This is a genomic window from Streptomyces sp. NBC_01341, assembly GCF_035946055.1.
In the GTDB taxonomy this organism is placed as follows: domain Bacteria; phylum Actinomycetota; class Actinomycetes; order Streptomycetales; family Streptomycetaceae; genus Streptomyces.
In genome coordinates this window covers 6,113,387-6,171,057 of the sequence record NZ_CP108364.1, presented here as the reverse complement: position 1 = coordinate 6,171,057, position 57,671 = coordinate 6,113,387, and the positions used below count along the sequence as shown (strand labels likewise).

Sequence of the window (57,671 nt, the reverse complement as noted above, 5' to 3'; positions counted from 1 at the left end):
GTTCCGCAGTGGTGATGCTCTGCGTCCGCGGAACGGAGAGGCGACCGGTGAGGGTCAGTCGTCGATGCCGCGGAGGCCGGAAGCCTGCAGCATCAACGTTAGCAGCTCGCGCGCCACGTCCTCGACGGAGGTGTTGACGAGCGTCGTATCGAACTCGTCCTCGGCCGCCAGCTCGACCTTCGCGGCCGTGAGCCTGCGCTCGATCACGTCGGGCGCCTCGGTACCGCGGCCGGTGAGCCTGCGCACCAGCTCGTCCCAGCTCGGAGGGGCCAGGAAGACCAGCTGAGCCTCGGGCATTGACTGCCGGACCAGCCGGGCACCCTGCAGGTCGATCTCCAGCAGCACCGGCTCGCCCGCTTCCAGGCGGTCGAGCACGGCGCGGCGGGGCGTGCCGTAGCGGTTGCCCGCGAACTCGGCCCACTCGAGCAGTTCGCCGTTGGCGATCAGCTTGTCGAACTCCTCGTTGTCCACGAAGAAGTAGTGGACACCGTTGCTCTCCCCGGGGCGCGGCTTGCGTGTCGTGGCCGACACGGAGAGCCACACCTCGGGGTGAACCTTGCGCATATGAGCGACGACCGTGCTCTTGCCGACCCCGGAGGGGCCGGAGAGCACGGTCAGCCGCGGACGTACGTCCGGGGGTACGGGGGACGTCCCCCGGGATGTTGCAGCCATGGAGCGATTATCCAGCTTCTCAGGAGTGCCTGAGAACGTCAGGCGGGACTGCCGCCGAACTCACGCTCCAAAGATGCGATCTGATTGGAGCCGAGACCCCGGACCCGGCGGCTCTCGGAGATGCCGAGCCGCTCCATGATCTGCTTGGCGCGGACCTTGCCCACGCCCGGCAGGGACTCCAGTAGGGCGGAGACCTTCATCTTGCCGATGACGTCGTTCTCCTGGCCCGACTTGATGACCTCGTGGAGGGAGGCGCCGGAGTGCTTGAGTCGATTCTTGACCTCGGCCCGCTCCCGGCGAGCCGCGGCGGCCTTTTCGAGCGCGGCTGCGCGCTGTTCAGGGGTAAGGGGCGGAAGAGCCACGCCTACGTCACCTCGGATGTCGATCTGTCGGATACGGACCGGTGAGGAACCTGATGGCTCCACACCTGGTGAGCAACGAACAGCTTGTACTCGTTGGCTCTCGACGGAGACTAGCGGCCAAGGCCGCCCGAGTCAGCGAGAACAGACGAAAAGTCCTGGTCAGCTGTGGCCGACCGGGACATTTCGGCCATAACAACCCGGATTTCTGGTCAGGATTCCGTCCACAGCCTGTTACGTGGCATGGTCAGCTTTCCGGGACGGCCGATCGGACCTCGTCCGCGAACCGTCCGGCGGCTTCGCGCAGCCCTGACGCGTCCGGTCCGTGGCGGAGCACGCCCCGGCTCACGCTGGGCACCACGTTGCGCACAGCGGCGCCGAAGACGCGGGGCAGATCCGCCGGCGTCGCACCCTGGGCACCGATGCCGGGAGCGAGCAGCGGGCCGTTGATCGACAGATCGGCTCCCGTGTCCCCGAGAGTGGCCCCGACCACAGCGCCGACGGAGCCGAGGGGCGTCGCGCCCTCGTTCTCCGCCGCCATGTGGTCGAGCATGACCTGCGCCAGCGTCCGCCCGTCCGCGGCGGTGGCCCGCTGGACCTCCGCACCCTCCGGGTTGGAGGTGAGCGCGAGGACGAAGACACCCGCACCGGAGACGGCGGCGGCGTCGAGCGCCGGGCGCAGCGAGCCGAAGCCCAGGTACGGCGAGACGGTGACCGCGTCGGAGAAGAGCGGCGAGTCCTTGTCGAGGTAGGTGGCCGCGTAGGCGCCCATCGTGGAGCCGATGTCCCCGCGCTTGGCGTCCATGAGCACGAGGGCCCCGGCCGCGCGGGCCTCCTCGACCGCCTTCTCCAGGACCGCGATGCCGCGCGAGCCGAAGCGTTCGAAGAACGCGGACTGGGGCTTCAGGACGGCGACGCGGTCGGCCAGCGCCTCGACGACCGTGCGCGTGAAGCGCTCCAGGCCCGCGATGTCGTCGTTCAGGCCCCACGAGGTCAGGAGGGAGGCGTGCGGGTCGATGCCGACGCAGAGCGGCCCGCGGGTGTCCATGGCGTGGCGCAGACGCGCGCCGAAGGGTTCGGGCGTCACCGGGTGGCCTTCCGTGTCTCGGCGCCGACGGCATCGGCGAGGCTGGCGTAGGGGGATGCGGCCAGGCGGGCGGCCAGTCCCTTGTGGATCGCGCGGGCGTAGAACGGGCCCTCGTAGATGAAGGCGCTGTAGCCCTGGACGAGCGTGGCGCCGGCGAGGATGCGCTGCCAGGCGTCCTCGGCGGTCTCGACCCCTCCGACGCCCACCAGGGTGATCCGGGTCCCCACGCGGGCGTAGAGGCGGCTCAGGACCTCCAGGGAGCGCTTCTTCAGGGGCGCGCCGGAGAGCCCGCCGGTCTCGCCCGTCAGCGCCGCCGGCGACTTCAGGCCGAGGCCGTCGCGGGCGATCGTCGTGTTGGTGGCGATGATGCCGTCCAGGCCGAGTTCCACGGCGAGGTCGGCGACCGCGTCGACGTCCTCGTCCGCGAGGTCCGGGGCGATCTTGACGAGCAGCGGGACGCGCCGGTCCGTCACGGTGCGGTCGGCCGCCTCGCGTACCGCGGTGAGCAGGGGCCTGAGCGATTCCGTGGCCTGGAGGTTGCGCAGGCCCGGGGTGTTGGGGGACGAGACGTTCACCACGAGGTAGTCGGCGTGGGCGGCGAGCCGCTCGGTGGACTTCACGTAGTCGCCCACGGCCTCGGCCTCGGGAACCGCCTTGGTCTTGCCGATGTTGACCCCGACGGTCGTACGGAAGACCGGGCTGCGTGCGGCGAGGCGCTCCGCCACGGCCGCCGATCCCTCGTTGTTGAAGCCCATCCGGTTGATCAGCGCCCGGTCCGCGACGAGGCGGAACAGCCGCTTGCGGGGGTTGCCCGGCTGCGGCTCACCGGTGACCGTGCCGATCTCGATGTGGTCGAAGCCGAGCATCGACATGCCGTCGATGGCGACGGCGTTCTTGTCGAAGCCGGCGGCGAGACCGAAGGGGCCGTGCATCCGCAGGCCGAACGCCTCGGTGCGCAGCGCCTCGTGCCGGGGGGCCAGCGCGGCGGCGACGAAGGTGCGCAGCACGGGGATCCGGGCGGCGAGGCGGATCCAGCGGAACGCCGCGTGATGGGCCTGCTCCGGGTCCATCCGCTTGAAGACCAGCTGGAAGAAGAGTTTGTACATCACGGTGTCCTCATGAAGAGGGGGACACCGTTTCCGGTGTCCCCCTGCTGGGCCTGACTGCTAGTCGCGTGCCGCGGTCAGATGTTCCGCGTGTTCCTGGAGGGAACGTACTCCGACCCCTCCGTGGTTGAGCGCGTCGATGCCCTGGACGGCTGCGGCGAGGGCCTGGACCGTCGTGAGGCACGGCACGGACCGCGCCACGGCGGCGGTGCGGATCTCGTAACCGTCGAGCCTGCCGCCCGTGCCGTAGGGCGTGTTGACGATGAGGTCGACCCCGCCGTCGTGGATCAGCTGGACGATGGTCTTCTCGCCGTTCGGGCCCTCGCCCTCGGACTGCTTGCGCACGACGGTGGCGTTGATGCCGTTGCGCTTGAGCACCTCGGCGGTGCCGGAGGTCGCGAACAGCTCGAAGCCGTGGGCGACGAGTTCACGCGCCGGGAAGATCATCGAGCGCTTGTCGCGGTTGGCGACGGAGATGAAGGCACGGCCCTTGGTCGGCAGCGGACCGTAGGCGCCCGCCTGCGACTTGGCGTACGCGGTGCCGAACACCGAGTCGATGCCCATGACTTCACCGGTGGACCGCATCTCCGGGCCGAGGACCGTGTCGACGCCGCGGCCGTGGACGTCGCGGAAACGCGACCACGGCATGACGGCCTCCTTGACGGAGATCGGCGCGTCCAGCGGCAGCGTGCCGCCGTCGCCCACCTTGGGCAGCAGGCCCTCCGCGCGCAGTTCCGCGACGGTCGCGCCGAGGGAGATCCGGGCGGCGGCCTTCGCCAGCGGGACGGCGGTCGCCTTCGAGGTGAAGGGGACGGTCCGCGAGGCACGCGGGTTGGCCTCCAGGACGTACAGGATGTCACCGGAGAGCGCGAACTGGATGTTGATCAGTCCGCGGACGCCGACTCCCTTGGCGATGGCCTCGGTCGAGGTGCGCAGCCGCTTGATGTCGTAGCCGCCGAGCGTGATCGGAGGCAGCGCGCAGGCGGAGTCGCCGGAGTGGATGCCGGCCTCCTCGATGTGCTCCATGACGCCGCCGAGGTAGAGCTCGGTGCCGTCGTAGAGCGCGTCGACGTCGATCTCGATCGCGTCGTCGAGGAATCGGTCGACCAGGACCGGCCGGGTGGGGCTGATCTCGGTGGACTCCGCGATGTACGAGGAGAGCCGGGTCTCGTCGTAGACGATCTCCATACCGCGGCCGCCGAGCACGTAGCTGGGGCGGACGAGGACGGGGTAGCCGATCTCGTCGGCGATGGCCTTGGCCTCGGCGAACGTGGTCGCCGTGCCGTGCTTCGGGGCGGGCAGACCGGCCTCGGCGAGCACCCGGCCGAAGGCGCCCCGGTCCTCGGCCGCGTGGATGGCCTCGGGGGACGTACCCACCACGGGGACGCCGTTGTCCTTGAGCGCCTGCGCGAGGCCGAGCGGGGTCTGGCCGCCGAGCTGCACGATGACACCGGCGATCGGGCCGGCGAGCGACTCCGCGTGCACGATCTCGAGGACGTCCTCCAGCGTGAGCGGCTCGAAGTAGAGCCGGTCGGAGGTGTCGTAGTCCGTGGAGACGGTCTCCGGGTTGCAGTTGACCATCACCGTCTCGTAGCCCGCGTCGTGCAGGGCGAACGAGGCGTGGACGCACGAGTAGTCGAACTCGATGCCCTGGCCGATGCGGTTCGGCCCGGAGCCGAGGATGATCACCGCGGGCTTGGTGCGGGGCGCGACCTCGCTCTCCTCGTCGTAGGAGGAGTAGAAGTACGGCGTCTTCGCCGCGAACTCCGCCGCGCAGGTGTCCACCGTCTTGTAGACGGGGCGGATACCGAGCGCGTGCCGGACCTCGCGCACGACGTCCTCACGCAGGCCGCGGATCTCACCGATCTGGGCGTCGGAGAAGCCGTGCCGCTTGGCCTCGGCGATCAGCTCGGCGTCGAGGCGCTCGGCGGCGGCCAGCTCGTCGGCGATCTCCTTGATCAGGAAGAGCTGGTCGACGAACCAGGGGTCGATCCTCGTGGCGTCGAAGACCTCTTCCTGCGTGGCGCCGGCGCGGATCGCCTGCATGACGGTGTTGATGCGGCCGTCCGTCGGGCGGACCGCCTCCGCGAGCAGTTCCGCCTTGTCACCTGTCTCACCGGTGAAGGCGAACTGCGAGCCCTTCTTCTCCAGGGAGCGCAGGGCCTTCTGCAGCGCCTCGGTGAAGTTACGGCCGATGGCCATGGCCTCGCCGACCGACTTCATGGTGGTGGTGAGGGTGGAGTCGGCGGAGGGGAACTTCTCGAAGGCGAAGCGCGGGGCCTTGACGACGACGTAGTCGAGGGTCGGCTCGAAGGAGGCCGGCGTCTTCTCGGTGATGTCGTTCGGGATCTCGTCCAGCGTGTAGCCGACGGCCAGCTTGGCGGCGATCTTGGCGATCGGGAAGCCGGTGGCCTTGGAGGCGAGTGCGGAGGACCGGGAGACGCGCGGGTTCATCTCGATGACGATGACCCGGCCGTCGGTGGGGTCGATGGCGAACTGGATGTTGCAGCCGCCGGTGTCGACGCCGACCTCGCGGATGATCGCGATACCGATGTCGCGCAGCCGCTGGTACTCACGGTCGGTGAGGGTCATCGACGGGGCGACCGTGATGGAGTCACCGGTGTGGACGCCCATGGGGTCGAAGTTCTCGATGGAGCAGACGACCACGACGTTGTCGTTCCGGTCGCGCATGAGCTCCAGCTCGTACTCCTTCCAGCCGAGGATGGACTCCTCCAGGAGCACCTCGGTGGTCGGCGAGAGCGTGAGGCCCTGCCCGGCGATGCGGCGCAGCTCCTCCTCGTCGTGGGCGAAGCCGGAGCCGGCGCCGCCCATCGTGAAGGAGGGGCGGACGACGACGGGGTAACCGCCGAGGGTGTCGACGCCCGCGATGACGTCGTCCATGGTGTGGCAGATGACGGAACGGGCGGACTCGCCGTAGCCGATCTTGGCCTTGACGGCCTCGACGACTCCCTTGAAGAGGTCGCGGTCCTCGCCCTTGTTGATGGCCTCGACGTTGGCGCCGATGAGCTCGACGCCGTACTTCTCCAGCACGCCGTTGTCGTGCATGGAGATCGCGGTGTTGAGCGCGGTCTGGCCTCCCAGGGTCGGGAGCAGGGCGTCGGGGCGCTCCTTGGCGATGATCTTCTCGACGAACTCGGGGGTGATCGGCTCGACGTACGTGGCGTCGGCGATCTCCGGGTCGGTCATGATCGTCGCCGGGTTGGAGTTCACCAGGATCACGCGCAGGCCCTCGGCCTTGAGCACACGGCAGGCCTGGGTGCCGGAGTAGTCGAATTCGGCGGCCTGACCGATGACGATCGGGCCGGAGCCGATGACCAGGACGGACTGGATATCGGAGCGCTTAGGCACGCTGGCCCTCCATCAGGGTGACGAAACGGTCGAAGAGGTACGCGGCGTCGTGCGGGCCCGCGGCTGCTTCGGGGTGGTACTGGACGCTGAAGGCCGGCTGGTCGAGCAGCTGCAGCCCTTCGACGACCTGGTCGTTGAGGCATACGTGGGAGACCTCGGCCCGGCCGAACTCCGTGTCGGAGACCTTGTCGAGCGGAGCGTCGACGGCGAAGCCGTGGTTGTGCGCGGTGACCTCGACCTTGCCGGTCGTGCGGTCCTGCACCGGCTGGTTGATGCCGCGGTGGCCGTACTTCAGCTTGTACGTGCCGAAGCCGAGAGAGCGGCCCAGGATCTGGTTGCCGAAGCAGATGCCGAAGAGCGGGGTCTTCCGCTCCAGGACCCCCCGCATCACGGAGACCGGGTGGTCGGCGGTGGACGGGTCACCGGGGCCGTTGGAGAAGAACACGCCGTCGGGCGCGACCGCGTACACGTCCTCCAGGGTGGCCGTCGCCGGCAGCACGTGGACCTCGATGCCGCGCTCCGCCATGCGGTGCGGGGTCATGCCCTTGATGCCGAGGTCGATGGCCGCGACCGTGAACTTCTTCGTACCGATGGCGGGTACGACGTACGCCTCCTTGGTGGCAACCTCGGCCGCGAGGTCGGCGCCGGCCATCTCCGGGGCCTGGCGCACGCGGGCCAGGAGCGTCTCCTGGTCGGCGAGGCCCTCGCCGGAGAAGATGCCGACGCGCATCGCGCCGCGCTCGCGCAGGTGGCGGGTGAGGGCGCGGGTGTCGACACCGCTGATGCCGACGACGCCCTGGCTCGCGAGTTCCTCGTCGAGGGAGCGGCGCGAGCGCCAGTTCGAGGGCACCCGTGCGGGGTCGCGCACGACGTAGCCGGAGACCCAGATCCGCTTCGACTCGGGGTCCTCGTCGTTGACCCCGGTGTTGCCGACGTGCGGGGCGGTCATGACGACCACCTGGCGGTGGTACGAGGGGTCGGTGAGCGTTTCCTGGTAACCGGTCATGCCGGTGGAGAACACAGCCTCGCCGAAGGTCTCCCCCACGGCCCCGTAGGCGCGGCCGCGGAAGGAGCGGCCGTCCTCCAGGACGAGTACGGCGGGAGCTTTTCCTGCTCCCCGGGTGGAGATCGTCATCGTGCGGTGCCTTCCGTCGTGCTGGTGGGGTGGTGGGCGGCTGCGCCGCCGAGGTGGTTGACCGCGTCGACCCAGGCCTGGTGCTCGGCCGCGTGGTCGGAGCGGAAGCCCGAGTCGATCAGCTGGTCGCCGAGCGCCCAGGTGATGACCAGCAGGCCTCCCTCGGGCAGAACCTTGCCCGCGAGAGCCTTGTCGAGCCTGGCCTCGCGCAGCGCGGCCGCCGGGACGAAGAAGTCGGCGGCGCCGGGGCGCACGACGTCGAGGCCCTGCTCGGTGAGGGTCAGCTCGACACGGCTCCGGGTGCCCAGGCCGTGCGCCACGATCCTGTCGAGCCACTGCCCGGCGGTCGTCGACGCGTGGTAGCGACCGGTCAGGGTGAGCAGCTTCTCGCCGTCGGCGAACCCTTCGGGTGTGGTCGCGAGCGCCGGGATACCGGACTGCAGGCGGCCCCGCCACTTCCATCCCTGGCGCATCAGCCAGTAGACGAACGCGACGAAGACAGCCAGTCCGAGGACCCAGCTGATGCGGGCGGACCAGTCCGTCACCTCGGCCGATTTCTGGTCCGCGGCCAGCCGGTACAGCTGAAAACCGGAGTTGAGTGTTGTCACGCGAGCTTCCCGTCGACGACCGTGGCACGGCCCCGCAGGAAGGTGTGGGTCACTCGGCCGGGCAGCTCGCGACCCTCGTACGGAGTGTTGCGGCTGCGGGAGGCGAAGCCCGCGGGGTCCACTGCTCCACGGTATGCCGGATCGACGAGGACGAGGTTGGCGGGCTCACCCGCCGAGACGGGGCGGCCGTGTCCCTCGAGCCGGCCGATGGCCGCGGGGCGCAGCGACATGCGGTCGGCGACGCCCGCCCAGTCGAGGAGACCGGTGTCCACCATCGTCTGCTGGACCACGGACAGCGCGGTCTCCAGGCCCACCATCCCCATGGCGGCGGCCGCCCACTCGCAGTCCTTGTCCTCGTGCGGGTGCGGTGCGTGGTCGGTGGCCACGCAGTCGATGGTGCCGTCGGCGAGGGCCTCACGCAGGGCCATGACGTCGGCCTCGGTGCGCAGCGGCGGGTTCACCTTGTAGACGGGGTTGTAGGACCGCACGAGTTCGTCGGTGAGCAGCAGGTGGTGCGGGGTGACCTCGGCCGTGACGTTCCAGCCCTTGGACTTGGCCCAGCGCACGATCTCGACGGACCCGGCGGTCGACAGGTGGCAGATGTGCACCCGCGAGCCGACGTGGGCGGCGAGGAGCACGTCGCGGGCGATGATCGACTCCTCGGCGACGGCGGGCCAGCCGCCGAGACCGAGCTCGGCCGAGACGACGCCCTCGTTCATCTGGGCGCCCTCGGTGAGGCGGGGCTCCTGGGCGTGCTGGGCGACCACGCCGTCGAAGGCCTTCACGTACTCCAGGGCGCGGCGCATGATCACCGCGTCGTCGACGCACTTGCCGTCGTCGGAGAAGACCTTCACTCCGGCGGCGGAGTCGTGCATGGCGCCGAGCTCGGCGAGCTGCTTGCCCTCCAGGCCCACGGTGACGGCCCCGATGGGCTGCACGTCGCAGTAGCCGGACTCCTTGCCGAGCCGCCAGACCTGCTCGACGACGCCGGCGGTGTCGGCGACGGGGAAGGTGTTGGCCATGGCGTGGACGGCCGTGAAGCCGCCGGCCGCGGCCGCCCTGGTGCCGGTGAGGACGGTCTCGGAGTCCTCGCGTCCCGGTTCGCGCAGGTGGGTGTGCAGGTCGACGAGGCCGGGCAGCAGGATCCGGCCCTCCGCCTCGATCACGGTGGCGCCCTCGGCGTCGAGCCCGGTGCCCGTGGCGACGATGTTCTCGCCGTCGATGAGGACGTCCTGCGGCTCGCCGCCGAGGACCTTCGCACCGCGGATAAGGGTCTTGCTCATGGTTACTTGTTCTCCTCGGTACGGGCGGCGGCGGACGGCAGGGCGGTCTCGGAGCCGCCCAGCAGCAGGTAGAGGACGGCCATGCGGGTGGAGACACCGTTCGCGACCTGCTCCACGGCGGTGCACCGGTCGGAGTCGGCGACCTCGGCGGTGATCTCCATGCCGCGGACCATCGGTCCGGGGTGCATGACGATGGAGTGCTCGGGCATCCGGGCCATGCGCTCGCCGTCCAGGCCGTAGCGGCGGGAGTACTCGCGCTCGGTGGGGAAGTAGGCGGCGTTCATGCGCTCGCGCTGCACTCGCAGCATCATGACCGCGTCCGACTTCGGCAGCACGTCGTCGAGGCGGTAGCTGACGTCGCAGGGCCACTGCTCGACGCCGACGGGCACGAGGGTCGGCGGGGCCACCAGGGTGACGTGGGCGCCGAGGGTGTGCAGGAGGTGGACGTTGGAGCGGGCCACCCGGCTGTGGAGAATGTCGCCGACGATCGTGATCCGGCGGCCTTCGAGATCACGGCCGATACCGGCGTCGGGACCGACCAGCCTGCGGCGCATCGTGAACGCGTCCAGCAGCGCCTGGGTGGGGTGCTCGTGCGTCCCGTCGCCCGCGTTGACGACCGCGCTGTCGATCCAGCCGGACGTCGCGAGACGGTACGGGGCTCCCGAGGCGCCGTGCCGGATGACGACGGCGTCCGCCCCCATGGCCTCCAGCGTCAGGGCGGTGTCCTTGAGCGATTCGCCCTTGGAGACGGACGAGCCCTTCGCGGAGAAGTTGATGACGTCGGCGGAGAGCCGCTTGGCCGCGGCCTCGAACGAGATCCGGGTCCTCGTCGAGTCCTCGAAGAAGAGGTTGACGACGGTGCGGCCCCGCAGGGTGGGGAGCTTCTTGATCGGCCGGTCGGCGACCCGGGCCATCTCCTCGGCGGTGTCGAGGATCAGGACGGCGTCGTCGCGGGTGAGGTCGGCTGCCGAGATCAGGTGACGGGGGGTCCGGGGGTGTTCCCCGGGAGGGCGCAGCATCTGGGATCTCCGAGAGGGGTGGAGGATTCAGGCAAACGGGCGTGCGGAAGCTGCCGGGCGGCCGGTGGGGCGCACGGAGTCCGACCGCAGCTACTGCTCGCCCGCCGGGACGGTCTGCTTGACGCCGAGCAGCACGGCGTCGCGGCCGTCCTCCTCGGAGAGCTGGACCCTGACCGTCTCCCGCAGGGATGTGGGGAGGTTCTTGCCGACGTAGTCGGCGCGGATCGGGAGTTCGCGGTGACCCCGGTCGACGAGGACGGCGAGCTGCACGGCACGGGGCCGGCCGATGTCGCCGAGCGCGTCGAGCGCCGCGCGGATCGTGCGGCCGGAGAAGAGCACGTCGTCGACGAGCACGACGAGGCGGTCCTCGATGCCCTCACCGGGGATCTCGGTGCGTGCCAGGGCGCGCGCGGGGCGCATCCTGAGGTCGTCGCGGTACATCGTGATGTCGAGTGATCCGACCGGCGTCTTCAGGCCGGTGATCTCCTCGAGTTTTCCGGCGAGCCGACGGGCGAGGAAGACCCCCCGCGTAGGGATGCCGAGGAGCACCACGTCGTCGGCGCCCTTGGCGCGTTCGACGATCTCGTGGGCGATTCGGGTCAGAGCGCGGGCGATGTCGGGAGCCTCGAGAACGGGGCGTGCCGCATTGCCGGTGTGGTCATGCTGTGCGTCCATAAGAAACGGACCTCCTTCTCCGCCTCACTGGACGGACGTTAAAGGACGTCGAAATTGCGTCATCCACGTTACCAGGGCTTGCGTGAGCCCCCGGCCCCGCCCCCAGGAGGTGGCACTGCGGACCTTTCGGCTTGACGCAGCCAAGTAACGCTGCGTAACCTCACAGTGAGTTACCAGCCACGCGGCCCAGCCGCAGAACGTTCCAGCGTCCGGGGAGCCCTATGTCCAGCGAATACGCAAAGCAGCTCGGGGCCAAGCTCCGCGCCATCCGCACCCAGCAAGGCCTCTCCCTCCACGGCGTGGAGGAGAAGTCGCAGGGCCGCTGGAAGGCCGTCGTGGTCGGTTCCTACGAGCGCGGCGACCGCGCCGTGACCGTGCAGCGCCTTGCCGAGCTGGCCGACTTCTACGGCGTCCCGGTCCAGGAGCTCCTGCCCGGCACGACGCCCGGCGGTGCCGCCGAGCCGCCGCCGAAGCTCGTCCTCGACCTGGAGCGCCTCGCCCACGTGCCGCCGGAGAAGGCCGGTCCGCTGCAGCGTTACGCGGCGACGATCCAGAGCCAGCGCGGCGACTACAACGGCAAGGTGCTCTCGATCCGCCAGGACGACCTCCGCACCCTGGCCGTGATCTACGACCAGTCGCCTTCCGTGCTCACGGAGCAGCTGATCAGCTGGGGCGTGCTGGACGCGGACGCGCGCCGCGCGGTGGCCCACGACGAGGGCTGACCAGCCCCCGCAGAAACGTACCGCCGGGTCGGCGGGGTGCCTCAGGGCCCCCGCCGGCCCGGCTTTTTCGTGCTCCGCCCGCCGGCCTCACCCTGCGCGCGCGGGCGCAGGTACGCCGAAGGGCCCACGGCCGGTTCGGCCGTGGGCCCTTCGTTCGGCTCAACGCCGCCGGACCGCTACTGCTCCCGGCGGAGGTTCGGCTTGAGGTCCTTGAACCGGGCCAGCAGGCCGTTCACGAAGGCCGGGGAGTCGTCCGTGGAGAACTCCTTGGCGAGCTGTACGGCCTCGTCGATCACCACGGCGTCGGGGGTGGAGTCCATCCAGATCAGCTCGTAGGCGCCGAGCCGCAGGAGGCTCCGGTCGACGACCGGCATGCGGTCGATCTCCCAGTCCACCGCGTAGGTGACGATGAGGTCGTCGATGCGGTCCGCGTACTGCGCGTACCCCTCGACGAGCTCCATCGTGAATTCGCCGACCGGCGGCTGACGGTCATCGGTCCGCGAGAGCCGCACCCAGTCCGCGAGGACCGTCTGCACGGACTCACCGCGCTGGTCGGCCTCGAAAAGGATCTGGAAGGCGCGCTTGCGTGCCTTGTTCCGGGCAGCCACGGTTAGCTGTTCACCCGGCCGAGGTAGTCGCCCGTGCGGGTGTCGACCTTGATCTTCTCGCCGGTGGTGATGAAGAGCGGGACGCCGATCTCGTAACCGGTCTCCAGGGTGGCGGGCTTGGTGCCACCGGTGGAACGGTCACCCTGGACGCCCGGGTCGGTGTGCTGGATGGTCAGCTCGACCGCGGCGGGCAGCTCGACGTAGAGCACCTCGCCCTCGTGCTGCGCGACGGAGGCGGTGAAGCCCTCGATCAGGAAGTTGGCGGCGTCACCGACGGACTTGCGGTCGACCATGAGCTGGTCGTACGTGTCCATGTCCATGAAGACGAAGTACTCGCCGTCCATGTACGAGAACTGCATGTCCCGGCGGTCGATGGTGGCCGTTTCGACCTTCACGCCGGCGTTGAACGTCTTGTCGACGACCTTGCCGGAGAGCACGTTCTTGAGCTTGGTGCGCACGAAGGCGGGGCCCTTGCCGGGCTTGACGTGCTGGAACTCGACGACGGACCAGAGCTGGCCTCCGTCGAGCTTGAGCACCAGGCCGTTCTTGAGGTCGTTCGTGGAAGCCACGGTTGCGGAATCTCCTGGACTGAAGCTGGTGGACGACCGGGGATGCGCGCCGGAGCCTCCGCGAGGAGATCCCCTAGAGCGCGAGCAGCTCCTTGGTCGTAATGGTGAGTAGCTCGGGTCCGCCGTCCGCCTCGGGGCGCACGACGAGCGTGTCATCGATCCGGACACCGCCCCGGCCCGGGAGGTGGACCCCCGGTTCGACGGTGACCGGCACACAAGCGTCCAGTTTACCCATGGCTGTCGGTGCCAACTGCGGGTCCTCGTCGATTTCGAGCCCGACCCCGTGCCCGGTACTGGGCTGGAGGCCTTCCGAGTGGCCCGCGGAGTCCAGGAGCTGGCGGGCCGCCCGGTCGACGTCTCGGTATGCGGCCCCCGGCAGGAGAGCCTCCCTCGCGGCCCGCTGAGCGGCGAAAACGAGGTCGTAGAGGTCGATCTGCCAGTCCGCGGGGCTGGTCCCGATGACGAAGGTCCGTCCGATCTCGCAGCGGTATCCGCGATAGTTCGCGCCGAGGCAGACCGATAGGAAATCGCCCTCCTCGACCCTTCGGTCCGAGGGCCGGTGCCGCCCCCTGCCCGAATTGGGACCGGTCCCGACCGACGTGGGGAACGCCGGCCCGTCAGCGCCGTGGTCCACCAGCCGGCGCTCCAGCTCCAGGGCCAGGTGACGTTCGGTACGGCCGACGAGGATCGACTCCAGGAGCTCTCCGAGCGCGTGGTCGGTGATCTCGGCGGCGATCCGCAGGCAGGCGAGCTCCTCCTCGTCCTTGACGATCCTCAGCTGCTGCACGGCGAAGCCGAGGTCGGCCAGGCGCAGCCCTGGGGCCGCGGCGAGCATGGCGCGGTGCCGGGCCACCGTGAGGTCGTTCTCCTCGACGGACAGCGAGCCCGCGTCCGAGGAGAGGGCCAGCCCGGCCGCGGCGACGACGGGGTCGCCCGCGGGGTCGGGCAGGACGCTCAGCCGCAGCTGTTCGTCGGGACGGCCGTGCACGGAGTCGTCGCCCGGCGCGCGGGGGCAGAGCAGGACGTCCTCGCGGGGGCCGAGCAGCAGCACGGCGCCGGGTGGGGCGGCGCCCGCGAGGTAGCGGACGTTGGCGGGGCGCGAGACCAGGGCGGCCGCGGATCCGGCGGCGGCGTAACGGTCGCGCAGCAGACCGCGTCGGACGGCGTACACCTCTGACATGTTTTCGAGCCTACGAGCGCGGGCGTCGGCCCGCCCGGTCAGCGCATCCGACCGGGGTCCCGCGAGGCCGCTACCAGGACGGCGGGCTGGCTATGGAACGGGCCAGGACGTCGTCGAGGACCCGGGCGGTCGTCTCGACGTCGTAGGTGGAGTTGTCGATGATCGGGAGTCCGGAGCCGTACCAGCCGGCCATGCGGCCGTGGATCCGCGCCACCTCCTCGTCGGAGAGCCGGCGGTTCCCGCTGCGGGCCGCGTTGCGCTCCAGGACGACCTCGAGGCCGGGCAGGAGGACGACGGGGAGCAGGCCGGGACCGACGTGGCGCTTCCAGCCGCCGAGGCCGACGACGGGCCGGTCCGGGAAGACCGCGTCGTCGAGGATGCAGGAGATGCCGTTGGCGAGAAAGTTGCGGGCCGCGAAGCCGCAGGTGCGCCGGGCCAGGCGGTACTGGGCCTCCGAGTGGTCGTTCCATCCGGCCTGCGGATCGGCGAAACCGGAGCAGACCCATTCGCGGACGTCGTCGAGCGAGACGTGCGCGGTGGGGACGCGGCGGCGGCCCGCCCAGAGCTTGGCGACCGTGGTCTTGCCCGCTCCGGCGGGGCCGATGAGCAGCACCGCCAGGGTCGCCGCCCCGGTGCCCGGCTCGGCGGGCGGCGCGGGCAGCGGTACGGGGCCGCCGGGTGGCAGCTGGATGTGCCCGGTGGATTCCCTGGAGGGCGGCACCGGGGCGTGCCGGGGCGTGGGGGGCGCCTGGGGCGCCGGTGCCGCGGGCGGCGGCGTCCCGGGGGCGCCGGGATGGCCGGGGTGCTGGGCCTGGTGCGCCCAGGGTCCGTTCCCGGGACCCTGGGGCGGCGGCAGCGGGGCCCCCACTGCGTGCTGCATCCGGTGCCACTCCGTCTCGTGCAGGCAACTGGCGCTGGTCGACGGCAACGGTACCCTCCCCGGCCGCCACGCTGTGAACGGGTGGGGAGGGCACGAAGTGCCCCTTGTCAGTCGGTCAGTTCGCCGGCGATGGCCCGCAGGGCGAGCCGGTAGGAGCCGATCCCGAACCCCGCGACGGTCCCGGTCGCCACCGGGGCGATCACCGAGGTGTGGCGGAACTCCTCCCGGGCGTACGGATTCGAGATGTGCACCTCGATCAGCGGGGCGGTGCGCTGGGCCGCCGCGTCCCGCATCCCGTAGGAATAGTGCGTGAAGGCACCCGGGTTGATGACGACCGGCAGAGAGCCGTCGGCCGCCTCGTGGAGCCAGCAGATCAGCTCGCCCTCGTCGTTGGTCTCGCGGACCTCGACGTCGAAGCCGAGTTCCCTGCCGAGCGCCCGGCACGTCTCGACGAGACCGGCGTAGGACGTCGCCCCGTACACGTCGGGCTCGCGCGAGCCGAGGCGTCCGAGGTTGGGGCCGTTGAGCACGAGGACCCTGCGGCTCACGCGGAGACCTCCCCGTAGGCGGCGAGCAGCACCGCCGGGTCGGGGCCTTCCAGCACGGTGGGCTTCCCGATGCCGTCCAGGACGATGAAGCGCAGCAGGTCGCCGCGGGACTTCTTGTCGACCTTCATGTTCTCCAGGAGCTTGGGCCACTGGTCGCCGCGGTAGGTGAGCGGCAGCCCGACGGACTCCAGGACGGCGCGGTGCCGGTCTGCGGTGGCGTCGTCCAGGCGCCCGGCGAGGCGGCCCAGTTCGGCGGCGAAGACCATGCCGACGGAGACGGCGGCTCCGTGGCGCCACTTGTAGCGCTCGTTCTTCTCGATGGCGTGAGCCAGTGTGTGCCCGTAGTTGAGGATCTCCCGGAGCCCGGACTCCTTGAGGTCGCTGGAGACGACCTCCGCCTTGACCCGGATGGAACGCTCGATCAGTTCCGCGGTGTGCGGACCAGCGGGCGTACGGGCGCCCTGGGGATCGGCCTCGACCAGGTCGAGGATCACCGGGTCGGCGATGAAGCCCGCCTTGATGATCTCGGCCATGCCGGAGACGTAGTCGTTGACCGGCAGCGAGTCCAGCGCCGCGAGGTCGCAGAGCACCCCGGCGGGCGGGTGGAAGGCGCCGACGAGGTTCTTGCCCTCGGCCGTGTTGATGCCGGTCTTGCCGCCGACGGCCGCGTCGACCATGCCGAGCACGGTCGTCGGTACGGCGATCCACCGCACCCCGCGCAGCCACGAGGCGGCGACGAAGCCCGCGACGTCGGTGGTGGCGCCGCCGCCGATGCCTACGATGACGTCGGTACGGGTGAAGCCGGTCTGGCCGAGCGCCTTCCAGCAGTAGGCGGCGACCTCGACGGTCTTGGCCTCCTCGGCGTTCGGCAGCTGGATCGCGATGGCTTCGTAGCCCTGGGCCGCGAGGTCCTCGCGGATCGTCTCACCGGTCTCGGCGAGCGCCTCGGGGTGCAGGACGGCGACCCGCTTGACGCGGTCGCCGATGAGGCCCGGCAGCTCGCCGAGGAGCTGGCGGCCGACCAGCACGTCGTAGGGGTCGGTGCCCGCCGTGCCGGCGATCCGGATGCGTGTGGTGCCCTGCTCGGTCATGGCTGTGTTCTCCCGGCCGGACGCCACGGGCTCACCCGTGCGCTCCGGCAGTTCCAGTACGTCGAGGATCGCCCGGGCGACCTCTTCGGGGGTGCGGTCGTCGGTGGCGACGGTGGCCAGGGCCACTTCCTCGTAGAAGTGGCGCCGGGCGTCCATGAGTTCGCGCCACTGCCGCCGCGGGTTCACCGCGAGGAGGGGGCGCGCGGTGTTCAGCCCGACCCTCCGGACAGCCTCGTCCACGTCCATCGAGAGGTAGACGACCGGACGCCCGGCCAGCAGTGCCCGGGTCGCGTCGTCCAGTACGGCGCCGCCGCCGAGGGCGAGGACTCCCGTGTGCTGGTCCACCGCGGCCTTCACGGCCTCCCGTTCCAGCGCGCGGAAGTGCTCCTCGCCCTCGTCGAAGAAGATCTCGGAGATCGCCTTGCCGGCTGTGGCGACGATGTCCGCGTCGGTGTCGCGGTACCCGGCGCCCAGACGCTCCGCGAGCAGCTCGCCCACCGTGGACTTGCCGACGCCCATCGGGCCGACCAGGACGATCAGGGGCCCGCTCACCGGATCTGGAGGTGGGAGAGGTACGACTGCACGTTGCGGTGGGTCTCGGCGACGCTGTCGCCGCCGAACTTCTCCGCGACCGCGTCGGCCAGCACCAGGGCGACCATGGCCTCGGCGACGATGCCCGCGGCCGGGACCGCGCAGACGTCGGAGCGCTGGTGGTGGGCCTTCGCCGCCTCGCCCGTCACCACGTCGACGGTGGCGAGCGCCTTCGGGACGGTGGCGATGGGCTTCATCGCGGCGCGGACCCGCAGCAGCTCACCGGTGGTGAGCCCGCCCTCGGTGCCGCCGGAGCGGCCGGAGGCGCGCTTGATGCCGTTCTCGGTGGCGAGGATCTCGTCGTGCGCCTTGGATCCCGGCACCCGGGCGAGGTCGAAACCGTCGCCGACCTCGACGCCCTTGATGGCCTGGATGCCCATCAGGGCGGCGGCGAGGCGGGCGTCGAGCCTGCGGTCCCAGTGCACGTGCGAGCCGAGGCCGACGGGCACGCCGTAGGCGAGCACCTCGACGACGCCGCCGAGGGTGTCGCCGTCCTTGTGGGCCTGGTCGATCTCCGCGACCATCGCCTTCGACGCGTCGGCGTCCAGGCAGCGCACCGGGTCGGCGTCGAGCCGCTCGACGTCGGAGGGCTTGGGGTAGACGCCGTAAGGCGCCTTGGCCGCGGCCAGCTCGACGACGTGGCTGACGATCTCGATGCCCGCGGTCTCCTTGAGGTAGGAGCGGGCCACGGCGCCGAGGGCGACACGGGCGGCGGTCTCGCGGGCGCTGGCGCGCTCCAGGATGGGCCGGGCCTCGTCGAAGCCGTACTTCTGCATCCCCGCCAGGTCGGCGTGACCGGGCCTGGGGCGGGTCAGGGGGGCGTTGCGGGCCTGCGCCGCCAGCACCTCGGGGTCGACCGGGTCGGCCGACATGACCTGCTCCCACTTGGGCCACTCGGTGTTACCGACCATGACGGCGACAGGCGAGCCCATGGTCAGACCGTGCCGGACGCCGCCGAGGAAGGTGACCTCGTCCCTCTCGAACTTCATCCGCGCGCCACGCCCGTAACCGAGCCGTCGCCGGGCGAGCGCGTCCGCCACCATCTCCGTGGTGACGGGGATGCCGGCGGGAAGACCCTCCAGCGTCGCCACCAGTGCGGGGCCGTGCGACTCCCCCGCGGTCAGCCAGCGCAACCTGCTCAACGGTGCTCCTCATGCTCGCGCCTGAAACTGCGGCGGCGCGACCGGGTGCGCGGCCCTGGCCCGCCGCCCCCGATCCTCCCACGTCCGGGGGTGCGGTCCGGTCGCCGGTCCAGCAGACGGACGTTTCGGAGCCGGTGCCCGCCGGGGCTAAGGACGTTCCCGCGCCGCCAGCGCCCGCTCCCCCGCGGCCCGCATGGCGGCGAGCGGTCCGGGGCTCCGCCCGGTCATCTGCTCCACCTGGAGGACCGCCTGATGGACGAGGAGGTCCAAGCCGCCGACGACGCTCCCGCCCGCCGCCGACCACCGGGCGGCGAGCGCCGTGGGCCACGGTTCGTACAGGACGTCGAACAGCGTGCCGGGCGCGTCGGGCACCGCACCGGACAGCGTGTCCGTCGTGCCGGCCGGCGTCGTCGCGACGACCAGGGGGGCACGCAGAGCCGTGGCGGCCTCCGCCCAGTCCTCGGTCCGGACGTCGACCCCGAGGCGCTCGCCCCAGCCGCGCATCTCGTCGGCCCGTTCCCGGCTGCGCACGTAGGCGGTGACCGGACCGGTGCAGATCTCGGAGAGTGCGCCGAGCGCCGAGGAGGCCGTGGCACCGGCGCCGAGGATCGCGGCGGACTCGACCTTGTCCACGCCCCGTTCGCGCAGGGCGGCGACCATCCCGGGGATGTCCGTGTTGTCGCCCACCCGCCTGCCGTCCGCGGTGAGCACGACGGTGTTGACCGCCTCGACCGCCGCGGCGGTCGCCGTGATCTCGTGGAGCAGCGGGATGACCGCCCGCTTGAGCGGCATCGTCAGGGAGAGGCCGGCCCATGAGGGGTCCAGTGCTTCGACGAACGCGGGCAGTGCGGCCTCGTCCACCTCGAACCGGTCGTACGACCAGTCGTGCAGACCGAGCGCGGCGTAGGCGGCCCGGTGCAGGGCCGGGGACAGCGAGTGGGCGATCGGCGAGCCGAGGACGGCGGCGCGGCGGGTGGTGCTCACTGGTCCGCCTTGCTCTCTTCGTACTCCCTGCGGTTGCGCTCGTGCTCCTCGTTCGTCTTCGCGAACAGGGTCTTGTCCTCGGTCACGGAGACGAAGTAGTACCAGGGTCCTGATGCCGGGTCGATCGCGGAGTTCAGCGCGTCCAGGCCCGGGTTCGTGATCGGCCCGAGCGGCAGGCCCGTGAACTTGTAGGTGTTGTACGGGTCGTCGATCTTCCGGAGCTCGTCCACCGGGCCGAGATCGAGCGTGCTCTCGGCCCTGATGTAGTTGATCGTCGAGTCGAATTCGAGCCGTCCGGCGGTCTCCAGGTTCGGCGCGAGCCGGTTGTAGACCACTCTGGCGACCTTGTCGAAATCGTGCTTGTACTTGCCCTCTTTCTGGACGAGGCTCGCCACGGTGAGGAGCTCGAGCGGCGATTTCAGTTTCATCTTCGCCGCGTTCTTCTCGAGTTCGAGCGGCTTGTACTCCTTGTTGGCCCGGGCGACCATCTTCCTGAGCGCGTCCTCGGGCTTCGAGCCCTTGGGCACCGCGTAGGCCGCCGGGAAGAGGAATCCTTCCAGCGGGTCCTTGATCTTGGGATCGTCGTCCGCCCATTCGGGCAGGCCCATGCTCTTGGCCTTGGCCTTCGCGATGCCTGCGGTGGTGCCCTTCTTGAGTTCCAGCCTGGCGTCGATCGCGTTGTACACCTCGATGGTGCTCTTGCCCTCGGGAATGATCAGCGCATTCTGACTCTTCGGGCTGAGCATCAACGCGACGGCGCTGTCGGCGGACATCTCCTTCTTCAGGAGATAAACGCCGGCCTGAAGGAACTTGGCCTTGGGGTTCCCGTTCTGGGCCGAGATGAAGGCGTCGGACGATTTCACGACCCCGGCCTTCTTCAGGATGTTCGCGATCTCGTTCCCGAGCGCGCCCTCCGGAATCTCGACCTCGACCGAACTCGTGCCGCTGCCCGTGAAGTCGGGCGCCGCGCCGAACTGGCTCTGGTAGTACGAGTAGCCGAAGTAACCCGCCCCGCCGAGTCCCCCGACGAGGATCAGCGAGAGGCCCAGGCAGGCGCAGCCGTTGCGGTTCTTCTTCTTGCCCTTGCCACGGCGCTCGCCGCCGACCCGCTGGGCGTCACGCGGGTCGTCGTCCTCGTCGTCGTCCGCGGGACCGTCGGAGTCGCGCGAGCGCCGGTCCGTGGCCGGCGCGTCCGCGCCCGTGAAGAAAGGATGCGTCTCCTCCTCCTGGACGTCCGGGTCCCAGTCCGGGTTCTTCTGTGCGGGCGCCTCCTCGCGGCGGCCCGGGGGCTGCGGCGGGGGGTAGGCCTCAGGCGTGCCGTAGTGGTCGGCCTGCTCGCCGTAGCCGCCGGGTCCGTTGGCGTAGGGCTGCTGGTCTCCGTACGGCATGGCGGGCTGCTGACCCGTGTCCCAGCCGGCGTCGTAGTGCGGCTGCTGCGGCTGCTGCGGTTGCTGGGCGTAGGGGTCCTGGGGAGCGCCGTGCTGCTGGTAGTACGGGGCCTGCTGCTGTTGCTGCTGCGCGTAGGGATCCTGCTGTTGTTGCTGGGCGTAGGGGCCCTGCTGTTGCTGTTGCCCGTAGGGATCCTGCTGCGGCTGCTGGGCGTAGGGGTCCTGCTGGGCCCCGTACTGCTGCTGCGCGTACGGGTCCTGCTGGTGCTGCGGCTGCTGCTGATGCGCGTAAGGGTCCTGCTGGTAGCCCTGCTGTGCGGTGTAGGGGTCCTGCGCGTAGGGCTGCTGCCGGCCGTCGTACTGGCCCTGGCCGTGGGCGGCCTCGCGGCCTTCCCATCCCTGATCCCCGTACAAGGGGTCCTCGGGATGCCATGGTTCGGAGCCGGAGCCCCGGCCATACTCAGTCATCGATCCCCTTGACGCCGCGAGACGACGCTCCGCCTCTTCGCTTGGCTGTGCGGTGTCTGTTCGAACACCGGCGCATCGCGCGGAACGTTACCGTATCGCGATCAGACAACCACTTCGACGCCCTCGCCCGGAGCAGTGCCTGACGCCCGTTCGGACTCCAGAGCGTTCTGGAGGATGACCACAGCGGCAGCCTGGTCGATGACAGACCGGCCCTTCTTGGACTTCACGCCCGAAGCCCGCAGCCCCTGCGTGGCCGTCACTGTGGTCATCCTCTCGTCCACGAGACGCACGGGGATCGGTGCGATCGCGCGGGCGAACACCTGGGCGAAGGCGCGGACCTTCGCGGCCGCCGGCCCCTCGCCCCCGCCGAGGGAGCGGGGCAGCCCGAGGATGACCTCGATCGGCTCGTACTCCTCGACGATCTGGCCGAGCCGCCGGTGGGCGGCCGGGACGTCACGTCCCGGCACGGTCTCCACCGGCGTGGCGAGAATCCCGTCGGGGTCGCACGAGGCGACCCCGATACGGGCGTCCCCGACGTCGACCGCGAGTCGGCGTCCGCGGCGCATCTGCGGCATGTCCGATGTCATGCCGTCTCGGTGACGAGTCGTTCGACCGCGGCGACGGCGTCGCCGATGGCGTCCGGGTTCTGACCGCCGCCCTGGGCGACGTCGGGCTTGCCGCCACCGCCGCCGCCGAGGGTCTTCGCGGCGGTACGGACCAGGTCACCGGCCTTGAGACCACGCTCGCGGGCGGCCTCGTTGGTGGCGATGACGGTCAGCGGGCGGCCGTTCGCCGTGGTGAACAGGGCCACCACGGCGGGCCTGCCGCCCTGGATGCGCCCGCGCACGTCGAGGACCAGCTTGCGCAGGTCGTCGGCCGAGGTTCCGTCCGGCACCTGCCCCGTGACCAGGGCGACACCCCGCACGTCCTTCGCCGACTCCACGAGCCCGGCGGCGGCCTGCAGGACCTTCTCCGCGCGGAACTTCTCGATCTCCTTCTCGGCGTCCTTGAGCTTGCCGAGCATGCCGGAGATCTTCTCGGGAAGCTCCTCGGGACGGCCCTTCAGCAGCTCCTGGAGCTGCGCGACGACCGTGTGCTCCTTGGCGAGGAAGTTGTACGCGTCGACGCCGACGAGGGCCTCGATGCGTCGCACTCCGGAGCCGATGGACGACTCGCCGAGCAGCTTCACCAGGCCGAGCTGGGCCGTGTTGTGCACGTGCGTGCCGCCGCACAGCTCCTTGGAGAAGTCGCCGATGGTGACGACCCGGACCCGCTCGCCGTACTTCTCGCCGAACTCGGCGATGGCGCCCTGCTTCTTGGCGTCGTCGATGGACATGACCTCGGCCTGGACGTCGAGCTCCCGGGCGAGGACTTCGTTGATCTTCTGCTCGACATCGGTGAGCACCGCGCCCGGGACGGCGGCGGGCGAGCCGAAGTCGAAGCGGAAGCGGCCGGGCGAGTTCTCCGAGCCGGCCTGGGCGGCCGTGGGACCGAGCGCGTCGCGCAGGGCCTGGTGCGTGAGGTGGGTGGCGCTGTGGGCGCGGGCGATGGCGCGGCGGCGCGTGTTGTCGATGGAGGCGTGGGCCGAGGCCCCGAGCGTCACCTCGCCGACCTGTACCGAACCCTTGTGGACCGAGACCCCGGGCACGGGCTGCTGCACGTCGCGGACGTGGATGACCGCGCCGGTGTCGAGCCTGATGCGGCCCTGGTCGGCCAGCTGGCCACCACCCTCGGCGTAGAACGGGGTGCGGTCGAGGACGACCTCGACCTCGTCGCCCTCGCTCGCGGCGGGCGAGGGCACGCCGTCGACGAGGAGGCCGACGACCGTCGACTCGCCCTCGGTGGAGGTGTAGCCGGTGAACTCCGTGACACCGGACCTGTCCGCCACCTCGCGGTAGGCGGAGAGGTCGGCGTGACCGGTCTTCTTGGCCTTGGCGTCGGCCTTCGCCTTGTCCCGCTGCTCCTGCATCAGGCGGCGGAAGCCCTCTTCGTCGACGGAGAGGCCCTGCTCGCCGGCCATCTCCAGCGTGAGGTCGATCGGGAAGCCCCACGTGTCGTGGAGCAGGAACGCCTTGTCGCCGGCCAGGACCCGGCCGCCGGCGGCCTTGGTCTCGGTGACGGCGGTCTCGAGGATGTTCGTGCCGCCCTTGAGGGCCTTGAGGAAGGCGGCCTCCTCGGCGAGCGCGACGGTCTCGATGCGCTTGCGGTCGGTGATCAGCTCCGGGTACTGCAGACCCATGGTCTCCACGACCACGTCGATCAGCTCGCGGACGACCGGGCCGGTGGCGCCCATGAGGCGCATGTTGCGGATGGCACGGCGCATGATGCGGCGCAGGACGTAGCCGCGGCCCTCGTTGCCGGGGGTGACGCCGTCGCCGATGAGCATCGCCGAGGTGCGGATGTGGTCGGCGACCACGCGCAGGGAGACGTCCGAGCCGTGGTCGGCGCCGTAGCGGACGCCGGTGAGCTCGGTGGCCTTGTCCATGACGACGCGCAGGGTGTCGGTCTCGTACATGTTCTGTACGCCCTGGAGGATCATGGCGAGGCGCTCGAGGCCGAGTCCCGTGTCGATGTTCTTCGACGGCAGGTCGCCCAGGATCGGGAAGTCCTCCTTGCCGTCGCCCGCGCCGCGCTCGTACTGCATGAAGACGAGGTTCCAGATCTCCACGTAGCGCTCGTCGTTGACGGCGGGGCCACCCTCGACGCCGAACTCGGGACCGCGGTCGTAGTTGATCTCGGAGCAGGGGCCGCAGGGGCCGGGGACGCCCATGGACCAGAAGTTGTCCTTCTTGCCCAGGCGCTGGATGCGCTCGGCGGGGACACCGATCTTGTCGCGCCAGATCTGCTCGGCCTCGTCGTCGTCGAGGTAGACGGTGATCCACAGGCGCTCGGGGTCGAGCCCGAAGCCGCCGTCCTCCAGGGAGTTCGTGAGCGCCGCCCACGCGAACTCGATGGCGCCTTCCTTGAAGTAGTCGCCGAAGGAGAAGTTTCCGCACATCTGGAAGAACGTGCCGTGCCGCGTGGTCTTGCCGACCTCTTCGATGTCCGGCGTGCGCACGCACTTCTGCACGCTGGTGACGCGCGGGGCGGGCGGCTTGACCTCACCGAGGAAGTACGGCTTGAAGGGGACCATGCCCGCGGGGACCAGCAGCAGAGTCGGGTCGTCCGCGATGAGCGACGCCGAAGGCACGACGGTGTGACCGCGCTCCTCGAAGAAGCTCAGCCAGCGGCGGCGAATTTCAGCCGACTCCATTAGTGGTCCTCATTCCGGTTGTTCGAGTTGTAGGGAAGTGATCGGTAGCCGGCGGGGCCGGGTTCGCCGGCGGCCTCGATGCCGAGCGCCCCGCCCAGTTCGGCCTCACGCCTGACCATGCCCTCACGTACGTCGAGGGCGAAGTCCTTCAGCCTGTGACCTGCCTCGAGCGCCTTGTCGGCGGCCTGCGCCGCGAGACTCTCGGGAGTCAGCTGCCGGATCCTGCGGTTGACCTTGGTGGTGGCCCAGACACCGGCGGCTGCGCCGGCGGTGAACCAGAACGTACGGCGGAACATGGCTGCTCAGTCCTTCTGTCCGCGGGAGCTTCGGCCGTTCCGCTTCCTGTCGCGGGCGGGCGGCACGGTACGGCCGACGATCACGGTGCGGCGAGGGGTCCGGCGGGCCTGCTCCGGCTCCGCGGCGGTGCGGCGGCCGATGGCCTGTCGTACCCCGTAGCCGAACGCGGCGACCTTCACGAGCGGGCCGCCGAACGTCGAGGCGACGGTCGTGGAGAGCGCGGAGGCGTTGGAGGTGACCTCCTGGACGTCACTCGCGATGGCGTCGACCTTGTCCAGCTGTGTCTGCGCGGAACGCAGCGTCGCGGAGGCGTCGGCGAGCAGCGGGACCGCCTGCTCGGTCACGTCCGCCACCAGCGCGGTGGCCGCCTTGAGCGTCTGGGCCAGCCTCACCAGTACAACAGCGAGGAAGGAGACCAGGATCGCCCAGAAGACAGCCACCAGAATGCCGGCCACCTCTCCACCGGACACAGTGCACCGCTCTCTGCTCGTCGCCCGGACGGGCCGGTCTTCCCCGGCCCGCCCGGCCTGTCTCGGTTCGGCAGGCGCGTGCCGCCGTCGCCGCCGATCGTCGTCCCCCGAGCCTATCGCGCCGGGCGTCGCGCCCCGTACCGCATTACGGGCGCGCGATGCGGGCCCCGGGGGCAGGGAGATTGTACGGAGAGCTTATGTGCCAGTACTCTGCGTGTTTCATGCGACGCCCTCAGCGCCCCTTCCCCGCATCCGACGACGCGGAGTCCCGTCCCGTACGGGGAAATCTCCCGGCAGAGCTCAACACCTTCGTGGGACGCGACGAAGAACTGGCGGAAGTCGGGGCGCTCCTGGGCGAGTACCGGCTCGTCACCGTGGCGGGGGTCGCCGGGGCCGGCAAGACCCGTTTCGTCAGCCGGATCGCCGCACTGATGGAGAAACGGTACTGCGACGGGGTCTGGATCGCCGAGCTGTCGGCCGTCCACGATCCCGGGCTGCTGGAGCACACGCTGGCCGGCGCGATGGGGCTGACGGACCACACCAGCAGACCGCCCCGCACCATGCTGCTGGAGCACTGCGCGGCCCGCCGGCTCCTGCTCGTGATCGACGGCTTCGAACACCTCGCAGACGGCTGTGCGGCGCTGGTACGGGACCTGCTGCGCGGGGCGCCGGACCTCCAGGTGCTCGCGGCGGGGCGCCGCCCCCTGCGCGTGGACGGTGAACTCACCTATCCGCTGGCGCCGATGACCGACGGCGACGCGATGGAGCTGTTCGCCGGACGGGCGGCGTCGGTGCGCCCGGGGTTCGCCCTGACCGACGGAAACCGGGACACCGTGCGGGAGCTGTGCCGTCGGCTCGACGGGATTCCACTGGCGCTGGAACTCGCCGCCGGGAGACTGCGGGCCCTGACCGTTGAGCAGGTGCTGCAGCGTCTCGACGACCGCTTCCGGCTGCTGACCGGGGGCAGCCCGAGCGCGCTCCCCCGGCATCAGACCCTTCGTACGGCCATCGGCTGGAGCCATGAGCTGTGCGCCCCCGAGCAGCGTCTGCTGTGGGCTCGGCTCTCGGTGTTCGCCGGGCAGTTCGACCTGGAGGCCGTCGAGTACATCTGCAGCGGCCCCGGGCTGCCGGCCGACTCCGTGCTGGACGTACTGGACGAACTGCTGGCGCAGTCCGTGGTGCTGCGCGAGGACTCGGCGCTCGGCAGCCGTTACCGGCTGCTGGACACCGTGCGGGAGTACGGCGCGGAGTGGCTGCGGGCGACCGGGGACGCCGAGCGGCTGCGGCGCAGGCACCGGGACTGGTACCTGGGGCTGGCGACCTGGTGCGAACTCGACTGGTTCAGCCCCAGGCAGGCCGAGGCCGCGGCACGGATCGACAGCGAGCTGCCCAACCTCCGCAGGGCGATGGAGTGCTCGATGGAGAGCACCGACGAGATCCATCTCGCGCAGTACCTGGCGGGCACGCTGTGGTTCTACTGGGCGGGCTGTGGACGTCTGTCGGAGGGCCGCCACTGGCTGGACCACGTCCTGGAGGAGGAGTCGCCCTACGACCACGCCCGGCTCAAGGCGCTGTGGGTGCTCGGCTACGTTGCCGTGCTGCAGGGGGACGCGGTGGGCGCGGTGTCGGCGCTGCAGGAGTGCCGCGAGGAGGGCGAGCGGGCGGGGGACGCGTGCGCCGTGGCCTACGCCGTGCACCGCACGGGATGTCTCTCCATCGTCACGGACGACCCGGTGCGCGCCGAGGAGCTCCTGCGGGAGGCGCTCGGGCGCTACCGGGAGATCGGGGAGCTGAACAGCAACGTGCTGATGGCGCAGGTCGAACTGGGCATGGCCGTGGCGTTCCGCGGCGATCTGGCCGGGGCCGCCGAGATCTGCGCCGAGGTCCGCGACATCTGCGAGGACCACGGAGAGCGGTGGGCCATGGCCTACGCGTTGTACGTCCTCGCGTACGCGGCGCTGCAGGAGGGGTCGAGCGCGCGGGCGCGGCAGATGCTCGGTGAGGCCCTGTCCATCGCCCACGCCTTCCACGACCTGCTCGGCACGGTCCTCTCACTGGAACTGCTGGCCCTTGTGACGGTGATCGAGGGGGATGCGGCGGAGGCCGCGCTGCTGCAGGGGGCCGCGGACCGGATCTGGCCATCGGTGGGGCTGCCGCTGTTCGGCTCGGTCCACTACGGCAGGCCGCGGGTCCAGTGCGAGGAGCGGGCCAGGGCCGAGCTGGGTGACGCACGTTACGAAGCGGAGCGGCTCACCGGCTGCCGGCTGGACACGAGGGCCGCCGTGACGCGGGCGCTCGGCGCCCGGACGCACGGAACGCCCGCGGGCGGCAGGCCGGCGGACGGGAGGGCCGCGCGGGAGGCGGTCGCGGGCGGCGGGGTCGCCGGGGAGACGCGAAGGCCCGCCGCCTCCCGTACGACAGGGAGGGGCGGGCCCGAGCTCGGCTGAGCGTTACGCCTGGATCAGCGGGCGTAGTACTCGACGACGAGCTGCTCGTCGCAGATGACCGGAATTTCCTTGCGGTTCGGGTCACGGTCCAGGCGGAAGGCCAGGGCCTTCAGGTTCACCTGGAGGTAGCGCGGGGTCTCACCGTCGGTGTCGTAGCCACCCTCGCGGGCCACCTGGAAGGGGACCTTGGTGCGGCTGCGCTCGCGGACCTGCACGACGTCGTCGGGGCGCACGCGGAAGGACGGCTTGTCGACCTTGCCACCGTTGACCTCGATGTGGCCGTGGACGACCATCTGGCGGGCCTGGTAGATGGTGCGGGCGATGCCCGAACGCAGGACCAGGGCGTCGAGGCGACGCTCGAGCTCGACGACCAGCGCCTCGCCCGTCTTGCCCTCGGCCTTGCGGGCGCGGTCGTAGGCACGCGCCATCTGGCGCTCGCTGATGTCGTACTGCGCACGCAGGCGCTGCTTCTCGAGCAGACGGACCTTGTAGTCCGAGTTCTGCTTGCGGCCACGGCCGTGCTCGCCCGGCGGGTAGGGGCGGGCCTCGAAGTACTTGACAGCCTTCGGCGTCAGGGCGATGCCGAGGGCACGCGACTTCTTGACCTTGGGACGCGACTGGTTAGGCACGTTCTCCAGACCTCCGTTGTAGGTTAGGTTAGCTTTACCTTACTCAAGGAGATCGCATGTCTCGCCCTGGGAACACCACACACGTCACGGACAGCACAGACAGCGACGGCACACACAACGGTGCCGTAACGACGGAAGGCCGATCTGATCGTGGTCAGCCGCGTCCCAGCGGGCTTGAAAACACTCGGATGCCGTCAGCAGCCGAGCGCACACGAACTCTCGTACAGAGTACCTGCTCCGCGGTGCTGCTCGTACCGGGGCTGTCCGTCATCCATCCGGACCAGCTGATGCCCGACAGCAGGAGCATCGGTCCGGACGGGGATCTGTTCCTCGGCTTCCCCGCGGATTCTCCGGTGGCACGGGCGGCGGCGCGCGCCCAGGGCGACGAACTGGCGGCCGTGCTGGAGATCACCGACGTCGCACCCGTCTCCGTCCCGCACCGCATCCGCGGACGTGCCAGGATCGCCGGCCGGCTCACCGCCGTGCCCGGCCCGGCCCGGCCGGGCGGGGCGACGCTCCGCCTGGAGACCGGGGAGGCGTCGGTCGACGATCTCTGGGGGGCCGAGGAGGTGGAGCCGGAGGCGTTCCGGGACGCCGTCGCCGATCCGCTGGTGTCCCACGAGACCGAACTGCTCCAGCATCTCCACGCCGCCCACGCGGAGCAGATGGGGGCGCTGTCCGCACTGCTCGGCGGGCGTGCGCAGGCCGGCGGCGAGCGCCTGCCCGCCGCCGTCCCTGTCGCCCTCGACCGCTTCGGTCTGCGGGTGCGCTTCGTCGAGAACGCCGGCGCCTGCTTCGACGCCCGGTTCGACTTCCCCGACCCCGTGCGCGACGTCAGCGAACTGCGCCGCGCGATGTACACGCTGTTCGAGGCCGCCTCCTACTGAGCCGCGGCCGTCACGGGGACGCGGCGCCGTCTCCGGGCCCGCTACGGCCGAGCCGCTCGCGGACCCGCTCCGCCACGTCGGCGTAGCGCGCCTCCGCGCCGTATCGCGTGGGTTCGTAGTAGCGCCTGTCACGGACGGCGTCCGGGGCGTACTCCTGGGCGGCGATTCCGCCGGGGACGTCGTGCGGATAGATGTAGCCCTGCGCATGGCCGAGCTTGGCCGCGCCCTTGTAGTGACCGTCGCGCAGATGGGCCGGGACCGGGCCGGCGAGGCCCCTGCGCACGTCCTCCTGCGCGGCGGAGATCGCCAGGGTCGCGGCATTGGACTTGGGGGCGAGCGCCAGCGCGATCGTGGCGTGGCTGAGAGTGAGGGCCGCTTCGGGAAACCCGATCATGGCCACGGCCTGGGCCGCCGCCACGGCCGTGGGGAGCGCTGTGGGATCGGCCAGCCCGATGTCCTCACTGGCCGAGATCATCAGTCGCCGCGCGATGAAGCGCGGGTCCTCCCCCGCCTCGATCATCCGGGCCAGGTAGTGCAGGGCGGCGTCCACGTCGGACCCGCGGATCGACTTGATCAGGGCACTGGCGACGTCGTAGTGCTGGTCGCCGTCCCGGTCGTACTTCACGGCCGCGCGGTCGACGGTCTCCTCGAGCGTCTCCAGCGTGATCTCCCGCTCGTGCTTGGAGAGCGCCGCGCCCGCTGCGGCCTCCAGCGCGGTCAGCGCGCGGCGGGCGTCGCCCCCGGCGATCCGCAGCAGGTGCGCCTCGGCGTCCTGGGGCAGCGTGACGGCTTCCCCCAGCCCGCGCCCGTCGGTCACGGCACGGCGGAGCAGGGCGCGCAGGCCGTCGTCGGTGAGGGGCTCCAGGGTGAGGAGCAGGGAGCGCGAGAGCAGCGGCGAGATGATCGAGAAGTACGGATTCTCCGTGGTGGCCGCGATCAGCGTCACCCAGCGGTTCTCCACGGCGGGGAGCAGGGAGTCCTGCTGGGCCTTGGAGAAGCGGTGGATCTCGTCGAGGAAGAGGACGGTCTCCTTGCCGAAACCGCCGGTGGCGCGGCGCGCGCCCTCGATGACGGCGCGGACCTCCTTGACGCCCGCGGTGATCGCCGAGAGCTCGACGAAACGCTTGTTGGTCGCCTTGCTGACGACGTACGCGAGAGTCGTCTTCCCCGTGCCGGGCGGGCCCCAGAGGATGACCGACGAGGGGCCGGCGGGTCCTCCGCTGCCCTCGCCGACGAGACGGCGCAGCGGGGATCCCGGCTTGAGCAGGTGCTGCTGTCCGACCACCTCGTCCAGCGTGCGGGGACGCATCCGGACAGCGAGGGGGCTGCTGGAAGGGTCCTTCTCCTGGCGGTCTTCGGCTGCTGCGGTAAAGAGGTCGGGCTCCACGTCCTGAAGCCTATGTCACCCCACTGACAGGACCGCGGGGCGAGTCAGCTGGTCCAGAAGTCCCACCAGCGGGTGAGGATCAGCATGCCGATGATCCCGATCCAGAGCACCGGGGGCACCCAGTGGAACTCGGTGAGGGCGTTCCGCAGCCCGGCGGGGGCGGGGATGATGCCGTGCTTGATGTTGTGCGTCGTGACGTAGCAGAACATGAAGATCGTGGCGACCCAGGCCAGGCAGCACCACAGGCAGAGCGAGTTGATGTTGTAGAGCGACTGGTACTGCAGCCAGGTGCAGAAGCCGACGCCGAACAGGGTGCCCGCGTTGAGGCCCAGCCAGTACCACGCACGGAAGCGGGCGCCCGCAAGGAGCGCCATGCCGATCCCGATGACCACCGAGTAGGTGGCGATCCCGAGCATCGGGTTGGGGAAGCCGAAGGCCGAGGCCTGCTCGCTCTTCATGATGTTGCCGCACGCGACCACCGGGTTCAGGCTGCAGCCCGGGGTGAAGCTCGGGTCCTCGAGCAGCTTGAACTTGTCGATGGTGATCACCCAGGCGGCGAGCAGCCCGGCCGCTCCCGTGATCACCAGCAGCAGTGCGAGCGCGCGGCTGCCGCCGAAGGTCTTCGCACCGTCGTCCTCGTCCTGCGCGGAGGAGGGGTGGTCTACCGCTGCCATCGTCATAATCGCCGTTCCATCACTGAGTAGCCGGCCGGGCCTCGTCATTGTGCCGCACCGGCGGCGCAGCCATCCGTTCGATATGCATAAAGGTGTTCTACGCCGCACGCGGTGCCTCAGGGCTCCGGTCCGGCCTTCCCCGGCGCGGCGAGGACAGCGGCCACGGTGCGAGAAACGCGTGGACCATGAGGCTGCCCGACCACGGTGGACGGCCCCGACCTGCGGATCCGTCCCGGAGAGATGTCCGGGCGGAACGAAACGGGAGAGGGACGGCCCCGGCGGTCCCTCGGGATCGCCACAGCCACGACGTCGGCGGGTTCGGGCTGCTCGCGGCCGGTCGGTGCCGGCTCCGGCCCACCAGGATCAGCCCGTACAGCAGGTGAATCGGCTTCCGCCGGGTTGACGGTCGGGACCCGACGGGGGCTCGGGACCGGTCGCGTGCCGCCGGCCCCTCCGGTCGCGTGCCGGGCACCGAGGACGCCCTGTGCCCGCCCGGACGAACCGGACGGGCACGGGGGGGTGGACGGCTGCCTCGGGTCAGGCCAGTTCGGCCCGGAGCACGCTCACCAGGTCGCCGGTCGCGACGGCCTTCTGCTCACCCGACTCCATGTCCTTGAGCTGGACGTTGCCCTCGGCGAGGTCCCGCTCACCGGCCACGACCGTGTAGCGGGCGCCGGAGCGGTTCGCGCTCTTCATCGCGCCCTTGAGGCCGCGGCCGCCGAACGCGAAGTCCGTGGCGACGCCCGCCTTGCGCAGTTCGGTGACCAGGCCGAAGAGCACACGCCGTGCCTCCTCGCCGAGCGGCACCGCGTAGACGCTCGTGGCGGCGGGGATGTCGAGTTCGACGCCCTCGGCCTCCAGGGCGAGCACCGTGCGGTCCACACCGAGGGCCCAGCCGACGGAGGGCAGCGCGGGGCCGCCGATCATCTCGGACAGGCCGTCGTAACGCCCGCCGCCGCCCACCGCCGACTGGGACCCCAGGCCGTCGTGGACGAACTCGAAGGTGGTGCGCGTGTAGTAGTCGAGGCCGCGGACCAGCTTCTCGTCGTCCTCGAAAGCAACGCCCGCCGCCGTCAGCAGGTCGCGGACCTCCTCGTGGTACGCCTTGCAGGCGTCGCAGAGGAAGTCACGCAGCATCGGGGCGCCGGTGAGCTGCTTCTGGACGTCGGGACGCTTGTCGTCGAGGACCCGCAGCGGGTTGATCTCGATGCGCCGACGGGTCTCCTCGTCGAGGTCGAGGTCGCGCAGGAACGTCTGCAGTGCCTCCCGGTAGACCGGGCGGCACTCCTTGTCCCCCAGCGAGTTCAGCAGGATGCGGAACCGCGTGAGGCCGAGCGAACGGTAGGCCTGGTCGGCGAGGATGATCAACTCGGCGTCGAGCGCCGGATCCTCGGTGCCGATGGCCTCTGCTCCGACCTGCGAGAAGTGGCGGTAGCGGCCAGCCTGGGGGCGCTCGTAGCGGTAGTACGAGCCCGAGTACCAGAGCTTGACGGGCAGGTTGCCGGCCTTGTGGAGGTTGGCCTCCAGCGCGGCGCGCAGCACGGACGCGGTGCCCTCGGGACGCAGTGCGAGCTTGTCGCCGCCCTTGGTCTCGAAGGCGTACATCTCCTTGGACACGATATCGGTGGACTCGCCCACGCCTCGGGCGAACAGGGCGACGTCCTCGAAACCGGGCGTCTCGATGTATCCGTAGCCGGAGTTCCTCAGGGGCGAGGAGATGGCCTCACGCACCGCGAGGAACTTCGCGGAGCGGGGCGGGGTCAGGTCGTACGTGCCCTTGGGGGCCTGGAAGGTGCTCACAGGTTTTTTTCTCTCGTCACATTCCTCGGCGGGGCGCGTCCAGCCCGTGCATGTACGGATTGGAGGCGCGTTCGCGGCCGATGGTCGTCTGGGGGCCGTGGCCGGACAGCACCACGGTCGAGTCGTCGAGCGGGAGGCACACACGGGCCAGCGACTCGAGCAGCTCGGCGTGGTCGCCTCCGGGCAGATCGGTGCGTCCGACGGAGCCGGCGAAGAGCAGGTCGCCCGAGAAGAGGACCTGCGGTACGTCCGCGGCCTCGGGCATCCGGAACGTCACCGACCCCTTCGTATGGCCGGGTGCGTGCGCGACGCCGAACTCCATGCCGGCCAGCCGGAGCGCGGCACCGTCCGTCAGCTCCCTCACGTCGTCCGGTTCGCCGACCGTCAGCTCGCCCATGAGCGGCATCCCGATCGAACGGCCCAGCGCCTTCTCGGGGTCGCTCATCATGTAGCGGTCATCGGGGTGGATCCAGGCCGGGACGTCGTGGGCGCCGCACACCGGGACGACCGAGGCGACGTGGTCGATGTGGCCGTGGGTGAGCACGACGGCGACGGGCTTGAGCCGATGCTTCGCGAGCGCTTCCTCGACGCCCTGGGAGGCCTGGTGGCCCGGGTCGATGATCACGCACTCCTCACCGGCGGCGGGGGCGACCAGGTAGCAATTGGTCCCCCAGGCCCCGGCGGGGAACCCGGCAATGAGCACGATCGTCCTTAAAGTTCGTCCGGCGAGGAGGGCCGTGAAGAGGAATGCGGCAGATCAGAGCCTACCGGCGCTCCTCATTCCACAGCTAACCCATATACCGTACGGGGCAATCGAGGCCCGAACACACGACGTACAAGGAGACCATCCGGTGGTCAGCAGCGATCAGCGGCGGCGGCAGCTCGCCCGGGAGAAGTTCGAGCGGCAGCAGCAGCGCCGGGAGGAGGCCCGCCGCAGGACCAGGCGCCTCACGGCGATCATCGGTTCCTCGGTGGCCGTGGTGGCGGTCATCGCTGCGGGCTCGTACTTCTTCCTCGACGGAGACGACTCGAAGGACTCCGCCGACGCGGCGGCGAGCGCGAGCCCGTCCGCGCCCCCTTCCCCCTCGGCGAGCGAGAGCAAGACGCCCGAGCCGGCGATGGCCATCGACAAGAAGGCCGCGTACGCGATGTCCCTGAAGACGAGCCAGGGCGACATCAGGATCGCGATGGAGGCGGCGAAGACCCCGCACACCGTGAACTCGTTCAAGGCCCTCGCGGACAAGGGGTACTTCGACGGCACGAAGTGTCACCGCCTGACGACGGAGGGCATCTTCGTGCTGCAGTGCGGCGACCCGAAGGGGGACGGAACCGGCGGTCCGGGCTACACGATCCCCGACGAGAACCTGACCGCGCTGGGCAAGCCGGGTGACGACGGCTCGGTGACGTATCCGGCGGGCAGCGTCGCGATGGCGAACACCGGTCAGCCGGGGACCGGCGGCAGCCAGTTCTTCCTGGTCTACAAGGACACCAAGCTGCCGCCCAGTTACACGCCGTTCGGCACCATGGACGATGCCGGTCTGAAGGCCGTCAAGAAGGTCGCCGAGGCGGGTGTGAACGGCGGAGCCGGTGACGGTGCTCCCAAGAAGGCCGTGACGGTCGAGAAGGCGACGGTCGGCAAGGACTGACCCTCCCGCGGGCGGCCGGCGCCCGGCCTCACGGCCGGACCGGAGAATTTCAGCCGCGCTGAGTGCGGACAGCCGGGTGGCCGGTCGCCTAGATTGGCGTTGTGCAGGGCGGGCGCAGCCCGCCCCAGGAAACTGTGGACGATGCGAGGGGGGCGAACCCCCTTGGACGCATCAGGTGGAGGAGGCGCTGTGACCAGCGACCCGTGGGGCCGTGTCGACGAGACGGGCACCGTGTACGTGCGTACGGCCGAGGGTGAGCAGGTGGTCGGATCGTGGCAGGCCGGCAGCCCCGAGGAGGCTCTGGCCTATTTCGAGCGCAAGTACGAGGGCTTGGTGGTCGAAATCGGCCTCCTCGAACGGCGGGTGAAGACCACCGACCTGTCGGCGAAGGACGCCACCACCGCGATCGAGCACCTGCGTGTGCAGGTCGACGAGCACCACGCCGTCGGTGACCTCGCCGCTCTCGGCAAGCGGCTGGACACGCTCGTCGCGACGGTCGACTCGCGCCGCGAGGAGCGGAAGGTCCAGAAGGCGAAGCAGACCGACGAGGCCCGCCAGGCCAAGGAGGCGCTCGTCGTCGAGGCGGAGGAGCTGGCGCAGAGCGAGCAGTGGCGGTCGGCGGGTGAGCGCCTGAGGGCGCTCGTCGACACCTGGAAGGGGCTGCCCCGTCTGGACCGCAAGTCCGACGACGAACTGTGGCACCGCTTCTCGCATGCCCGTTCCGCCTTCTCCAAGCGGCGCAAGGCTCACTTCGCCGCGCTGGACGCCCAGCGCGAGGACGCCCGCAAGGTCAAGGAGCGGCTGGTCGCCGAGGCCGAGTCGCTCTCCGGCTCGACGGACTGGGGCACGACCGCTGCCCGCTACCGCGACCTGATGACCGAGTGGAAGGCGGCGGGACGCGCCCAGCGGGAGTCCGAGGACGACCTGTGGAACCGCTTCCGCGGCGCCCAGGACGTGTTCTTCGCCGCCCGCAGCGGCGTCTTCGCCGAGCGGGACGCCGAGCAGGGCGAGAACCTCAAGCTCAAGGAGGAGCTCGCCGCCGAGGCGGAGAAGCTGGTGCCGGTGACGGATCTGAAGGCGGCCCGGGCCGCGTTCCGCTCCATCAACGAGCGCTGGGAGGCCATCGGCCACGTGCCGCGCGACGCCCGGCCCAAGGTCGAGGCCCGGGTGCAGGCGGTGGAGCGCACGCTTCAGGAGGCCGAGGAGTCCGAGTGGCGCCGGACGAACCCGGAGGCGCGTGCGCGTGCCGCGGGTCTGACCGGTCAGCTCCAGGCGGCGGTCGACAAACTGCGTACGCAGATCGACACGGCGCGCGCCTCGGGCAACAACGCCAGGGCCGACAAGCTCTCCCGCGAGCTCGAGGGCCGGCAGGCCCTGCTGGACCAGGCGCTGAAGGGCCTGGAGGAGTTCGGCGGCTGACGTCCGCCAGTACCGACGAGAGGGGCTCCCGTACGCATCGCGTACGGGAGCCCCTCTCGTGTGCCGGGAGCGCGGTGGCCGCTCGCAGGGGCCCTGCGGCTGCCCGCTACGGGCGTCGCGCCGAGGTGACCCGGTAGACGTCGTAGACGCCCTCCACGCCCCTCACGGCCTTCAGGACGTGGCCCAGGTGCTTCGGGTCGCCCATCTCGAAGGTGAAGCGGGAGGTCGCCACACGGTCACGGGACGTCTGGACGGCCGCCGACAGGATGTTCACGTGCTGGTCGGACAGGACGCGCGTGACGTCGGAGAGCAGTCGTGAACGGTCCAGTGCCTCGACCTGGATGGCGACGAGGAAGACCGACGACTGGGTGGGCGCCCACTCGACGTCGAGGATCCGCTCCGGCTGCTGCGAGAGCGAGTCGACGTTGACGCAGTCCGCCCGGTGGACGGAGACGCCGCTGCCCCGCGTGACGAACCCGATGATCGGGTCGCCGGGAACGGGCGTACAGCAGCGGGCCAGCTTGACCCAGACGTCCTCGACGCCCTTGACGACCACGCCCGGATCCGCCTTGGCGCGGCGCTTGTTGCGGCCGTGCGAGGGCGGGGAGCTCTCGGCCAGGTCCTCGTTGGCGGCGTCCTCGCCGCCCAGGGCCTGGACGAGCTTCTGGACGACGCCCGCCGCCGCGACGTGGCCCTCGCCGATGGCCGCGTACAGCGACGAGATGTCGGGGTAGCGCATCTCGTGCGCCAGCGTGACCAGGGAGTCGCCTGTCAGGATCCGCTGGATCGGCAGGTTCTGCTTGCGCATCGCCCGCGCGATGGCGTCCTTGCCCTGCTCGATCGCCTCGTCGCGGCGTTCCTTGGAGAACCAGGCACGGATCTTGTTGCGCGCCCGGGGCGACTTGACGAACTGGAGCCAGTCGCGGGAGGGCCCGGCACCGGCGGCCTTCGAGGTGAAGACCTCCACGAGGTCCCCGTTGTCGAGCGTCGACTCCAGCGGCACGAGCCGTCCGTTGACCCGTGCCCCTATGGTCCGGTGCCCGACCTCGGTGTGGACCGCGTACGCGAAGTCGACGGGCGTCGCGCCGGCGGGCAGCGCTATCACGTCGCCCTTCGGCGTGAAGACGAAGACCTCGTTGCGCGACAGGTCGAACCGCAGGGACTCCAGGAACTCGCTGGGGTCCTCGGTCTCCTTCTGCCAGTCCAGGAGCTGGCGCAGCCACGCCATGTCGTTGACGGTGTCCTGGCCCCGGCCGCCCGTGTTCTTGGGGACGTCCGTGCGCACCTTGGAGGCGCCCGCGACGGCCTCCTGCTTGTACTTCCAGTGCGCGGCGATGCCGTACTCGGCGCGGCGGTGCATGTCGAACGTGCGGATCTGGAGCTCGACCGGCTTGCCGCTGGGACCGATCACCGTGGTGTGCAGCGACTGGTACATGTTGAACTTCGGCATCGCGATGTAGTCCTTGAACCGCCCGGGCACCGGATTCCACCGGGCGTGGACGGTGCCGAGCGCCGCGTAGCAGTCGCGGACGGTGTCGACGAGCACGCGGATGCCCACCAGGTCGTAGATCTCGGCGAAGTCGCGGCCCCGCACGATCATCTTCTGGTAGACGCTGTAGTAGTGCTTCGGCCGGCCGGTGACGGTGGCCTTGATGCGGGCGGCCCGCAGGTCGGCCTGGACCTCGTCGGTCACTATGGCCAGGTACTCGTCCCGCTTGGGCGCGCGCTCGGCGACGAGGCGGACGATCTCGTCGTACATCTTGGGGTAGAGGATCGCGAAGGCGAGGTCCTCCAGCTCCCACTTGATGGTGTTCATGCCGAGCCGGTGAGCCAGCGGCGCGTAGATCTCGAGGGTCTCGCGGGCCTTCTTCTCCTGCTTCTCCCGCTTGAGGTAGCGCATGGTGCGCATGTTGTGCAGCCGGTCGGCGAGCTTGATGACCAGGACACGGGGGTCCTTGGCCATGGCGACGACCATCTTGCGCACGGTCTCGGCCTGCGCGGCCTCACCGAACTTGACCTTGTCGAGCTTGGTGACGCCGTCGACGAGGAGGGCGACCTGGTCGCCGAAGTCCTTGCGCAGGGTGTCGAGGCCGTATTCGGTGTCCTCGACGGTGTCGTGCAGCAGACCGGCCATCAGGGTCGCCGGATCCATGCCGAGCTCGGCGAGGATCGTCGTGACGGCGAGCGGGTGGGTGATGTAGGGGTCGCCGCTCTTGCGCTTCTGGCCGCGATGCCAGCGCTCCGCCACCTGGTAGGCGCGCTCGATCTGGCGCAGGGTCGCGGACTCGATCTTGGGGTCGTTGCCCCGGACCGTACGCAGCAGGGGTTCGAGGACCGGGTTGTACGGGCTGGAGCGCTGTACGCCCAGTCGGGCGAGCCGTGCCCTGACCCGGTTGGACGAACCGCCCGCCCGGCCGGTGGCCGAAGGCGGGGCGGTGGCGGGTTTGGCCGGAGGCTTCGCGGCAGGAGCGGACACCGGAGGCTTCGCCGCCGGAGCGGGCGCCGAGGACGTGGGCTCCGCGGAGCCGGTCTGCGGGGCGGGCGCGGCCTTGGCGCCGGAGGGCGCCGCCGTGGCGCCCGGAGGAGGCGTCGGCTTGGCCGGAGCGGCGGCGGGACCCTGCGCGTGCTCGCCCGCGGGCCCGGCCCCGCCCTCCCGGTCGGGCTTCGCCTTCCCGGGCGTGGCTGAGGCCCCCGCGGGCTTTTCGGGCTGCGGTGCGGCGGCTGGCTGGGCCTCGTCTGGCAAGAGCGCTCCTCGTGCGGATCCGGGCTACCGGAAAGCCCATGGTAACGACCCCTGGGCGGGTCCTCGCCCCGGGAGTGTGAACCCCTCACAACACAGGACGGGCACCCGGATGTTCCCGGGTGCCCGTCCTGTACGTCTCCACACACACGCTGTTGCCGCACGGTGCAGGTCAGAGGGTGATCAGAGCCTCCAGCGGGGCTCCGCGCAGTCCGGCCTCGAGCCGGGCACGGCCCGCGAGGAAGCCGAGCTCCATCAGCACCGAGACCCCGGCGACCTGGGCACCGGCCCGCCGGATGAGCTCCAGCGACGCCTCCGCCGTGCCACCGGTGGCGAGGACGTCGTCGATGACCATGACCCGGTCGTCGGCGGTCAGGTCCTCGGCGTGGATCTCGATCTCCGCCGTGCCGTACTCCAGCTCGTACGCCTGCCCGAGGGTGGCGCCGGGCAGCTTGCCCGCCTTGCGGACGGGCACGAACCCGATTCCGGACCGTACCGAGACCGGCGCGGCCAGGATGAACCCCCGCGCCTCGAGACCGACGATCTTGGTGGCTCCGTGCAGGGTGCACAGCTCCGCGAAGAAGTCGGTGAGGGCGGCGAAGGCGACCGGATCCGCGAGCAACGGCGTGATGTCCTTGAACAGCACTCCGGGCTTCGGATAGTCCGGTACGTCCCGGATCCGGGCGAGCAGCAGCTCCCGGGTCGCGTCGGTCACGCTCGTCATCGGCGGTTCCTGGGACTGCGGCCGTGGCCTCCGGCCTGCCCGCGCTGGCCGACGACCGCGCCCGCGGGCTCGGTGTCCCCGTCGGAGTCCCGCACCAGGTCGTCGCGCTCGCTCTCGGCGGACTCGCCCTTGGCCGCGGCCGCGGCACGCTTGGCGAGGATGCGCTTCTTCAGTGCCTTTATCTGCGGCTCGCGCTCCTTGAGGTCGGCGACCAGCGGAGTGGCGATGAAGATCGAGGAGTACGCGCCGGCGGCCAGGCCGACGAACAGCGACAGCGAGATGTCGTTCAGCGTGCCCGCGCCCAGGACGCCGCCACCGATGAACAGGAGACCGGCGACCGGGAGCAGTGCGACGACGGTGGTGTTGATGGAACGCACCAGCGTGCCGTTGATGGACCGGTTGGCGATCTCGCTGTAGGTCCAGCGGGTCTGCTTGGTGATCCCCTTCGTGCCCTCCTTGAGGCTGTCGAAGACGACGACCGTGTCGTAGAGGGAGTAACCGAGGATGGTGAGCAGACCGATCACGGTGCCCGGGGTGACCTCGAAGCCGACGAGGGCGTAGATGCCGACCGTGATCGTGATGTCGTGGATCAGCGCGACGAGGGCCGCCACAGCCATACGCCACTCGAAGGCGATCGCGAGATAGACCACCACGAGGACCATGAAGATGCCGAGGCCGGTCCATGCCTTGTTCGCGATCTGCTCGCCCCAGCTGGGGCCGACCAGGTCGGCGTTGATCTTCGCCTCGGGGATGCCGAGGTCCTTCGAGAGCTCGGTCTTGATCTGGTCGGCCTTGGCGGTGTCGACCTCGGTGATCTGGATCCGGAGCCCGCCGTTGCCGAGTTCCTGGACGATCGCCTCGTGACCGGAGGCGGCGACCGCCTCCTCGCGGACCTGCGAGACCGAGATCTTGGCCTTGGTGTCCGTCGTGAAGACGGCACCGCCCTTGAACTCGATGCCCAGGTTGAGACCACTGACCGCCAGGCCGACGATGGCCGTGATGGTGATCAGGATCGATACGCCATACCAGATCTTGCGCTTGCCGATGAAGTCGTAACCGACCTCGCCACGGTAGAGCCGGGCGCCGAGATCGCCGAGTCGCGACATCTCACGCCTCCTTCGGGTGGTCGGTACGGGCGTTGACGCGGCGCGAGCGGCGCAGCGGCGGCTGGGCGCCGAGCCGCTCCGGGTCCAGGCCGGACCACGGGTGACCGCCGCCGAAGAACTTCGTGCGGGCCATCAGCGTCATGACGGGCTTGGTGAAGAGGAACACCACGACCACGTCGAGCACGGTCGTGAGGCCGAGCGTGAACGCGAAGCCCTGGACCTTGCCGACGGTGACGAGGAAGAGCACCGCCGCGGCGAGGAACGACACGAAGTCGGACACCAGGATGGTGCGGCGGGCCCGGGGCCACGCGCGCTCGACGGCCGGACGGAGCGTACGGCCCTCCCGGATCTCGTCACGGATGCGTTCGAAGTAGACGATGAACGAGTCCGCTGTGATACCGATCGCCACGATCGCACCGCAGACGGCCGGGAGGTTCAGCGCGAAGCCGATGGCCGGGCCGAGCAGCGCCATGATCGTGTACGTCAGGATGCCTGAGGCCAGGAGGCTGAGGAGCGCGATGAGCGCCAGGCCGCGGTAGTAGGCCACCAGGTAGATGACGACCAGGCCGAGACCGATGGCACCGGCGATGAGACCGGCGTGCAGCTGCTCGCCGCCGAGTGCGGCGGTGACGGTGGTGACCGTGTCCTCGCTGAAGGACAGCGGCAGCGCACCGTAGGAGAGGACGTTGGCCAGGTCCTCCGCGGACTGCTGGGTGAAGCTGCCGGAGATCTCGGCGCTGCCGCTGAGCGTCTCGTTGACCTGGGGCGCGGAGACGACCTCACCGTCGAGGGCGATCGCGAACTGGTTCTGCGGGGACTGCTGCGCGGACAGCTTCTTCGTGATCGTCTGGAACTTCTTGGAGCCCTTGTCGGTGAACTCCATCGAGACGAGCCAGATGCCGCGCTGCTGGTCGAACTGTGCCTTCGCGTCGTCGACGTCCGTACCGGAGACCTCGGCCGGGCCGAGGAGGTACTTGGCGTCGCCCTCGGTGCTGCACGCGACCGTGGGGTCCTCGGGCTTGACGCCGACACCGGCGGCCACGCGGGCCTCCTTGTCGGCGCAGTCGAGCTCCGTGAACTTCTTCTGGAGCGCTGCGGTGGCGGGGTCGGGTGCCTCGGTCGCCGCAGGGCTCTTCGAGGACTCCGCAGCACCGGAGGTGCTGGCCTTGGGCGTCGGCGTCGCGTCCCTCTTCAGGGCGTCGGTGACGGCACGGCCCTGGGTGGTGGCGCCGTCCGAAGGCGTCGCCTTCGAACCGGACGCGGTCTCCGGCTCCGTCGCCTTCGCGCTCGGCTTCGCCGAACCGGTCGCGGACGGGCTCGCGGAGCCCTCCGGGGTCGGTGCACCGTCCGCCACTGTCAGCACGGGCCGGAAGTAGAGCTGGGCGGTCGTGCCGACCTGCTCCCGGGCCTGCTTCGAGTTCGTCCCCTTGGGGATGTTGACGATGATGTTCGACGCGCCCTGGGTCTGAACCTCGGCCTCGGAGACGCCCAGACCATTGACACGGCGTTCGATGATGCCGACCGCGGTGTTCATGTTGGTCTCGTTGATCGCGTCAGGCTTGCCGGGCTGGCTCTTCGCCTTGAGCGTGATCGATGTACCGCCGGCGAGGTCGATACCGAGCCGGGGCGTGGTGTGACCGGACAGGAAAATCCCGCCGGTCAGGGCCACCATGGCAATCAGGATCAGAGCCAGGGCACGGCCCGGCCTGCCCTGTCCACCGGTTGAGCCCCGGCCTTTCTTCGGTGCTGCCACCTTTTTGTTTCTCCCTGTCCAACCGCCCCGCGCCGGGTACGCGCCCGAGCGGCCACGAAGTGTTGTGAGGACCCGCCCCCGCAGAAGACCGCACGGCCCGTGAGAAGCCGGACACCCGAAGGTGTCCGGCGTCAGTGGGTCGTGGGACTACTTGGCGTCGCTCTCGCCGTCGGCCTTGGCGTCCTTGGTCTCCGCGCTCTTGGCTTCTTTCGCCACGGTCTCGTCCTCGGCCTTCTTGCCCAGGTCGATCTTCGCGACGTCGTCGGCCGCGTCCGCTTCCACCGGCTCACCGTCGGTGAGCGAGGAGGCGTCGTCGGGCACGAGCGTGCTGTCGGAGTCGTCGCCGTGGACGATGCGGTTGTACTCCGCGTCGTCCAGGACGGCACCGATGGAGTTCTTGGCGTAGACGGCGTGGACGCCGGGCGCGACCTCCAGGAGGACCGTGTCCTCCTGGATCTCCTTGACGGTGGCGTACATGCCCCCGATCGTCCGGACGCCGGTGCCGGGCTGCATTTCGGTGCGCATCTGCGCAGCCGCCTGCTGCTTCTTCTTGGCGGACCGGGTCATCAGGAACATGGCCCCGATGAGCACGATGAAGGGGAGGAGGGTCACGAGACTCACGGGACGGACTTCCTTCGCACGACCACGCTGGAATTACGCGGCCTGGTCTACGGGGGTGTGGGCACACCGACCTGATACGGGCGGCATCGGCGGAGTCTAAGCGAGTCCGCATCGTTGGAACAACGTCCAGCATGGCACCGGGGTTCCCCTGCTGGCGAACCCGCGACGCGTCACGCCCCGAACAGGCCCTGTTGTCCCTTTACGCCGTGCTGCGGGGGCACGAGGCCGAGGTGCGCCCAGGCGGCGGGGGTGGCGACCCTGCCGCGCGGTGTCCTGGCGAGCAGTCCCTCCCGCACGAGGAAGGGCTCGGCGACCTCCTCGACCGTCTCGCGTTCCTCCCCCACGGCCACCGCGAGAGTGGAGAGCCCGACGGGGCCTCCGCCGAAGAGCTTGAGCAGGGCGCCGAGCACCGCGCGGTCCAGGCGGTCGAGCCCGCGGGCGTCGACCTCGTACACCCGCAGTGCGGCGGCCGCGATGTCCCGGTCGATGTGTCCCTCGGCCTTGACCTGGGCGTAGTCCCGGACACGACGCAGCAGACGGTTGGCGATACGGGGTGTGCCCCGGGAGCGTCCGGCGATCTCGGCAGCGCCGGCCGTGTCTATGGCGACGTCCAGGAGGCCGGCGGACCGGTGGATGACCCGCTCCAGTTCGGTGGGGGCGTAGAACTCCATGTGGCCGGTGAAACCGAAGCGGTCGCGGAGCGGGGGCGGCAGCAGTCCGGCCCTGGTGGTGGCACCGACCAGGGTGAACGGGGGCAGTTCCAGCGGGATGGCGGTGGCGCCGGGGCCCTTGCCGACGATGACGTCGACCCGGAAGTCCTCCATCGCCATGTAGAGCATCTCCTCCGCGGGCCGCGACATGCGGTGGATCTCGTCGAGGAAGAGGACTTCACCCTCCTGGAGGGAGGAGAGGATCGCGGCGAGGTCCCCCGCGTGCTGGATCGCGGGGCCGGAGGTGATGCGGATCGGGGCGCCCATCTCCGCCGCGATGATCATGGAAAGGGTGGTCTTTCCGAGACCGGGGGCGCCGGAGAGCAGGACGTGGTCGGCCGTGGCCCCCCGCGCGCGGGCGGCCTTCAGGACCAGGTCGAGCTGCTCGCGCACCTTCTCCTGGCCGACGAATTCATGGAGGTCCTTCGGGCGCAGGGCCGCTTCGACCGCGGTGTCCTCGCCGTCCGCCCCGGCGGCGACCAGGCGGTCGTCCAGTCGCTCGTCGGTGAGTTCGCCGGTGTCGGGCCCGGTCTCGTCCCAGTTCATCTCGTCAGTCCCGCCTCGGGTGTTTCGGTGCCGGTCCGTGCGGTGTTCCGGCCGGCGTGCGGGGCGTGTCGGCGCCCCCGGGGTCAGCGTGCGCGGTTGAGCGTCTGCAGGGCGGCGCGGAGAAGCTGGGGCACCGGGGCCTGTCCCCCGCCCGCGATCGCGGCCTCGGCCTGCGGGGCCACGGCGGTCACCGCCTCGTCCGCCTCACGGGTCGCGTAGCCGAGGCCGATCAGGGCGGCCTGGAGCTGGTCGCGCCAGGAGGAGCTGACGGCGGCGCCGACGCCCTGCTGACCGATGTGCGCGCCGACCGGCTCGCCCAGCCGGTCCTTGAGTTCCAGGAGGAGCTTCTGCGCGCCCTTCTTGCCGATGCCGGACACCGCGGTGAGCGCCTTCTCGTCCCCGGTGGCGACAGCGATGCGCAGGGCGTCCGGACTGTGCGTGGCGAGCATGGCCTGGGCGAGCCGGGGGCCGACACCGCTGGCGGTCTGGAGGAGTTCGAAGACCTGCCGCTCGTCGTCGTCGGCGAAGCCGTAGAGCGTGAGCGAGTCCTCCCGTACGACGAGGGACGTGGCCAGCTTGGCATCCTGGCCGATCCGCAGGCCCGCGAGGGTGCCGGGGGCGCACTGGACGGCCATGCCGATGCCGCCGACCTCGATCACGGCCGTGGTCGGAGCGAGGGCGGCCACCGGGCCGGAGACGAAGGCGATCATGCGGTGCGGCCTTTCAGCGTGCGATGGGCGGCGACGGCCTGCTGCAGACGGTTCTGCGCGGGTGCGCGCCAGATGTGGCAGATGGCGAGGGCGAGCGCGTCGGCGGCGTCCGCGGGCTTCGGCGGCGCGTCGAGCCGCAGCAGCCGGGTCACCATGGCTCCGACCTGGGCCTTGTCGGCGCGCCCCGATCCCGTGACGGCCGCCTTGACCTCGCTGGGCGTGTGCAGGGCGACGGGGATGCCCCGGCGGGAGGCGCAGAGCATGGCGACGGCGCTGGCCTGGGCGGTGCCCATGACCGTCCGGACGTTGTGCTGGGCGAACACCCGCTCCACGGCGACGAACTCGGGGCGGTGCTCGTCGAGCCACTCCTCGATGCCCCGCTCGACGGCGACCAGCCGATGGCCGAGCTCCGCGTCGGCCGAGGTCCGCACGACGCCGACGCCGAGCATGGTCAGCGGCCGGCCGGCGACACCCTCGACGACTCCGACACCGCACCGGGTCAGCCCCGGGTCCACGCCCAACACCCGCATATGAGGGCCCCCTCCGCCGCTCGGTCACCTGTTCCCGCAGGCTATCGGGTCCCACCGACAATGCGGCGGGCCGACGGGGTGTGTCCCGTCGGCCCGCCGGCGTACCGCGTGTCACCGCCCTCAGGCGTCGACCTTCTCCATGACCTCGTCGGAGACGTCGAAGTTGGCGAAGACGTTCTGCACGTCGTCGCTGTCCTCCAGCGCGTCGATCAGCTTGAAGATCTTGCGCGCGCCCTCTTCCTCGAGCTCGACCTGCATGGTAGGGACGAAGTTGGCCTCGGCCGAGTCGTAGTCGATGCCGGCGTCCTGGAGCGCGGTGCGGACCGCGACCATGTCCGTGGCCTCGCTGAGCACCTCGAAGGTGTCGCCGAGGTCGTTGACCTCCTCGGCCCCCGCGTCGAGCACCGCTCCGAGGACGTCGTCCTCGGACAGTTCACCCTTGGGGACGATCACGACGCCCTTGCGGTGGAACAGGTACGAGACCGAGCCCGGGTCCGCCATCGAGCCGCCGTTGCGGGTCATCGCGACACGGACGTCGGACGCGGCGCGGTTGCGGTTGTCGGTGAGGCACTCGATGAGCACCGCGACGCCGTTCGGACCGTAGCCCTCGTACATGATCGTCTCGTAGTCGGCGCCACCGGCTTCGAGACCGGCACCGCGCTTGACCGCCGAGTCGATGTTCTTGTTCGGGACCGAGCTCTTCTTCGCCTTCTGAATGGCGTCGAAAAGGGTCGGGTTACCGGACACGTCGGCGCCGCCCGTGCGGGCCGCGACCTCGATGTTCTTGATCATCTTCGCGAAGAGCTTGCCGCGCTTGGCGTCGATCACGGCCTTCTTGTGCTTCGTCGTAGCCCATTTAGAGTGGCCGGACATCTGCCTTCTCCTTCGCGTCACCAAAATCGATCCGAACCCGAGAGATCCTACCGGGATCGGATCAGCCCACGGCGCGCACCATGTCGGTGAAGAAAGCGTGCAGGCGATGGTCCCCGGTCAGTTCCGGGTGGAACGAGGTCGCCAGGGCGTTTCCCTGGCGTACGGCCACGATATGGCCGCCGTGCGTCGCGAGGACCTCGGCTCCTGCACCCACGGACTCCACCCAGGGGGCCCGGATGAAGACGCCGTCGACCGGGCCGCCGGGCACTCCGTCGACCTCGACGGCCGCCTCGAAGGACTCGTTCTGCCGCCCGAAAGCGTTACGGCGCACGATCATCTCGATGCCGCCGACGGTCTCCTGGCCCGCGCGCGGGTCGAGGATCTTGTCGGCGAGCAGGATCATCCCGGCGCAGGTGCCGTAGACCGGCATCCCGGCGGCGACCCGCTCGCGCAGCGGTTCCATCATGCCGAAGAGCACGGCGAGCTTGGACATGGTGGTGGACTCACCACCGGGTATGACCAGCCCGTCGACCTCGGCGAGCTCCTCGGGGCGCCGGACCGGCCTGGCCAGCGCGTCCGCCATGGCCAGGGCCGTCAGGTGCTCCCGTACGTCGCCCTGCAGAGCCAGGACTCCGATGACAGGGGTGTCGTTCATCGGTGCTTACCAGCCGCGGTTGGCGTAGCGCTCGGCCTCGGGCAGCGTGTCGCAGTTGATGCCGACCATGGCCTCGCCGAGGTTGCGTGAGGCGTCCGCGATGATCTTCGGGTCGTCGTAGAAGGTGGTGGCCTTCACGATGGCCGCGGCGCGCTTGGCCGGGTCGCCGGACTTGAAGATGCCGGAGCCGACGAAGACGCCCTCGGCTCCGAGCTGACGCATCAGGGCCGCGTCCGCGGGGGTGGCGACACCGCCGGCGGAGAACAGGACGACGGGCAGCTTGCCGAGCTCGGCGACCTCCTTGACCAGCTCGTACGGGGCGCGGAGGTCCTTGGCGGCGGCGTACAGCTCGTTGTTGTCGAAGCCGCGGAGCCGGGCGATCTCGTTCTTGATCTGGCGCAGGTGGCGGACCGCCTCGACGACGTTGCCGGTGCCGGCCTCACCCTTGGAGCGGATCATGGCCGCGCCCTCGGCGATGCGGCGCAGGGCCTCGCCCAGGTTGGTGGCGCCGCACACGAACGGGGTGGTGAAGGCGAACTTGTCGCTGTGGTTGACCTCGTCGGCCGGGGTGAGGACCTCGGACTCGTCGATGTAGTCGACGCCGAGGGACTGGAGCACCTGGGCCTCGACGAAGTGGCCGATGCGGGACTTGGCCATGACGGGGATGGAGACGGCCTCGATGATCTCTTCGATCATGTTGGGGTCGGACATCCGGGCCACGCCGCCGTCCTTGCGGATGTCGGCGGGCACCCGCTCCAGTGCCATGACGGCCACGGCGCCCGCGTCCTCGGCGATCTTCGCCTGCGCGGCGTCGACGACGTCCATGATCACGCCGCCCTTGAGCTGCTCGGCCATGCCGCGCTTGACGCGGGCGGTGCCGGTGGCCGGGGTCTCGGCGGACTGCGGGGTGCTGGGAAGCGTGGACACGGATCGACCTCACTGGGGTGAAAGACTCGGAATGCTGCAGATCCGAGCAAACGCTCCGGGACCGGTCCACAGCAAGGGCCAATGGGCAGCGCGTGGATCGTTCCGCGTCCCTCTCAGCTTCCGGGACGGTCGGCCAGAGCCACCGGCGGCTCGTCGTCCATCTCGAACGCGAGCGGGAAGGCCGCGTGGCCGGCGAGCCTGAACAGCCGCACCGTCCGGTGCCTGCGCAGCGCGCGGGCGGCGCGCACTGCGTCGTTGTGGAAGCGGCGCGCCATCGGTACCCGGCGCACGGCGGCGCCCAGTTCCTTCGCCGCGTCCTCGCCGCCGGGGAACTCCTTCACCGCCTCGACCTGCGCGGACTCGCCGAACACGGCGCGCAGGGCGGTGCTCAGCTCGCTCTCGGCGACCTCGCGCTGCTCCTCCTCCGCCTGCCGGGCCGCGTGCGCGGCCTCGTACAGCACGATCGACGCCGCGGGGTCCAGGACACCGGCCGTGGCCAGCTCCTGGGTGACCGAGGCGCGGCGCAGCAACTGGGCGTCCAGCGCCGCGCGTGCCGCGTCGATACGGGCGTGGAGCCGGTCGAGCCGCCCGGCGGTCCAGCTCAGGTACAGGCCGATCGCGACGAGCGCGACGACGGTCCAGATGAGGATTTCGATCACGGGCGGCAAGGCTACCGTCGGCGGCGTCCGCCGGATCCGGCCGGTACCGCCTCACGCCCCCGGCTCAGTCCCGGGCGAGACCGAAGCGCGCACGCAGTCCGGAGCGTTCGTCGGTGGCGACGGCCGCGGCGCCGTCCGTGACCGTCTCGTACACGGCCAGGATGTCCGCGCCCACCGTGGCCCAGTCGAAGCGGCGCACGTGCGCGCTGCCCCGCTCCCGGAGCCCGGCGCGCCGTTCCGGGTCACCGAGGAGCCGGATCGCCGCCGTCGCCAGCGCGCCCGCGTCCTCGTTGGCGAACAGGTCGCCCGCGGCGCCCTGGTCGAGGACCTGGGCGAAGGCGTCGAGGTCACTGGCGAGTACGGGCGCCCCCGCCGAGAGCGCCTCGACGAGGATGATGCCGAAGCTCTCACCGCCGGTGTTCGGGGCGACGTAGACGTCGACGCTGCGCAGCAGCCGTGCCTTGTCCTCGTCGCTCACCATGCCGAGGAATTCGACGCGGCCGCGCATCTCCTTCGGCAGCGAGGCGACGGCCTCCTCCTCGTCGCCCCGTCCTGCGACCAGCAGCAGGGTCTCCGGGCGGGCCGCGAGGATCGCCGGGAGTGCCTTCATGAGGACGGGCAGCCCCTTGCGGGGCTCGTCGATCCGCCCTATGAAGCCGAGCGTGCCGCCCTGCCACTCGGCCTTCGGCTCGGCTCCGGCGAAGAAGTCGACGTCGACGCCGTTGGGGATGACCACCGCGTCACCGCCGAGGTGCTCGACCAGGGTGCGCCGCGCGTACTCGCTCACCGCGATGCGGGCGCTGATCTTCTCCAGGGCCGGCTGCAGGATCGGATACGCCGCGATCATGGCGCGGGAGCGTGGATTGGACGTGTGGAAGGTGGCCACGATCGGCCCCCGCGCCGCCCAGCAGGTGAGCAGGCCCAGCGAGGGCGAGGTGGGCTCGTGGATGTGGATGACGTCGAAGGTACCGTCGTTCAGCCAGCGCCGGACTCGCGCCGCGGACAGGAAACCGAAGTTGAGCCGGGCGACGGAGCCGTTGTACGGGACGGGCACCGCCCGGCCCGCGGAGACGACGTAGTGCGGCAGCGGGGTGTCGTCGTCGGCGGGGGCCAGAACCGAGACGTCGTGTCCGAGGCGGATGAGGTGCTCGGCGAGGTCGCGGATGTGGAACTGCACACCGCCCGGGACGTCCCAGGAGTACGGGCAGACGATGCCGATCTTCACGGCGTTCCCCCCTGGGGTTCCAGATCGGAGAGCCAGAGCCGCTGCAGCATGTGCCAGTCCTCCGGGTGCTCGGCGATCCCGCCGGCGAAGACGTCGGCCAGCGCCTGTGTCATCGAGGCCGTCTTCTCCGCGCGGGTACCCGACTCCGGTACGGCGACCGGCGGGTGCACACGGGCCCGCATCACCGGGGTGCCGTCGTACCAGAGGGTGACGGGAAGCAGCAGCGCTCCCGTCTGCTGCGCCAGCAGGGCGGGACCGGCGGGCATGCGCGCGGTGTCGCCGAAGAAGTCGACCTCGACGCCGGAGGCCGACAGGTCCCGGTCGGCGACCAGGCAGACCAGGCCGCCGGAGCGGAGCCGGCGCGCCAGCGTCCCGAAGGCGGCACCCCCCTCGTGCGGGAGGACCTCCATGCCCAGCCCCTGGCGGTAGGCCACGAAGCGGTCGTAGAGGGTCTCAGGCTTGAGCCGCTCCGCGACCGTCGTGAACGGCACCTTGAGGTCGGTGGTGACCCACGCTCCCGCCAGGTCCCAGTTCCCCAGGTGCGGCAGCGCCAGCACGACGCCCCGGCCCGCGTCCAGGCCCTCCGTCAGCCGGTGGGCGTCGTGGACGTCGATGGATTCCTTGATCCGCTGCGGACTCCAGGTCGGGAGCCGGAAGGACTCCATCCAGTAGCGCATGTACGAGCGCATGCCGGCCTTCGAGAGCTCTGCGAGCCTGGCGGCGTCCGCGTCGGGAACCACCCTCACGAGGTTCGACTCCAGACGCAGGACGGACTTGCCGCGCCGCTTCCACACCTGGTCGGCCAGGGTCCGGAAGAGTGCGGTGGCCGCCGGCTCGGGAAGCTTCTTGACGGCGCCCCAGCCGAGCCCGTAGAGCCCGTCGGTCAGCCGTCCCCTCAGGTCGGACGCGGTGCCGGTCACTGTGCTGTCCCGCTCCCGCGTTCGGCGGGCCCGTCCTGGACGGCCGCTGCGGCGTCCGCCTCGGCCGACTCCCGGCGCACGGTCACCACCCGCTGGACCAGCGTCACCAGGCTGCCCGCGGCGACGGCCCACAGCGCGATCGGCAGCAGGATCTGGATTCCCGGGACCCCGAAGGCGTGCAGACCGGCGAGCCCGGCGGCGACCAGCGAGATCACCAGCCGCTCGGCGCGCTCCACCAGGCCGTTCACCGCGACCGGAAGCCCGATCGACTCGCCCCGGGCCTTGGTGTACGAGACCACCTGGCCGCTGGCCAGGCAGAAGATCGCGACCGCGCACAGCACGTTGTCGTCGCCGCTGCCCGCGTACCAGAGCGCGAACCCGGCGAAGATCGCCCCGTCCGCCACCCGGTCGAGCGTCGAGTCGAGGAACGCGCCCCACCGGCTGGAGATCCCGGCCTGGCGGGCCATGTTGCCGTCGACCAGGTCGGAGAAGACGAAGACCGTGATCACGATCGTGCCCCAGAAGAACTCCCCCATCGGGAAGAAGACCAGCGCACCTGCCATCACTCCGGCCGTGCCGACGAGTGTGACCGCGTCGGGGCTGACCCCGAGGCGGAGCAGCAGAGCGGCGAACGGTGTGAGGACACGCGTAAAAAATGCACGCGCGTACTTGTTCAGCATGGCCTTCCCGAGGTTCGGTGGGCGCCGCGTGGCCACTTCGGCCACCGGCCGCACCATCGTAGTCACGAGCCGTGCCGGGCAACGGCGGGGCACCCCGTCCCGCCGGTTCTCCCGGATGTCCCGCCGCGCGGTACGCGACGTATGGACGGGGTACGCCACCGGTGCGAAGCTCGAATGACCGCGGGCGTCGCCGAAGCCGCCGCGGCGGCTCCCGGTCGTCCGCTCCCAGTTCTCGCGGTATCGCGCCGCCGATCGGGAGGCACGCGTCATGGGCGACAGGACACACACGCACCCCGGGGCCGCCGGCAGGGCGACGTCGGCCGGCCCGCCCGGTTCCGTACGGAACGTCGTGCTGGTCGGCCACAGCGGCTCGGGCAAGACCACGCTGGTCGAGGCCCTCGCGCTCACGGCCGGAGCCGTCAACCGGGCCGGCCGGGTCGAGGACGGGGCCACCGTGTCCGACCACGACGAGGTGGAGCGGCGCACCGGGCGCTCCGTACAGCTCTCGCTGGTCCCGGTGGACTGGGCGGGCTGCCGGATCAATCTCCTGGACACGCCCGGCTACGCGGACTTCGTCGGGGAACTGAGGGCCGGTCTGCGCGCGGCGGACGCGGCCCTCTTCGTGATCTCGGCCGCGCAGGAGGCGGACGCCGTGGCGGGTACGGCCCGGGCGCTCTGGGAGGAGTGCGCGGCGGTCGGGATGCCGAGGGCGGTCGTCGTCACGCACCTGGACACCGCGCGCACCCCCTTCGACGAGCTGACACGGCTCTGCGGGCGGGTCCTCGGGAGGGGCGACCCCGACGCCGTGCTCCCGCTGTATCTGCCGGTGGAGGGCCCCGAGGGCCCGGACGGGCGCGCCCCGCTCACCGGGCTCACCGGACTCCTCACCGGGCGTGTCTTCGACTACTCCTCGGGGGAGCGGCGCGAGATGCCGCCCGACGGGGAGCAGCGGGGGCCGCTCCTGAGGGCCCGTGCCCGGCTCATCGAGGGGATCATCGCCGAGAGCGAGGACGAGACGCTGATGGACCGCTACCTCGGCGGCGTTGAGATCGACACCGCGACGCTCGTCCGCGACCTGCGCCGGGCTGTCGCGAGCGGGTCCTTCCACCCCGTCCTCACCGCGGCCCCGGCTGCCGCGGGCGCCCGTCAGGGGATCGGCACGGTGGAACTGCTGGACCTGATCACCGCCGGGTTCCCCGCGCCGCCGGAGCGCGTGGTACCCGCCGTCACCGGTCCGGACGGCACCGTTCGCGCCGCTCCGGTCTGCGATCCGCAGGCGCCCCTGGTCGCCGAGGTCGTGAAGACCGCTTCCGACCCCTACGTGGGGCGGATCTCCCTCGTCCGCGTCTTCTCCGGCACCCTGCGCCCCGACGAGACCGTGCACGTGTGCGGCCACGGCCTCACCGATCCCGCGGGCGGCCCGCGCCCCCGCCACGAGGCCGACGTACGCGTCGGGGCGCTCACGGCGCCCTTCGGGAAGCAGCAGCGCCCCCTGGACAGCTGCGCGGCGGGAGACCTGGCCTGCGTGTCCAAGCTGACCGGGGCGGAGACCGGTGACACGCTCTCCGCCACCGGCGATCCGCTGCTGATGGAGCCGTGGACCATGCCGGATCCGCTGATGCCCCTTGCCGTGCGGGCCCACGGCAAGGCGGACGAGGACAAGCTCTCGCAGGGCCTGTCCCGCCTCGTCGCCGAGGATCCGACCCTGCGCCTGGAGCGGAACCCGGACACCCACCAGGTGGTTCTGTGGTGCATGGGCGAGGCCCACACGGACGTCGCGCTGGAACGTCTGCGCAGCAGGTACGGCGTACAGGTCGACACGGAGCCCCACCGGGTCCCGCTCCGCGAGACGTTCGCCGCACGCTCCGCCGGACGCGGACGCCACGTCAAGCAGTCGGGTGGCCACGGCCAGTACGCCGTCTGCGAGATCGAGGTGGAGCCGCTGGCGCCCGGTACGGGGATCGTGTTCGTCGACAAGGTGGTCGGCGGCTCGGTTCCCCGGCAGTTCGTCGCGTCCGTGGAGAAGGGGGTACGCGCCCAGGCGGCACGCGGGGTCGCCGCCGGGCACCCTCTGGTGGACGTGCGCGTCACCCTCCTCGACGGGAAGGCGCATTCGGTCGACTCCTCCGACGCCGCTTTCCAGGCCGCGGGCGCGCTGGCGCTGCGCGAGGCCGCCGCGGAGGCCCGTGTCGAACTCCTGGAACCCGTCGCGGAGGTGTCGGTCCTGGTCCCCGACGACTACGTGGGAGCCGTCATGGGCGACCTCTCGGGCCGGCGCGGCCGCGTCGTCGGGACCGAGCAGGCGACCGGGGGGAGAACTCTCGTGCGGGCCGAGGTGCCGGAGATCGAGATCGGCGGGTACACGGTCGATCTCCGCTCGCTGACGCACGGCACCGGCCGGTTCGACCGGGCGTACGCCCGTCACGAGCCCATGCCTCACCAGCTCGCCGATCACCTCCGCACATCGGGTGAAAACACCTCGAACCTGGCCTAGCTGACCGCACATGACGCCTTCCGGCCGCCCTCGGCAGAACGTGAGGGCAGCCGACCGGCCATGGCGATACGCTGTGATCCCAGCTCAGAAGGTGTGCGACGTCCGGTAGTTGGGAACAGCCGCAGAGGCAGGCCGTGCGGGCGAGTGGGGGCGACAGTGGCCAACGACGGATTCGATTTCTCTCCCGGAGCGCAGATCCCGCTCCAGGGTGCGGGCGCGCAGGCGGTGGCGACGAACGCCCTCGCCTCGGCCGCGTACCGCGACAGCGATGTGAAGGAGATCCTGAAGGCCAACAGCGAGTGGCACAAGTCCGAGGTGAAGCCGGGCGAGTCGAAGCTGTTCAAGTCCGACTACTTCAAGCCCAATTTGGGCGAGGCGTTCTCCAGGGCCGTTCAGGAACGCATGCTCGGCGGCGACCGTGCGGCACTCATCCAGTCGTTCGGCACGGACCCTCAGACCGTCGTCGAGCACTGCCTCTCCGCGACCCGGCTGCGGAAGGCGCGTGACACCAGACTGACCGTGATCACCGCCGTGTGCGGCATCGTCTTCCTGCCCGGGCTGCTCTTCTGGGTCCTCGCCTTCCGGCTGCGCGACTCCCTCAACAAGTCCAAGGACTCGTTCTTCAAAGCCCTCGGCGGCCTTCTGCTCGTCGTGTTCGGCGGCCTCGCCGCGGTCTTCCTGATCGCCATGCCCCTCACCGGGCTGCCGGCGCTCTACCTGCGTGCCGCCGCCGTCGCGCCCCTGATCGGCTGGCTGCTGGCCAAGCGGATCGCGGAATCCTCCGTGCGGGATCTGCGCGCCCGCTGGGCAGGGCTCCTCTCCGGCGCCGGCGTCAGCGCGAAGATCCCCGAGGCGGCGCCCAAGAACCCCAACGAGACCGCTCGCGAGGCCCTGCGGCAGGGTCTGGAGAAGCTCTCCGCCGAGCAGCAGTCGAACGCGGTCTTCTACGCGGGCCCCAAGGGCATCCTCGGCATGGGCACACGCTGGGGCAGCTGGCAGCTCGCCGAGGAACTCGCCCCCGAGGACCCGGCCAAGGAGATCCACCAGTTCCGCAGCTGGGACGTCGTCCGCGCCATCCACGACCAGCTGAAGATGCTGGAGCGCGGCCCGCTGAACACCGGCGGCTTCCCGACCCCGTCCGTCAAGCACTGGGTCGTCTCACCCGTCGGCGAGAACGCGGACTCGGTGTCCCGGCCCGCGGGCGAGGACGTCGCCACCTTCCAGGTCAAGCCCCACGAGATACAGCGGATCTGCAATCACCAGCAGTTCGGCAGCGGCGACCGCCATTACCTGGGCGTCCAGTTCACCCTGTGGGACGGCCAGCTCGTGATCACGATGCTGATCACGGTCACGGTGCTGCACGAGACCCTGCGGATCGAGGTCACGGGGCACGCCCTGGGCCCCGTCCACTCCCTCTTCCTCAGCAAGCCGGAGGCACCGACCAAGACGGTCAAGAAGGCCGTCCGGTTCTGGGAGACCCGCAAGATCGCGCTCCCGCTCGTCAAGGCGGACGAGGTGGTCAGGCTCGCGCTGCGTGCCCCGCTCACCTGGTATCCGCCGCTGCTCGACTACCTGGGCGGCAAGATCGTCCTGCCCGAGCCCTTCGGTCTGCGTCATGCCTGGGCGGCCAAGCCGTGGGGCCACCGGTTCATGGCCGACGACGCCATGCGGGCGGCCACCCCCGTCCTGCGCGTCGTGCACTCCGCCGCGAAGAAGGTCCTGAAGGAACACGGCGTCGCGACCGAGCGCTTCGACAACCGCTCCATGATCCTCAGCGGGCTGGTCCAGGACGCCGCCCCGAGGAAGGCCGACGTCTACGACGCGTGAGCTCCTCGGGGCGCCGGGTGCGGACGGTGCTCAGACGGACGGGAGCTCGGCCGGCCATACGCCGGCCAGCATCGTCCGGGTGTCCCCGAGCAGCTGAGGCAGCACCTTGGTGTGCCCGACGACCGGCATGAAGTTGGTGTCCCCGCCCCATCGGGGCACCACGTGCTGGTGCAGGTGGGCGGCGATGCCCGCTCCTGCCTCGGCTCCCTGGTTCATCCCGATGTTGAAGCCGTGAGCACCCGAGGCCGCCCGCAGCGCGACCATGGCCCGTTTGGTGAAGTCGGCCAGTTCGGCCGTCTCGGCACCGTCCAGCTCCGTGTAGTCGGCGACGTGCCGGTACGGCACCACCATGAGGTGCCCGCCGTTGTAGGGGTACAGGTTGAGCACGGCGTAGACCTTCTCGCCGCGGGCGACGATGAGCCCGTCCTCGTCCGACTTCGACGGGATCACGCAGAACGGACAGCCGTCCCCGGACCCCGGCCCGCTCGGCTTGTTCTCACCCTGGATGTAGGCCATCCGATGGGGCGTCCACAGGCGCTGGAACGCGTCGGGCGTCCCCACTCCGATCTGGTGCTCCGGCTCACTCGTCATGCCCGTCAGCATATTGCGTCACTCCCGCCGCGCGTGTCGCCGGGGCCGACCCGGCGGGCGCACCGGGATGCTGGCTCAATGACCGACCGCCCCCCGGCCACCGTCCCGCCACGGCTCCTGGAATGGGAGCAGCGCACGGAGGTACCGCTCTTCGTCGCGGCCGTGCTCTTCCTCATCGGTTACGCGGTCCGCGTCCTGGCCCCGCACGACGCGGGCCCTTTGCGCGACCTCGCCCTCGCCCTGGTCTGCGCGACCTGGCTGCTCTTCGCCGCGGACTACGCGACGAGGCTCCGGCTCAGCGGCCTGGGCAGGCATTTCGTACGCGTCCACTGGCTCGACACGATCGTCCTGCTGCTGCCACTGCTCCGGCCCCTGCGCATGGTCCAGGTCTACACAGCGGTCCAGAAGCGACGCGAACAGCCCAGGCTGAGCCTGTACGCCCGGGTGATGGCGTACGCGAGTCTCACGGCCGTCCTGCTCGGTTTCTCGGCGGCGCTCGCGGTCTACTACCAGGAGCACGACGCGCCGGGGGCGTCGATCCGTACGTTCGGGGACTCGGTGTGGTGGGCGTGCGCGACGCTGACCACGGTGGGCTACGGCGACGCGGTTCCGGTCACCTTCGGCGGCCGGGTCATCGCGGTCGGCCTCATGGCGTGCGGGCTGGCGCTGCTGGGCGCGGTGACGGGGTCGTTCTCGTCGTGGCTGCTGCAGGTCTTCAAGCGGGAGGACGAGAAGGGGCCCCCGGAGGGCGCGTAGCTCTCCGGGGGCCCTTCTCGGCACGGATCAGACCTGGACGCGGTCCTCGACGGCCTTCGCGATCTTGGCGATGGCCTCGTCGACCGGAATGCCGTTCTCCTGCGAACCGTCGCGGTAGCGGAAGGAGACGGCACCGTTGGCCATGTCCTCGTCACCAGCGATGATCATGAAGGGCACCTTGGCCTTCTGCTGGTTGCGGATCTTCTTCTGCATCCGGTCGGACGAGGAGTC

53 protein-coding genes (1 of these 53 cut by a window edge) are annotated in these 57,671 nt (G+C 70.7%); 8 read left to right on the top strand and 45 right to left on the bottom strand.

The annotated features are described in order from the left end of the window. Positions 1-54 precede the first annotated feature (54 nt). The 10 genes from gmk to pyrR form a co-directional block, all read right to left on the bottom strand. Complete coding sequence (gene gmk / locus OG206_RS27265; protein WP_327120625.1) at positions 55-672, bottom strand: guanylate kinase; 618 nt, start codon at positions 670-672, stop codon at positions 55-57. Positions 673-710: 38 nt separating this feature from the next. Next, the gene (locus tag OG206_RS27260; RefSeq protein WP_024490957.1) at positions 711-1,034 is read right to left on the bottom strand and encodes an integration host factor; all 324 of its coding nucleotides are present in this window, start codon (positions 1,032-1,034) and stop codon (positions 711-713) included. 244 nt (positions 1,035-1,278) lie between these two features. Then, positions 1,279-2,118: an orotidine-5'-phosphate decarboxylase gene (gene pyrF, locus OG206_RS27255; RefSeq protein ID WP_327120621.1), complete on the bottom strand. Its 840-nt coding sequence runs from the start codon at positions 2,116-2,118 to the stop codon at positions 1,279-1,281. After that, positions 2,115-3,224, bottom strand: a complete 1,110-nt coding sequence (locus tag OG206_RS27250; RefSeq protein WP_327120619.1) for a quinone-dependent dihydroorotate dehydrogenase — start codon at positions 3,222-3,224, stop codon at positions 2,115-2,117. The genes pyrF and OG206_RS27250 overlap by 4 nt, the downstream gene beginning before the upstream one ends. Before the next feature lie 60 nt (positions 3,225-3,284). Next, positions 3,285-6,593 (bottom strand): carbamoyl-phosphate synthase large subunit, encoded by a 3,309-nt coding sequence (gene carB / locus OG206_RS27245; protein WP_327120617.1) that lies wholly within the window; start codon positions 6,591-6,593, stop codon positions 3,285-3,287. After that, positions 6,586-7,728, bottom strand: coding sequence for a glutamine-hydrolyzing carbamoyl-phosphate synthase small subunit (gene carA, locus OG206_RS27240; protein ID WP_327120615.1), 1,143 nt, complete (start codon positions 7,726-7,728; stop codon positions 6,586-6,588). The genes carB and carA overlap by 8 nt, the downstream gene beginning before the upstream one ends. Continuing rightward, entirely contained in the window at positions 7,725-8,336 is a 612-nt protein-coding gene (locus OG206_RS27235; RefSeq protein ID WP_327120613.1) for a PH-like domain-containing protein, read from the bottom strand. The genes carA and OG206_RS27235 overlap by 4 nt, the downstream gene beginning before the upstream one ends. Beyond that, positions 8,333-9,619 carry a dihydroorotase gene (locus tag OG206_RS27230; protein WP_327120611.1) on the bottom strand — a complete coding sequence of 429 codons (1,287 nt, stop codon included), beginning with the start codon at positions 9,617-9,619 and terminating at the stop codon, positions 8,333-8,335. Before OG206_RS27230 ends, OG206_RS27235 begins: the two co-directional genes overlap by 4 nt. 2 nt (positions 9,620-9,621) lie before the next feature. Next, complete coding sequence (locus tag OG206_RS27225; protein ID WP_327120609.1) at positions 9,622-10,638, bottom strand: aspartate carbamoyltransferase catalytic subunit; 1,017 nt, start codon at positions 10,636-10,638, stop codon at positions 9,622-9,624. Positions 10,639-10,728: 90 nt separating this feature from the next. Continuing rightward, positions 10,729-11,313, bottom strand: coding sequence for a bifunctional pyr operon transcriptional regulator/uracil phosphoribosyltransferase PyrR (gene pyrR, locus OG206_RS27220; RefSeq protein WP_327120607.1), 585 nt, complete (start codon positions 11,311-11,313; stop codon positions 10,729-10,731). A gap of 221 nt (positions 11,314-11,534) precedes the next feature. Here pyrR and bldD point away from each other — a divergent pair, with 221 nt between their 5' ends. Continuing rightward, positions 11,535-12,035: a transcriptional regulator BldD gene (bldD, locus tag OG206_RS27215; RefSeq protein WP_014157378.1), complete on the top strand. Its 501-nt coding sequence runs from the start codon at positions 11,535-11,537 to the stop codon at positions 12,033-12,035. A gap of 176 nt (positions 12,036-12,211) precedes the next feature. Here bldD and nusB read toward each other — a convergent pair whose 3' ends face one another. The 13 genes from nusB to OG206_RS27150 all read right to left on the bottom strand — a co-directional run bounded on the left by nusB (position 12,212) and on the right by OG206_RS27150 (position 25,489). Further along, positions 12,212-12,643 carry a transcription antitermination factor NusB gene (gene nusB / locus OG206_RS27210; RefSeq protein ID WP_327120602.1) on the bottom strand — a complete coding sequence of 144 codons (432 nt, stop codon included), beginning with the start codon at positions 12,641-12,643 and terminating at the stop codon, positions 12,212-12,214. 2 nt (positions 12,644-12,645) lie between these two features. Continuing rightward, positions 12,646-13,212: an elongation factor P gene (efp, locus tag OG206_RS27205; protein ID WP_299540949.1), complete on the bottom strand. Its 567-nt coding sequence runs from the start codon at positions 13,210-13,212 to the stop codon at positions 12,646-12,648. 73 nt (positions 13,213-13,285) lie between these two features. Then, positions 13,286-14,392 (bottom strand): aminopeptidase P family protein, encoded by a 1,107-nt coding sequence (locus OG206_RS27200; protein WP_327120598.1) that lies wholly within the window; start codon positions 14,390-14,392, stop codon positions 13,286-13,288. Between the two features lie 70 nt (positions 14,393-14,462). Beyond that, a complete protein-coding gene (locus OG206_RS27195) occupies positions 14,463-15,272 on the bottom strand; it encodes a Pro-rich N-terminal domain-containing protein (protein ID WP_327120596.1) in 810 nt (269 codons plus the stop codon). A 107-nt stretch (positions 15,273-15,379) separates the two neighbouring features. Further along, positions 15,380-15,820: a type II 3-dehydroquinate dehydratase gene (aroQ, locus tag OG206_RS27190; RefSeq protein ID WP_327120594.1), complete on the bottom strand. Its 441-nt coding sequence runs from the start codon at positions 15,818-15,820 to the stop codon at positions 15,380-15,382. After that, a complete protein-coding gene (gene aroB / locus OG206_RS27185; RefSeq protein WP_327120592.1) occupies positions 15,817-17,463 on the bottom strand; it encodes a 3-dehydroquinate synthase in 1,647 nt (548 codons plus the stop codon). The genes aroQ and aroB overlap by 4 nt, the downstream gene beginning before the upstream one ends. Further along, on the bottom strand, positions 17,460-18,644 hold the full coding sequence (gene aroC / locus OG206_RS27180) for a chorismate synthase (RefSeq protein WP_327120590.1): 1,185 nt from the start codon (positions 18,642-18,644) through the stop codon (positions 17,460-17,462). The genes aroB and aroC overlap by 4 nt, the downstream gene beginning before the upstream one ends. Before the next feature lie 147 nt (positions 18,645-18,791). Beyond that, positions 18,792-19,628, bottom strand: a complete 837-nt coding sequence (locus OG206_RS27175) for a shikimate dehydrogenase (protein WP_327120588.1) — start codon at positions 19,626-19,628, stop codon at positions 18,792-18,794. Continuing rightward, positions 19,625-21,484 (bottom strand): endolytic transglycosylase MltG, encoded by a 1,860-nt coding sequence (gene mltG / locus OG206_RS27170; protein ID WP_327120586.1) that lies wholly within the window; start codon positions 21,482-21,484, stop codon positions 19,625-19,627. Before mltG ends, OG206_RS27175 begins: the two co-directional genes overlap by 4 nt. 101 nt (positions 21,485-21,585) lie before the next feature. Next, positions 21,586-22,071: a Holliday junction resolvase RuvX gene (ruvX, locus tag OG206_RS27165; RefSeq protein ID WP_327120584.1), complete on the bottom strand. Its 486-nt coding sequence runs from the start codon at positions 22,069-22,071 to the stop codon at positions 21,586-21,588. Continuing rightward, positions 22,068-24,737, bottom strand: coding sequence for an alanine--tRNA ligase (alaS, locus tag OG206_RS27160; RefSeq protein WP_327120582.1), 2,670 nt, complete (start codon positions 24,735-24,737; stop codon positions 22,068-22,070). The genes ruvX and alaS overlap by 4 nt, the downstream gene beginning before the upstream one ends. Next, positions 24,737-25,033, bottom strand: a complete 297-nt coding sequence (locus tag OG206_RS27155; protein WP_327120580.1) for a DUF6167 family protein — start codon at positions 25,031-25,033, stop codon at positions 24,737-24,739. The genes alaS and OG206_RS27155 overlap by 1 nt, the downstream gene beginning before the upstream one ends. A 6-nt stretch (positions 25,034-25,039) precedes the next feature. Next, positions 25,040-25,489: a DUF948 domain-containing protein gene (locus tag OG206_RS27150; protein ID WP_327120578.1), complete on the bottom strand. Its 450-nt coding sequence runs from the start codon at positions 25,487-25,489 to the stop codon at positions 25,040-25,042. Between the two features lie 236 nt (positions 25,490-25,725). Here OG206_RS27150 and OG206_RS27145 point away from each other — a divergent pair, with 236 nt between their 5' ends. Beyond that, complete coding sequence (locus OG206_RS27145) at positions 25,726-27,951, top strand: ATP-binding protein (RefSeq protein WP_327120576.1); 2,226 nt, start codon at positions 25,726-25,728, stop codon at positions 27,949-27,951. A 14-nt stretch (positions 27,952-27,965) separates the two neighbouring features. Here OG206_RS27145 and rpsD read toward each other — a convergent pair whose 3' ends face one another. Beyond that, positions 27,966-28,580, bottom strand: coding sequence for a 30S ribosomal protein S4 (rpsD, locus tag OG206_RS27140; protein ID WP_031097728.1), 615 nt, complete (start codon positions 28,578-28,580; stop codon positions 27,966-27,968). Positions 28,581-28,768: 188 nt separating this feature from the next. On the opposite strand from rpsD, the gene OG206_RS27135 reads away from it, so the two are divergent. Continuing rightward, a complete protein-coding gene (locus OG206_RS27135) occupies positions 28,769-29,467 on the top strand; it encodes a DUF2470 domain-containing protein (RefSeq protein ID WP_327120572.1) in 699 nt (232 codons plus the stop codon). A 10-nt stretch (positions 29,468-29,477) separates the two neighbouring features. Here the strand turns inward: OG206_RS27135 and OG206_RS27130 are convergent, their stop codons facing one another. The 4 genes from OG206_RS27130 to OG206_RS27115 form a co-directional block, all read right to left on the bottom strand. Next, on the bottom strand, positions 29,478-30,854 hold the full coding sequence (locus tag OG206_RS27130; protein WP_327120570.1) for a replication-associated recombination protein A: 1,377 nt from the start codon (positions 30,852-30,854) through the stop codon (positions 29,478-29,480). A 44-nt stretch (positions 30,855-30,898) separates the two neighbouring features. Beyond that, positions 30,899-31,534, bottom strand: coding sequence for a vitamin K epoxide reductase family protein (locus tag OG206_RS27125; RefSeq protein WP_327120568.1), 636 nt, complete (start codon positions 31,532-31,534; stop codon positions 30,899-30,901). A gap of 531 nt (positions 31,535-32,065) precedes the next feature. Further along, a complete protein-coding gene (gene hisS / locus OG206_RS27120; RefSeq protein ID WP_327120566.1) occupies positions 32,066-33,328 on the bottom strand; it encodes a histidine--tRNA ligase in 1,263 nt (420 codons plus the stop codon). 16 nt (positions 33,329-33,344) lie between these two features. Beyond that, entirely contained in the window at positions 33,345-34,031 is a 687-nt protein-coding gene (locus tag OG206_RS27115) for an MBL fold metallo-hydrolase (RefSeq protein WP_327120564.1), read from the bottom strand. A 148-nt stretch (positions 34,032-34,179) separates the two neighbouring features. On the opposite strand from OG206_RS27115, the gene OG206_RS27110 reads away from it, so the two are divergent. Then, positions 34,180-34,974, top strand: coding sequence for a peptidylprolyl isomerase (locus OG206_RS27110; RefSeq protein WP_327120562.1), 795 nt, complete (start codon positions 34,180-34,182; stop codon positions 34,972-34,974). Between the two features lie 189 nt (positions 34,975-35,163). Further along, positions 35,164-36,393, top strand: a complete 1,230-nt coding sequence (locus OG206_RS27105) for a DUF349 domain-containing protein (protein WP_327120560.1) — start codon at positions 35,164-35,166, stop codon at positions 36,391-36,393. A 106-nt stretch (positions 36,394-36,499) separates the two neighbouring features. Here OG206_RS27105 and OG206_RS27100 read toward each other — a convergent pair whose 3' ends face one another. From OG206_RS27100 to pgsA, 15 genes are all read right to left on the bottom strand, one after another. Beyond that, positions 36,500-39,136 (bottom strand): RelA/SpoT family protein, encoded by a 2,637-nt coding sequence (locus OG206_RS27100; RefSeq protein ID WP_327120558.1) that lies wholly within the window; start codon positions 39,134-39,136, stop codon positions 36,500-36,502. Positions 39,137-39,305: 169 nt separating this feature from the next. Further along, entirely contained in the window at positions 39,306-39,857 is a 552-nt protein-coding gene (locus tag OG206_RS27095) for an adenine phosphoribosyltransferase (protein WP_327120556.1), read from the bottom strand. After that, positions 39,854-40,963: a protein translocase subunit SecF gene (secF, locus tag OG206_RS27090; RefSeq protein WP_327120554.1), complete on the bottom strand. Its 1,110-nt coding sequence runs from the start codon at positions 40,961-40,963 to the stop codon at positions 39,854-39,856. Before secF ends, OG206_RS27095 begins: the two co-directional genes overlap by 4 nt. Before the next feature lies 1 nt (position 40,964). Next, positions 40,965-42,716 carry a protein translocase subunit SecD gene (gene secD, locus OG206_RS27085; protein WP_327120552.1) on the bottom strand — a complete coding sequence of 584 codons (1,752 nt, stop codon included), beginning with the start codon at positions 42,714-42,716 and terminating at the stop codon, positions 40,965-40,967. Positions 42,717-42,863: 147 nt separating this feature from the next. Next, positions 42,864-43,337, bottom strand: coding sequence for a preprotein translocase subunit YajC (gene yajC, locus OG206_RS27080; RefSeq protein WP_327120550.1), 474 nt, complete (start codon positions 43,335-43,337; stop codon positions 42,864-42,866). A gap of 170 nt (positions 43,338-43,507) precedes the next feature. Then, a complete protein-coding gene (gene ruvB / locus OG206_RS27075; protein ID WP_327120548.1) occupies positions 43,508-44,593 on the bottom strand; it encodes a Holliday junction branch migration DNA helicase RuvB in 1,086 nt (361 codons plus the stop codon). An 83-nt stretch (positions 44,594-44,676) separates the two neighbouring features. Continuing rightward, entirely contained in the window at positions 44,677-45,303 is a 627-nt protein-coding gene (gene ruvA / locus OG206_RS27070; protein ID WP_327120546.1) for a Holliday junction branch migration protein RuvA, read from the bottom strand. Further along, complete coding sequence (gene ruvC / locus OG206_RS27065; RefSeq protein ID WP_327120544.1) at positions 45,300-45,833, bottom strand: crossover junction endodeoxyribonuclease RuvC; 534 nt, start codon at positions 45,831-45,833, stop codon at positions 45,300-45,302. The genes ruvA and ruvC overlap by 4 nt, the downstream gene beginning before the upstream one ends. A gap of 120 nt (positions 45,834-45,953) precedes the next feature. Further along, entirely contained in the window at positions 45,954-46,706 is a 753-nt protein-coding gene (locus OG206_RS27060; RefSeq protein ID WP_327120542.1) for a YebC/PmpR family DNA-binding transcriptional regulator, read from the bottom strand. Between the two features lie 61 nt (positions 46,707-46,767). Further along, positions 46,768-47,361 (bottom strand): pyridoxal 5'-phosphate synthase glutaminase subunit PdxT, encoded by a 594-nt coding sequence (gene pdxT / locus OG206_RS27055; RefSeq protein ID WP_327120540.1) that lies wholly within the window; start codon positions 47,359-47,361, stop codon positions 46,768-46,770. A gap of 6 nt (positions 47,362-47,367) precedes the next feature. Then, the gene (gene pdxS / locus OG206_RS27050) at positions 47,368-48,288 is read right to left on the bottom strand and encodes a pyridoxal 5'-phosphate synthase lyase subunit PdxS (RefSeq protein WP_327120538.1); all 921 of its coding nucleotides are present in this window, start codon (positions 48,286-48,288) and stop codon (positions 47,368-47,370) included. Positions 48,289-48,401: 113 nt separating this feature from the next. Then, positions 48,402-48,947, bottom strand: a complete 546-nt coding sequence (locus OG206_RS27045; protein WP_327120536.1) for a hypothetical protein — start codon at positions 48,945-48,947, stop codon at positions 48,402-48,404. A 64-nt stretch (positions 48,948-49,011) separates the two neighbouring features. After that, positions 49,012-50,172 (bottom strand): glycosyltransferase family 4 protein, encoded by a 1,161-nt coding sequence (locus OG206_RS27040; RefSeq protein WP_327120534.1) that lies wholly within the window; start codon positions 50,170-50,172, stop codon positions 49,012-49,014. Beyond that, a complete protein-coding gene (locus OG206_RS27035; RefSeq protein ID WP_327120532.1) occupies positions 50,169-51,092 on the bottom strand; it encodes a phosphatidylinositol mannoside acyltransferase in 924 nt (307 codons plus the stop codon). The genes OG206_RS27040 and OG206_RS27035 overlap by 4 nt, the downstream gene beginning before the upstream one ends. Then, positions 51,089-51,772, bottom strand: coding sequence for a phosphatidylinositol phosphate synthase (gene pgsA, locus OG206_RS27030; RefSeq protein WP_327122419.1), 684 nt, complete (start codon positions 51,770-51,772; stop codon positions 51,089-51,091). Before pgsA ends, OG206_RS27035 begins: the two co-directional genes overlap by 4 nt. Positions 51,773-52,040: 268 nt before the next feature. Between pgsA and OG206_RS27025 the strand changes: the two genes are divergently transcribed. Both OG206_RS27025 and OG206_RS27020 read left to right on the top strand, forming a co-directional pair. Beyond that, the gene (locus OG206_RS27025; RefSeq protein ID WP_327120530.1) at positions 52,041-54,266 is read left to right on the top strand and encodes an elongation factor G-like protein EF-G2; all 2,226 of its coding nucleotides are present in this window, start codon (positions 52,041-52,043) and stop codon (positions 54,264-54,266) included. A gap of 156 nt (positions 54,267-54,422) precedes the next feature. Continuing rightward, entirely contained in the window at positions 54,423-56,093 is a 1,671-nt protein-coding gene (locus tag OG206_RS27020; protein ID WP_327120528.1) for a hypothetical protein, read from the top strand. Positions 56,094-56,123: 30 nt separating this feature from the next. Here OG206_RS27020 and OG206_RS27015 read toward each other — a convergent pair whose 3' ends face one another. Further along, positions 56,124-56,696 (bottom strand): HIT family protein, encoded by a 573-nt coding sequence (locus OG206_RS27015; protein WP_327120526.1) that lies wholly within the window; start codon positions 56,694-56,696, stop codon positions 56,124-56,126. Between the two features lie 66 nt (positions 56,697-56,762). Between OG206_RS27015 and OG206_RS27010 the strand changes: the two genes are divergently transcribed. Continuing rightward, positions 56,763-57,440 carry a potassium channel family protein gene (locus OG206_RS27010; RefSeq protein ID WP_327120524.1) on the top strand — a complete coding sequence of 226 codons (678 nt, stop codon included), beginning with the start codon at positions 56,763-56,765 and terminating at the stop codon, positions 57,438-57,440. Between the two features lie 27 nt (positions 57,441-57,467). Here OG206_RS27010 and thrS read toward each other — a convergent pair whose 3' ends face one another. Next, positions 57,468-57,671, bottom strand: the end of a protein-coding gene (gene thrS, locus OG206_RS27005; protein WP_327120522.1) for a threonine--tRNA ligase. It continues 1,773 nt past the right edge of the window; the window shows 204 of its 1,977 coding nt (coding positions 1,774-1,977); its start codon lies off the right edge, out of view — the gene reads right to left on this strand; its stop codon occupies positions 57,468-57,470.

Coding starts and splice junctions, on each gene's coding strand:
- OG206_RS27200 (WP_327120598.1), bottom strand. CDS start 14,392: ATGTCAGAGGTGTACGCCGTCCGACGCGGTCTGCTGCGCGACCGTTAC.
- OG206_RS27095 (WP_327120556.1), bottom strand. CDS start 39,857: ATGACGAGCGTGACCGACGCGACCCGGGAGCTGCTGCTCGCCCGGATC.
- OG206_RS27010 (WP_327120524.1), top strand. CDS start 56,763: ATGACCGACCGCCCCCCGGCCACCGTCCCGCCACGGCTCCTGGAATGG.
- OG206_RS27155 (WP_327120580.1), bottom strand. CDS start 25,033: ATGTTCCGCCGTACGTTCTGGTTCACCGCCGGCGCAGCCGCCGGTGTC.
- ruvX (WP_327120584.1), bottom strand. CDS start 22,071: ATGACATCGGACATGCCGCAGATGCGCCGCGGACGCCGACTCGCGGTC.
- OG206_RS27060 (WP_327120542.1), bottom strand. CDS start 46,706: ATGTCCGGCCACTCTAAATGGGCTACGACGAAGCACAAGAAGGCCGTG.
- pgsA (WP_327122419.1), bottom strand. CDS start 51,772: ATGCTGAACAAGTACGCGCGTGCATTTTTTACGCGTGTCCTCACACCG.
- OG206_RS27125 (WP_327120568.1), bottom strand. CDS start 31,534: ATGACGATGGCAGCGGTAGACCACCCCTCCTCCGCGCAGGACGAGGAC.
- ruvB (WP_327120548.1), bottom strand. CDS start 44,593: ATGAACTGGGACGAGACCGGGCCCGACACCGGCGAACTCACCGACGAG.
- OG206_RS27195 (WP_327120596.1), bottom strand. CDS start 15,272: ATGCAGCACGCAGTGGGGGCCCCGCTGCCGCCGCCCCAGGGTCCCGGG.
- ruvC (WP_327120544.1), bottom strand. CDS start 45,833: ATGCGGGTGTTGGGCGTGGACCCGGGGCTGACCCGGTGCGGTGTCGGA.
- alaS (WP_327120582.1), bottom strand. CDS start 24,737: ATGGAGTCGGCTGAAATTCGCCGCCGCTGGCTGAGCTTCTTCGAGGAG.
- carA (WP_327120615.1), bottom strand. CDS start 7,728: ATGACGATCTCCACCCGGGGAGCAGGAAAAGCTCCCGCCGTACTCGTC.
- gmk (WP_327120625.1), bottom strand. CDS start 672: ATGGCTGCAACATCCCGGGGGACGTCCCCCGTACCCCCGGACGTACGT.
- OG206_RS27025 (WP_327120530.1), top strand. CDS start 52,041: ATGGGCGACAGGACACACACGCACCCCGGGGCCGCCGGCAGGGCGACG.
- OG206_RS27135 (WP_327120572.1), top strand. CDS start 28,769: ATGCCGTCAGCAGCCGAGCGCACACGAACTCTCGTACAGAGTACCTGC.
- pyrR (WP_327120607.1), bottom strand. CDS start 11,313: ATGGACGCACAGCATGACCACACCGGCAATGCGGCACGCCCCGTTCTC.
- OG206_RS27145 (WP_327120576.1), top strand. CDS start 25,726: ATGCGACGCCCTCAGCGCCCCTTCCCCGCATCCGACGACGCGGAGTCC.
- OG206_RS27015 (WP_327120526.1), bottom strand. CDS start 56,696: ATGCTGACGGGCATGACGAGTGAGCCGGAGCACCAGATCGGAGTGGGG.
- ruvA (WP_327120546.1), bottom strand. CDS start 45,303: ATGATCGCCTTCGTCTCCGGCCCGGTGGCCGCCCTCGCTCCGACCACG.
- bldD (WP_014157378.1), top strand. CDS start 11,535: ATGTCCAGCGAATACGCAAAGCAGCTCGGGGCCAAGCTCCGCGCCATC.
- OG206_RS27250 (WP_327120619.1), bottom strand. CDS start 3,224: ATGTACAAACTCTTCTTCCAGCTGGTCTTCAAGCGGATGGACCCGGAG.
- OG206_RS27230 (WP_327120611.1), bottom strand. CDS start 9,619: ATGAGCAAGACCCTTATCCGCGGTGCGAAGGTCCTCGGCGGCGAGCCG.
- pdxT (WP_327120540.1), bottom strand. CDS start 47,361: ATGAACGACACCCCTGTCATCGGAGTCCTGGCTCTGCAGGGCGACGTA.
- mltG (WP_327120586.1), bottom strand. CDS start 21,484: ATGACTGAGTATGGCCGGGGCTCCGGCTCCGAACCATGGCATCCCGAG.
- OG206_RS27225 (WP_327120609.1), bottom strand. CDS start 10,638: ATGCTGCGCCCTCCCGGGGAACACCCCCGGACCCCCCGTCACCTGATC.
- secF (WP_327120554.1), bottom strand. CDS start 40,963: ATGTCGCGACTCGGCGATCTCGGCGCCCGGCTCTACCGTGGCGAGGTC.